Raw genomic sequence first — 57,671 nt, forward strand, 5'->3', positions numbered from 1 at the left:
AGCACCTGGCCGCGGTCGCCACGGTGGCGCCCGGTGTGCCGGGTGCCGGTGCCGGTGCCGGCGGCGGGATTCCGGTGCACGGCTTCGTCCGGGGCGTGGAGAGCGCGCCGGTGCCGCAGGCCGCGGTCACGCTGATCTCGCTGGCGGGCCGCCAGCTCGGCCGGTCGGTCGCGCAGGCCGACGGCGCCTACGCGGTGGACGCGCCGGGCGCGGGCTCGTACGTCCTGATCGCCTCCGCCGACGGCTTCCAGCCGCAGGCCTCCACCGTGGTCGTGAGTGGCGAGCCGGTGGCGTACGACATCCTGCTCAGCGGCACCAGCGGGCTGGGCGGTGTGGTCCGCGCCGCCGGGTCCGGGCTGCCGGTGCAGGACGCCATGGTGATCGTCACCGATGTCCGCGGCGACCTGCTGGCCACCGGGACCACCGGGGAGAGCGGCGAGTTCTCCTTCGCCGAGCTGGTGCCGGGCGCGGTGACCGTCGCGGTGAACGCCGCCGGGTACCGGCCGCGCGCGCTGCCGGTCGAGGTCGGCGGCACCGGGGTCACCCGGGTCGAGATCGGCCTGGAGGCCGGGGCGCAACTCCAGGGCGTGGTCCGCGCTCCGCACGGGCCCCTCGCGGACGCCAGGGTGACCCTGGTCGACGCGGCGGGCAACGTGGTCGGCACGTCCACCACCGGCGCGGACGGGGCGTACGCCTTCACCGATCTGAACGGCGGTGACTACACCGTCATCGCGACGGGCTACCCGCCCGTGGCGACCGCCCTCACGGTCACCGGCCGCGGTGTCGACGACCACGACATCGAGCTCGCCCACCCCGGCGAGTAGCCCCGGGCCAGGGTGCCCATGAGGCCCGGGCGGGATCCCGGGTCACGGTCCGGCCCGTGGCGGGGCGCGCTCCGAGGGGAGTCGCGCCGCGCCGCGGGCCGGTCGCTTTCCGACCATTTTGCAAGGCTGCGCAGGGAGAAAACGGGATGGGACTGACCGCGAGGATCCGCACCCGGGACGGATGGGCCGTGTCGCACGCGGTCGTCACGATGACCGACATGACGGGCACACAGGTGCTGCGGGCCGAGGCCGACGCGGAGGGCGCCGTACGGGACACGACGGCGCTGGCACCGGGCGCGTACACGGTCATCGTCACGGCGGTCGGGTACGCGCCCGCGGCCTCCAGCGCGATCGTCACCGCGAGCGGCCGGGCCGAGGTCGGCGCGGTGACGCTGGCCCGGCAGGGCGGCGCCGAACTGCCCCCGCCGGGGCCGTGGACCATCGACCCGGCGCACTCCTCGGTCGCCGCGATCGCCCAGCACCTGGGGATCTCCAGCGTGCGCGGCCGGTTCACGGACTTCGCCGGCACCGTCGAGATCGCCCCCGACGACGTCACCAGGTCCCGGGTGGAGGCGGTCATCCGCGCCGGCTCCATCGACACCGGCAACGACATGCGCGACGGCCACCTGAAGTCCCCGGACTTCCTGGACGTCGAGCGGCATCCGCAGATCATCTACTGCTCCACCGGTGTGACCGCCGCCGGCTCCGACCGCTGGACCGTCCACGGCGAGCTGGGCATGCGCGGCGTGGTCCGCCCGGTCGACCTCGACCTCGCGTACCTCGGCACCGGCGCCGACCCCTGGGGCGGCACCCGCGCCGCCTTCCGCGCGACGACCGAGCTGCGCCGCGAGGACTTCGCCATGAACTACAACCAGGTCCTCCAGGCCGGTATCGCGGCCATCGGCACCACCCTGAGGGTCGAACTGGACATCCAGGCGGTCCAGGGCACCGCGCTCCCCGCGGCGTAGTCGGCGTGGTGCACCGGACCCTCGGCCCGCCCTACCGGCCGCCCGACGGGGGGCGGCCCGGGTCCGTGACGCGGGAGACCAGGTCGGCGGCCAGGTCGCGGAGCTTGGTGTTGCGGTGCTGGGAGATACGGCGCAGCCGCTCCAGGGCCCTGCCCGCGTCGACCCGTTCCCGGGCCATCAGAACGCCGATCGCCTGGTCGATGACGCTGCGGGACAGCAGCGCCGTGCGCACGTCGGGCACGGCGGCCCGGTCGCGTTCGAGGCGCAGGGCGAGGTCGACGGCGTCCGCGGCGCGGGCGGCGAAGGCACGGGCCTTGTGCCGGCCCGCCCGGAGCGCGCCGGGCTCGGCGCCGTAGAAGTTGATCGCGGCGCCCGTCTCACCGGTCACGACGAGCGGGAGCGCCAGTACGCACCGCACCCCGACGGACAGCGCGTACGGCGTGTACGCGGGCCAGCGGGTCTCGGCGGCCAGGTCGGGCGCGTACTGCTCGACCGCGGTCTCGGCGGCGGTGACGCACGGGCCGTCACTGTTCTCGTACTGGCGCAGGTCGAGGCCGCCTGGCAGGCCGCCGCTGCCCGCCAGGGTCAGCAGCCGGTCGTCGCGGCGGACGGTGATGCTGCACGCGGCGGCGCCGGGCACGTCCTCGACCGCACGGTCGGTCAGATCACGCAGCAGCGTGTCGAGACCGCCGCTGCGTACGATCGCCCGCTCCAGCGGGTCAGGGGTCGTCTCGGGGCTCATGGGGTTGCGTGTGTCCCCCTGTCGCCGATCAACTCATGGTCGTTCATGTGGCGTTGTTCGCATCGACGATCCGGCGGGCGAGGTCGCGCAGCTTGACGTTCTCCCGCTGCGAGGCGCGCACCAGGCTGTCGAAGGCCTCCGCCGCGTCGATGTTCAGCCGCTCCATGAGGATCCCGGTGGCCTGGCCGATCAGGTCCCTGGTGCGCATCGCCTCGGTGAGCTGCTCGCGCACGGTCACCGAGTCCAGGGCGAGGCTGACGTGCGCGGTGAACAGCCGTCCGACGCGCGTCGCGGCGTCGTCGAAGACGCCCGGCTTGCGGGCGTAGACGGTGAGCACGGTCAGCCGCCGCTTGTCGGCGCGCAGCCGCAGCGCGAGCGCGGAGCGCAGGCCCAGACCGGCCAGCGACGCGCCGCCGTCCTCCGTCTCACTGTCCGCCAGCTGTACGACAGGCGCATGCCACAGGTGGTCCCAGTACGGCTCCGGGCCGCCCCCGTCACCGGACGCCTCGGCGGTGCGCACGACCTCGTCGGTCCAGGCGACCGCACTGCGGCCGCTGCCGCGCTCCAGCACCGAGATGCCCGCGTGCTCGGCGCCCGGCAGCAGGCCCACGGCGAGCCGTACGGCGGCTCGCATGGTGCTGTGCGGGGTGGCGGTGTCGTGGAGTTGCTGAGCCGCCGTCGTCAGGGCTTCGGCCAGCTCAAGATCCCCCGGAAAACGGGGCAATTCAGAAAAGTCGGACGCAGGCACCACGAACCTCTTCGGCATGCACGGCCAAACGGCCATGCGCAGGAGAGCTCCGCAGCACATTCCCGACTGCGAGCACAGGACGAACAGAACTTTATCTCGTCCCACCCAGCAGGTTCCGCCTGGTTGACGGTCGGCCTCCGCCCCGCGAACCGGCGTCGCAGCCGCCGTCGGCGCAGGGCAGCGCCTAGGCTGCGGGCATGGCACCGGACATCGCGACCAACACCCGCGTCTCGCTGGATGAGCTGCTGGACTTCGTACGACCCCGCCACCGCGCCCTGCTGCTGACCCGGCGCTCCGACGGCAGCCCGCAGGCCTCACCGCTGACCTGCGGAGTCGACGACTCGGGGCGGATCGTGGTCTCCACCTATCCGAAGCGGGCCAAGACCCGCAACGCCAAGCGGGACGAACGGGTCGGCATCGTCGTGCTGAGCGACGAGTGGAACGGACCGTGGGTGCAGATCGACGGAACGGCCGAGGTGATCGACGCGCCGGACTCCGTGGAACCCCTGGTGGAGTACTACCGCAACATCGCGGGCGAGCACCCGGACTGGGACGAGTACCGGGAGGCGATGGTCCGGCAGGACAAGTCGATCATCCGGATCACTCCACGGCGCTGGGGCCCTGTGGCGACGGGCGGGTTCCCGGCCCGGCTCGCGCCGGGCGACGCCTAGTCAGCCGCGGGCGACCATCGCCTCGATGCCGGCGACCAGCAGGTCCAGGGCGAAGGCGAAGTCGCGGTCCAGCATCTCCGCGACCGTGTCGCCGCCGCGGGCCGCCATGAGGATCGCCGACTCCCGGAGCACCTCCGCGGCGTCCGGGGCGCGGGTCGCCGCGCTCATCGCGTGCCGGAAGTAGTCGTCCGGGGGCATGCCCGCCTCGGCGCAGCGGGCCACGAAGTGGCCCTCGATCGTGCCGTAGCCGTACACGAACTGGAGGACGGCGGAGATCGCCCCGGTCAGCCGCTGCTCGGGCAGCCCGGTACGGCGGATGATCCGCTGCACCGTGCCCGAGAAGGCGAGCGAGTTCGGGCCGATGTTGAGGAACGTCCCGGCGAGCGGCGACAGCCAGGGGTGGCGCACAAGCAGCGCCCGGTACTCGGCGGCGAGCCGGCGCAACTGCTCGCGCCAGTCCGCCTCCTCGTCCGGCTCGGGCAGCCGCAGCTCGCCGAAGGCGGCGTCGAGGGCGAGTTCGAGCAGGTCGTCCTTGGTGTCGACGTACCAGTACACGGACATCGCCGTCACGTTCAGCTCGGCGGCGAGCCGGCGCATCGAGAACTTCGCCAGCCCCTCAGCGTCCAGCAGCCGCACCGTGGCCTCGGTGATCCGCTCCCGGTCGAGACCGGACGGCTGCCCGCCGCGCCCACCGCGGGGCGCCTTGCCCTCCAGCCAGACGCTGGTCCGCGCCGCGCCCTTGGCCCCCTGGGCTGCCTTCACCATGGCGCACCTTCCTCGACTCCTGAACCGCCGGCCGTACCGACGCGCCCGCGGGGCGCGCGGGGCGGTGCCGCACGAGAGAGGCCCCAGGGCCGCTCGTTTGGATCACGCCGGGCTCGCGGGCCCTGGCACCGCGCCCTGATCCGGCCTGATCCGGCCTGATCCAAACGAAAGACCCTGACTAGTGGGCCACCACCAATCCCGAGTCTGCCCGCTCGGCGCGGCGGAGCAACGCGGCGGCCAGCAGGCCGCCGAGCAGCACGGCCACCGCTCCGACGAGCTGGCTGGTCCCGAGCCCGGCGGAGAACGCGTCGGTCACCCGCTTCCGCTCCGCGGCCGACCCGGCGGCGGCCAGGGCCACCGGCAGGGACACCGCCGCGAACCGGGAGTTGAGCACCGCTCCGAGGACGGCCACCCCGAGCCCGTTGCCGAACTCCGCCAGGGTGCCGTTGATGCCCGCCCCGACGCCCGCCTTGGCCGGCGGGATCGCACTCATGATGGCGTGGGCCATGGCCGGGTTGGCGATCGCGCAGCCCGCGCCGATGAGCAGCAGTCCCAGCAGGGTGCCTGCGTATCCGCCGGAGGCGAGCGTGGCGATCGACACCAGCCCGCCGGACATCAGCACCATGCCGAGACCGACCGCCGCCGGGGTGCCCAGCCGCGTCGTCCACCGGGCCGCGAGTCCGGTGAAGTTCAGCGCCACCACCGCCAGGGCCAGCGGCGCGGTGCGCAGTCCGGCCTCCAGGGGGCCGTAGCCGAGGACGAACTGAAGGTGCTGGGTGAGCAGGAACAGCGCGCCGCCCATGCCGAAGGTGATCAGCACCGCCCCGGCGACCGCGCCCGTGAAGCGGCGGTCGCGGAAGAAGTGCATGTCGAGCATGGGATACGGGATCCGGCTCTCGTAGAGCGCGAAGAGGGCCAGGACCGCCATCGCCACGGCCGCCGTGACCAGCACCCGCGTCGACGTCCAGCCGTGCGCGGGGCCCGAGATGATCGCGTAGACCAGCGAGGTCATGCCGATCGTGGACAGCAACGCGCCGAGCAGGTCGGGCCGGTCGCCTCGGGGGTTCCTGGACTCCGGCACAAGGACGAGGACCGCGACCAGGCCCAGCAGGGCGACCGGCAGGTTGATCAGGAAGATCGCGCCCCACCAGAAGTGGTCCAGCATGAAGCCGCCGATCAGCGGGCCGATCGCGAAGCCGAGGGCGTTGACCGCGCTCCAGATGCCGATGGCCTTGGGGTGCTCGGCCGGGGCGAAGATCTGCATCGCCACGGCCAGCGTGGTGGTCAGCAGCAGCGCGCCGCCGACGCCCATGCCGGCGCGGGCGGCGATCAACTGCCCGGTGGAGTCGGCGAACGCGGCGGCCAGCGAACCGATGCCGAACAGGACCAGCCCCGCCACCAGCATCTTCTTGCGGCCGTACCGGTCGGCGGCGCTGCCCGCGGTCAGCAGCAGCCCGGACTGCACGAGCGAGTACGCGTTGATCATCCACTGGATGTCGGAGGTGGCCGCGCGCAGCTCACGGGTGAGGGACGGGATCGCGACGTTCAGGACGGTGTTGTCCAGCAGCACGGTGAGCTGGGCGAGGCAGATGACGCCGAGGATCAGCCAGCGCTGGGGGTGGCCCTGGGCGGCCGGGGAGGAGGTCTGCTCCGGCGAGGTCGTCGACATGCTATACACCGTATAGGGCCGTCTGTACGGCGTACCGGCGGCTTGGGTGGCGGCGGACGGACCTCAGCGCGGCGACGGACGGACCTCAACGACGCGGCGCGGGGCGCCCCCTCACGCGGCGGGCTTGATCAGGTAACCGGCCCCCCGCCGGGTGTGGATCATCGGTTCCCGGCCGGCGTCGATCTTGCGCCGCAGGTAGGAGATGTACAGCTCGACGACGTTGGCCTGCCCGCCGAAGTCGTAGGACCAGACGCGGTCCAGGATCTGAGCCTTGCTGAGCACGCGCCGCGGGTTGCGCATCAGGAAGCGCAGCAGCTCGAACTCGGTGGCGGTGAGGTGGATGTCCTCCCCGCCCCGCGACACCTCGTGGCTGTCCTCGTCCAGGCTGAGGTCGCCGACCACGAGCACGGAAGCGGAGCGCCGGTCGGCGGCATCCGAGCGCCGGATCAGCCCGCGCAGCCGCGCCACGACCTCCTCCACGCCGAACGGCTTGGTGACACAGTCGTCCCCGCCCGCGGTCAGCCCGGCGACGCGGTCCTCCGCGGCGTCCTTGGCGGTCAGGAAGAGGACGGGCACCCCGGGCAGTTCGCCGCGCAGCCGGCCCAGGACGGTGAGGCCGTCCATGTCGGGCAGCGTCATGGACAGGACGACGGCGTCGGGCCTGAACTCGCGCCCGGTCCGGACGGCGCCCTGCCCGTCCCGCGCGCTGCGGATCTGCCAGCCCTCGTAGCGCAGGGCCATGGACAGCAGATCGGTGATCGACTCCTCGTCGTCCACCACAAGCACCCGGACGGGGCTCCCGTCCGGCCTCAGCAGTTCGGTGTGCCCCTGGGGCGAGGTCGTGGTCATGGGGGACACCTTTCAGGGAGCCTCTGAGAGCAGACTTTCACCTGTCTGTGATTTTTCTGAGAAACCCACAGGCGGCTCTCAGGAGCCTGGGAGCCACGTGTCCCGGCCGCGGCGGCCCCTGATGCCCCGGCGGTCCGGAAGTCTTCCTCGTGGCAGGGCACTTCCGTCCCGCGGGCTTCAGAACAAGCCGTCCTGCAGCCCGTTCTGCCCCCCGCCCTCCATGCCCACCGGATTCCGCAACTCCCGTACCGGCATGGTGAATCCCACACCGTGGGCGGGCCGCAGCTCCCAGCCGGCCATCAGCCGGGTGTCGAGCACGACGACCCCGCCACCGGCGGCAAGGTGCAGATCGGGCCCGGCGGCCGCGATCAGCTCGCCGCTCACCACCCCGCCCGCGACGAGTTCGGTCACCGCGCCCACGGCGGCCGGCAGACCGGTCAGCCCGAAGATCCCGGCGTGGTCGACGGGCCGGAAGGGCTCCCGCTCCAGCGACTCCGGCCAGCCGCCGAGCGCGGTGGCCCGCGCGTGCAGCTCTTCGATCTCGGCGGCCCGCTCGGTCTCGGTCACCGGCAGCGCTGACCGTACGGCCCGCTTCTCGGCGTACGGAATCCGGTCCGGGACCCCGAGCGCGGCGCGCAGCAGCTCCTCGGTTCGCCGCGCCGCCATGAGCGGACCCGCGCCCAGCCAGCTGAAGCAGACGGCCCCCTGCTCAAGCAGCCGCGCCGAGCCCCGCTCGACAGCCGTGATCCCGGCCTTGACCATGCCGGGCCCGAACCACGCCAGATATACGTGGTAGGGCCGCGGGTCGTCCGCGAACGTGTCCGCGGCCACGGAGTGCGCCCGGTCCAGCCGGGCACATTCCTCGCACCGCGCCCCCGCGCTCCGCCCCGGCACCGCCGCCCGGAGCGGACACGCGTGCCCCCGCGCTCCCACGCATGTACGCACTCCCCCTTCCGCGACCTCGAAGGCCACCCGCTTGCCCCACGGCAGCGCACTCGGCCGCCCGCCGTCCCACACCAGCACAGGACCGTCCGCGGACCACCGCATCCCCGAGCACTTCCACACCCGCGTCATCCCTTGCGAGAGTACGGGGCCCCACTGACAACACCCCGACCGCGAGCGCGGGATACCACCAACCCGACTTCCCGTCCTGGGATCCGTCTGCCAGTAGCACCCGAGGAACCAGTACGCCGAGGTGTGGTCGGTGCGCTGATAGCCCCTCAGCATCCGGCCGAGGGCCCGCTCCGGGGGGTACCTCGGTCCCAGGCGCCAGCCGTTGAGGTAGTGGCGCTGGCATTCGGACGGTATTCGGTCTGCGGGGCGGTGTCGCTTCCACGGCTGCGCTGCGTGGTCGGGCAGCGCGGCGCGTTCTTCCCAGGGCGAAGGCGTCACGGACAGTCACGCCGTTCCGCGAGGGACTCCTGGTTCGCTGCGAGTGGTTAGGCTCCGGCTATGGGATCAGCGCGGCCTGGTGAGTCTGCGGGCAGGCAGAGCTTCGGGAGCCGATGGCAGGCGGTCTGCGGCGGAGTGGTCAAACGGCCGTGGTTGTTCTTCAGCTGGCTCGCCCTCGCCGCTTCGGTGGTGGGAGCGCAGCACTGGGTGCCGCAGCCGTGGTCGGCGGCCGCCTATCCGATCGCGTTGATCACTGCCCTGTGGCTCCTCGGCCGGGCAACGCCCAGGAAGTGAGCCCACCCCCGGACACGGTCGCCGTCGGCCACCGCCGTCAGGACAAACGCCAGAAACCCTGTGGATCACTCCACAGGGTTTCTGGTGTGCTGCGCACTCGGCAGGATTCGAACCTGCAACCTTCTGATCCGTAGGCGCGTGCTGGTCGCAGTCGATCAAGTCGCAGAAGCCATCCAATGCACCAACGTCGCACCTTGCTTCAGGCTAACGACACCCCTTCGACCGCGCCGGGCCCTTCTGCGTGAAAGGCCGAGCCTGACCGGGGCGGGGCCCCGACGGCGAACTGTCGATCAGCGTGACGCGGGCGGGATGCTCTGCTCGTACTGGAAGACGTTGTAGGGGTCGTACTTCGCCTTGATCTCGCGCAGCCGCTCGAAGTGGCGTCTCCCCCAGTAGGCGGTCTCCCACTCCTGCATGCCGACGTTCGGCACGTTGACGTAGGCGCCGTCCACGAAGGTGCGCATCGCCTGGCTGAATTCGGCGGTCCAGGCCTGGCACGTCGAGGTGAGCGGGTCGCAGACGCCTGGTGTCGTTGAAGGAGTCCCCCAGGCTGCGCCGATCTCGCCGTAGAAGATCGCGTCGCGGTGCACGAACGCGGTGCCGCCGCGGGGCTCCTTCTTGATCGCCCCGCCGAAGGCATCGACGAAGTAGTTGCTGTCCTCCGTGGGAGCGTTTCGCATGTAATAGCCGATGACGTCGATCGCCTTCTTCGGGAACAGCTTCTTGGCGAACTGTGAGAAGAACTTCACGTTGGCGGGCTCCTGCGAGCGCGGGACCTGGGCTCCGGCAAAGATGGGGCCCCAGTTGCCGACCTGCACCTTCACATCGGGCGTGCCGATCGACAGGATCGGGGCCAGCATCTTTCGGGCCTCTGCCGCCGTGCCCTCCGCGAGCCACGCGAACAGCAGGATCTGGGACTTGTGGATCTCGACTTCGGATCCGAGGCGGTTGTCGGCGAACGGTACCGTACGCTGCCATGCATCGAAGATCCCATGCAGGTCCGTAAGGCCGTCCCAGGTCGCCTGCACATAGGCGATGCGCTTGAGCGGGTGCACCTTGTAGGTGAGTTGCGTGACGATTCCGAAGTTGCCGTTTCCCGCCCCACGGAGCGCCCAGAGCAGGTCTGAGTGGTCCTTCAGGTCGGCATGGATCACCTTGGCGCAGTCGCGACCCGACGGGACGACGACCTCGGTCCCGATCAGGCTGTCGCAGGCCATGCCGAGCCAGCGGTTGAGGGGGCCAAGGCCGCCGCCGACCGTCGCACCGACCAAGCCGACGCTGCCCTCGCTTCCGGTCGTGACCGCGAGGTCCTTCTTGGCGAGCGTCGTCACCGCTTCCAACTGGGTCAGGCCGGCGCCGACCGTCGCGATACGAGCGTCGGTGTCGATGTGGACCGACTTGAGCTGGCTGACGTCGATCACGATGCCGTTGTCGATGTTCGACCAGCCCTCCAGGGCGTGGCGGCCGCTGCGTACCCGCAGTGCGACGTTGTGCTGCCGCGCCCAGGTGAGGGCGTTCACCACGTCCTGGGTCTTCTGGGCGAAGACGATGACCAGCGGGTAGTGAGAGAACAGCTGGTCGTAGTCGATGCGATCATCCGTGTACGAGGCGTCACCGGGGCGGACGACGCGACCGGTCAGCTTCGCCGGCGGACATCCTGACGACCCTTTAGCCGGGTCGCTCGCGGCCAGAAGGCCCGAGGTACTCGCGGCCGCAATGTCCGGCGCGCCTGCGGCCGTAAGGCCCGGGACGACGATCGCCCCGGCGCCGGCGGCCGCTGACGCCCTGAGCAGGTAGCGGCGGGAAAAATCGCTCAAGGTCCAGATCCTCTCGATCGGGCTACGCCGGTACGCGGCTGAGGGAGCCCTTACCCGCCAACCGCCGGGCAGTCCTTTGTGGTCGACCCCCGCACGGTAACGGGGCGACCATGCGGTGTTTCCCGACACGCCAATTGAGGACGATGACGACAGCCTGAAGGAGTAACTCAGCGGGATCCCGTCATAACCGGTTTGGGATGCACCGCGTTCGAGCCCGGGTCCGGGAAGACGCGGGCGCTGGAGATCGTGGAAACGCTCGTGCCGCAGCCCATGACGGCCGTAAACGCGTCCGCCGCAGCCCTGTTCCGCAGCGTGTCCAGCGGGAACGGCAGGCCGACGATCCTTTTCGACGAGATCGACACCGACTTCGGCCCCAAGGCCGGGGACAACGAGGAGCTGCGCGGCTTCCTGAACGCCGGACACCGGCGTACCGGCGTCACCTACCGGTGTATCGGCGACGGCGGACAGCAGACCGTGCAGGCGTTCCCCTCCTACTGCGCCGTCGCGGTCGCCGGACTCGGCTCGCTCCCGGACACAATCCTCAGCCGCTCCGTCATCATCCGCATGCGGCGGCGCGCACGGAACGAAAGGGTGGAGCCCTTCCGGGCCCGCGTCCACGAGGCCGAGGGCCACAAGCTCCGCGACCGGCTTGCCGCATGGGCCGAACACGCCCGCGGCTTCGTCATGGGCGCCTGGCCGGAGATGCCCGACGGCGTCACCGACCGGCCGGCCGACGTGTGGGAACCGCTGCTCGCCATCGCCGACGCCATCGGCGGCCACTGGCCCGAGCGGGCCCGCGCCGCGTGCGTGACCCTCGTGACCGCCTCCCGCGCCAACGACAAGGGCAGCATCGACGTCCGGCTGCTCACCGACCTGCGCGACCACGTCCTGACCGGCATCGACCGTCTGCCCACCGTCGCGATCCTGGACCGGCTCAACGCCCTGGACGACGCCCGTGGGCCGACCTGCACGGCAAGCCGCTCGACAACCGGCGCCTGTCCCGGATGCTCGCGGAATACATGACGGCGGACAACGAGCCCATCGCCTCCCGCAACATCAAGACCGCCGGGAGCGTCCTCAAGGGCTACCACGCGCCGATCTGTGGGACGCGTGGGCCCGCTACTGCCCCCCACCCCCGGAAAGTCCGCCACGTCCGCCACCCGGCACCGAAAACGCCGTCTGACCAGCGCTGACGCGGGGGCCGAGGACGCCCCCGCATCCCAGGTGGTTCGTCGTGCGCACCGCCGTGCCCGCAGCACCCGAAGCCCTCACTGTCCCCGAGGTGATGACCGCCCTGCGCTTGAGCCGCAGCAAGGTCTACGACCTCATTCGCACCAAACAGCTCCACAGCTACACGTCGGGCCGGGCCCGCCGCGTCCCGGTCGACGCAGTTCGCCAGTACATGCATGACCGGATGGAGGAAGCCGCTCAATGGCCAAGCGTCGCGCCAACGGCGAGGGAACGATCACCAAGCGTGCGGACGGCCGTTACCAGGCCGCTGCCTACGTCTACCGCCCTGATGGGACTCGCACCCGGAAGTTCGTCTACGGCAAGACCCGCGCGGAAGTGGCCGAGAAGCTGACGGAGTTGCAGGAGAAGACCCGTCAGGGCATTCCGGCCGCCGAGTCCACCATGGCGTTAGGTGACTACCTCACCTACTGGCTCGCCACCATCGCACCCCAGCGGCTCAAGCCGTCAACGCTGAACAGTTACGAGGGTCTGACCCGCCTGTACATCCGACCCGCTCTCGGCAAGAAGCGACTGAACCGGTTGTCGCCGGCGGACGTGCGCCGGTTCCTCTCGGAGTTCAAGAACTCCTGCCTGTGCTGCCTGCGGGGTGCGGACGCGGAGCGTCCGGAGGGCATGCGCTCGTGCTGCGCCGTGGGCCGTTGCCGTAAGCGTCGCCCGTCCGCCCGGACCGTCCAGTACATCCATGCCGTCCTCCGGTCTTCGCTGCAACAGGCGATTCGGGAAGAGCTGATCGCACGGAACGTCGCGCGGATTGTGGAGACCCCCACCGTCACCCGCAAGGAGGTGCGTCCGCTGGACGCCGCAGAGGCTCGCATCATGCTCAAGACCGCCCGCTCCCACCGCCTCTACGCCCTGTGGCTGTTGCTCGTGTCCGCGGGTCTGCGGCGGGGTGAGGCACTCGCCCTCACCTGGGCGGACGTCGACCTCACGAACGGACAGCTCCGCGTCCGCCGGAACGTACAGCGCATCCGGCGTGAGCTGATCTTCGGCAGTCCGAAGACGATGCGCTCCATTCGTACGGTGTCCCTCCCGAAGCACTGCATGCGGGCACTCACACAGCACCGACTCCAGCAGGAACGGGAACGCAAGGTCGCGGGGAAAAAGTGGCAGCCCGTACCGGGGCAGCCGGATGGGCTGATCTTCACCACGCCGACCGGTCGCGTAACGGACCCTCGCGGCCCGAACCGGATGCTCACCATCCTGTGCCGGGACGCCGGCGTACGACGGGTGCGGGTGCACGACCTCCGACACACGTGCGCGTCGCTGCTGCTCGCCCAGGGCGTGGACGCTCGCACGATCATGGAAACGCTCGGGCACAGCACGATCACGATGACGCTGGACACCTACGCGCACGTGATGAGCACGACGCTCCGGGCCGCCGCCCGGATGGACGACGCACTGGGCCTGGACGAGCCGGCGGAGGAATCAGACGGCGATCAGGAGCCGCACGCCGAGGAGTAATCGTCACTTCGGGCTGCGTTGATGTCAGCCATTGATGTCAAAGGCCCCTCAGGATGATCCTGAGGGGCCTTTGACCTGTGTGCACTCGGCAGGATTCGAACCTGCAACCTTCTGATCCGTAGTCAGATGCTCTATCCGTTAAGCTACGAGTGCTTGTTCTGTTTTTCGTCTTCGCTTCGGTCCCTTCCGGGCCCCTCGCGGCGACAGGAAGAACATTACATGACTGCCGCCGCCATGTGAAATCCATTCCCCCCACCCCTTGTGACCTGCGGAAACAAGGTTGAAAGCGAGCCGGAGCCGGTAACGCCGAAGCCCCGGTCGGGAGAGACCGGGGCTTCGGTGATCATGCGCGGAGGCGGAGGGATTTGAACCCTCGATGGGCTTTAAGGCCCAAACCGCATTAGCAGTGCGGCGCCATAGACCGGACTAGGCGACGCCTCCAGCACTACCGCTCACGCGAGCGCGCGAGTGGTGCGTGCAGATGATGACACAGCCGAGTGGGGTGTCACCAATCGCCCCCTACGGTACTAGGCCGGTGGGGCCCAGGGCAAAGCCGTTCTGCCGGCGTGGGCCGGCCGGTGGCCGGGGTGCCGGACGGGGCGCAACGTCCCGGGGCACGAGGCGTTAGTCCGGGCATGACTCAGACCCGATCTTTCCCCGTGCGGCGTTCCGCGCTCGCGCGGACGCTGGCCCTCGGCGCCTCCGCCGTACTGGCCGGGCTCGCCTCGGTATCGGCCGTGCCCGCCGCCTCCGCCGCGGCGCCGCCGCCCGTCCGGGCCGAGGACCGGGCAGGCGACCACCTCACCGTCACCGTGCGGCACGCGGGCGTGCGCCGCGACGGGACGTACAGGCTGTTCTGCCACCCGGCCGGGGGCAGTCACCCGGAGGCCCGGCGGGCCTGCGACGTGCTCGACCGCAACACGCGCTGGGGGCAGGAGCCCTTCGCGCCGGTGCCCGACGGCAGCGTGTGCACCATGCAGTACGGCGGGCCGGCCACCGCCCACATCACCGGGACGTGGGCCGGACGCCGCGTCGACGCGACCTACGACCGCGGCGACGGCTGCCGGATCGACCGCTGGAACCGGCTCGTGCCACTGCTGCCCGACCTCAGCGCCCCGAGGCCGACCACGGTGTCCCGCGCCGGCCTGTAGGCCAGTAAGAGGGGACGGGCGCGGAGTCCCGCTATCGGCGCGCGGGCGGGGACCGCCAGGAACGGGTGGGGCGCCCCGTACCGGCCGGTGGACGGGGACGGGCGCGGAGTCTCGTACCGGCGCGGCGGCCTGGGGCCGGCGCGTGGGCGCGTGTACTGGTGCGTAGGCGTCCACCGCGGGTGTCGTGGGCAGGGAGTGCGTAAAGGTCTCGCGAAGGTCGTGCGAAGCCAAATCGTCCGGTCACAGGTTCGACGTCAACTCCGCGTGCGACCTCCCTCTCATCCGGCATCGCGGCAGCAACCTCTGCGCATAGACTCCCTCGCGTGACACGCTGCGGGCCGGTTGGCAAGATGGCCCCCGCGGTCGGCAAGGTGCGGTGACAGGGAGGAAGCGTCTCGTGAGCAGCAGGCCATCCCGAGGCGCTGCTCGCCTCGCTGCCATACTCGACGCGCTGCCCGATGCGCTGGTGCTGGTCAACGCCAACGGCACCGTCGTCAACGCCAACACCATCGCGCTGGAGGCCTTCGAGACGCCGGGAACGGCCCTCGTCGGGCGGGGACTGCTCGATCTGCTGCCGGAGTTCGACTCCAAGCTGATCCCCGGCTCCATGCGGCGGCCCGACCACATCGACCCGCGCGGGCGGACCAAGCCGACCCGGATGACGGCGCGGCGCACCGACGGCTCGGAGTTCCCGGTCGAGGTCACGAGCGCGAATCTGGAGAACAGCCAGCAGGCCTACGACGGCCACGGCTACAGCGGCGACGAACTGCTGATGCTGGTCGTCCGCGATCTGTCCGGCACCGTCGACACCGAGGCCGAACTGGCCCGTTCGCAGCGGCAGACCGAGATGATCCTGCGGGCCGCCGCCGAGGGCGTCGTGGGCACCGACACCGACGGGCGGATCGTGCTCGTCAACCCCGCCGCCGCCCAGATACTCGGCTACCGGGCCGGTGAACTCGGCGGCCGCGAGCTGCACACCCTCGTCCTGCACTCCCGCGCCGACGGCTCCCCCTTCTCGTACGGGGAGTCCCCGCTCGCCGACACCCTGCGCTCCGGGCGCAAGCACCGGGTGCGCGGGCAGGTGCTGTGGTCCAAGTCCGGCGACAAGGTCTCGGTCGATCTGACCACCGCGCCGGTACGCGACGGCGACCAGCTCGTCGGCGCCGTGATGACCTTCACCGACCGGCGCCCCTACGACGCGCTCGCCGACGAGAAGGCCGCCGACGAGCAGCGCCACGAGGAGCGGCTCGATCAGCTCGCCGAGGACCACGCCTCCGAGCTCACCGCCCTGCGCCAGCAGCACGTCACCGAGATCGAGGAGCTCACCGAGCGGCACGCGGAGCAACTCGCCGCGAACGAGGAGCGCTACGCCGCCCTCGGCGAGCGGGAGAAGGACCGCTACGAGGCGCTGGCCGGCCGGCACGAGCAGCTGCTGACCCTGCTCGGCGGCTCCCTGCGCGGCCCCCTGGACGAGCTGCGCCGCGAGCTGGCCGCCCTCGCCGCCGACGACGCCGGGCAGCTGTGGCCCGAGGCCAACCAGGTGCTGCATCACCTGTCGGCCGGGTACGCCCGGATCACGACGCTGATCGACAACGTCCTCGGCTACCAGCGTCTCGACGCCGGCAGCGAGGAGATCATCCGGACGAACGTGATGCTGGACGCGGTCGTCGCCGCCGGTGTCGACGGCGCCGTCGAGCTGATCGGCCCCGGGCGGGTGCAGTTCGCCGTGCACGCGCCGCCCATCGAGGCCGAGGTCGACCCGCGGCGTCTGGCCACCGCGCTCGCGCACCTCGTCGCGGACGTCGCCGGCGTGGACGCGACCGGGAACTCGCCCGTCTCGGCGGGCGGTTACATGGACAACACCGTCGTGGTGGCGGCGGCGCAGCGCGGTGAGGTCGTCCGGATCGAGGTGCGCGGGCCGTACGCCGGGGGAGACCCGGTGCACGAGCCGATCGTGCGCGGGATCGTCCGGGCGCACGGCGGTGTCCTCCAGACCCACGAAGTACCGGGCATGAGCGGCAGCGCGTACGTCCTGGAGGTGCCGCTCGGCGGCGGTGCCGGCGTCGTCGCGGCCCCGGCCCCGGCGCCTGTCCAGGCCCTGGAGCCGGCCCCGGCTCCGGCGGAGCCCGCCCCCGCGGAACCCGCTGTGCCCGAGCAGCCTGCGAACGGCGGGCGGCGGAGGGCCCGGCGGTCCTCGACGGACGCGTTCCTCGAGAGCGACGGCGACGCGGAGGCGACCGGGGCACCGGCGGCTCCGACCGGTCGGCGCAGGCGGCGGGCGGCCGAGCCGTCCCAGGAGGCCGGGCAGGTTCCGGACCAGGGCGCGGACGGCTCCGGCGGTACGGGACGGCGGCGCGGACAGTCCGCCGACGACGCGGCGGGCGTGTCCGAGGGTGCCGTGGTCATGGCGGGCGAGCACGCGGCGGGAACGGCGGCCTCGGGTACGGGACTCGGCGGTACGGTGCCGCCGCAGGGCGTGCCCGCGTCCGCCGAGCGGCGGGAGACGAGGCAGCCCCAGGCACTGCCGGCGGCGCTGCCCGCAGCGGGTGCTGCCCAGCCCGAGGCAGCACAGGCAGAGGTCGCGCAGACCGAGGCGACGGGCGGCGAGAGCGCGGCGGCTGCCCAGCAGCCGAGCGGGCGCCGTCGGCGCGCCCTGGCCGCTACCACCGAGCGTGCCGCCGCACAGGAGGCGGCCCCGCGTCCGGTGTTCGCCCTGCCGCCCGCGGAGGCGGACCGGCCCGGCGGAGGCCCGGAGGCGGCGCAGGGTGCCGTTGCCGTCGTTCCCCTGGGAAGCGACGGACAGCACGACGCCGTGTCCCACGATCAGGCCGACGACCACACGCCGCCGCAGCCGCATCCCACGAGCGCGCCGACGGGACGCCGGCGGCGGGCGGTGGCCCAGCCGCAGGACGGCGCGGCAACCGGCGCGACTCCCGCGCAAGATGCGCCGGGTGTGCAGGGTGTGCAAGGGGCCGCTGGTGCAGCCGGTGCCCCCGGTGTTCCCGGTGTTCCCGGTGTTCCCGGTGCGCCTGCCGGTGCCGTTCCCGTGCCCTTGCCGGGCGCGCCCGCGCAGGGTGCGGCGGGGGGCGTCCAGGCGCTCGCGCAGGCCGTTCCGCAGGTGAGTGCGGGTCAGCCTGCCGTGCCTCAGGGCGTGCCTCAGGGGGTGCCGGTACAGCCCACCCCGCAACAGGTGGCTCCCGGTCAGCCGGTCGCTCCCCAGGGTGTGCCCGGACAGCCCGCGGCACCGCAGGGGCTCCCCGGCCAGCCCGCAGTACCGCAAGGTGTTCCTGCTCAGTCCGCCGCGCCGCAGGGGGCGCCCGGACAGCCCGTACCGCAACAGGTGACTCCCGGTCAGCCCGTCACGCCGCAAGCCCTGCCCGGCCAACCCGCCGCGCTTCAAGGCCTGCCCGGTCAGCCCGTCATGCCGCAGGGTGCGCCTGGGCAACTCGCAGCGCCGCAAGGGGTTCCTGGCCAGCCCGCAGCGCCGCAAGCCGTTCCCGCTCAGCCCGCAGCACCGCAGGGCCTGCCTGCTCAGACAGCCGAGCCGCAGGCGGTGCCGGGGCACCCCGCCCCGCAGGCGGTCCCGGGACAGCCTCCCGCCGCACAAGTGCCCCCCGGTCAGCCCGTCACGCCACAAGGCCAGCCCGGCCAACCCGCCGCGCTTCAAGGCCTGCCCGGCCAACCCGTCATGCCACAGGGCGTGCCTGGGCAGCTCGCCGCACCGCAGATGGTTCCCGGTCAGCCGGTCACGCCCCAGGGGCTGCCCGGCCACCCCGCCATGCCGCCGGCGGTGCCCGGACAGCCGGGTGCGGCGCCGCAGGTTCCCGGGCAGGCGCTGCCCGCGCCGCATCCGTCCGGGCAGGCGGTCCTGCCCGGACAGGTGCCGTCGCCGGAGCACGGGGCCGCGGGCACGGCGCCCGCTCCCGCGCTCGGCATCGCCGGTCAGCCGCTCCCCCCGCAGCCTCCCGCACTCGCGCGCGTGCAGAGCCCCGGCGCCCAGGCCCCGGCCCCGCAGCCCCCCGCCGGGCCGCTTCCCGGACAGCCCGTTCCCGCGCAGGGCGTCCCGGCTCAGCCGGTCCCCGCCGCTCAGCCGGTGCCCGGCGCGGTCGGCGGCCCCGTACCGCCGAACGCCATCGGTGCCCCCATGCCCCCGGCGCAGGCCGTTCCCCAGCAGGCAGCCCCTGCTGCTCCCGGCGTCCCGGCCGGCACCGCCCTCCCGCCCGAGCAGGCGGCGGGACAGCCGGCCGTACAGGCCCAGCCCACCGGGCAGCAGCCCGGCCCCGGCGCCGCGGTCCCGCGTGCGGCCCAGCCGTTGCCCGCCGAGGCCGCCATGCCCGTCGATCCCCACTCGACGCAGGGGCGGGCGATCAGCGTGCGCACCCTGGGACAGGGCGTGCCGTTCGTCCGGCAGGCGGCACAGGCGCAGGCACCCCAGCCGCCGTCCGCCACGCCGCCCCCGCAGACGTCCGGCGGTTCCGGCCGCCGCCGCAAGCTGGGCACCCGGCCCGACCCGGCCGCCGCCCCCCAGCAGATCCAGACGCCGCCGGCGCCGATGCAGGCACAGCGGCCGGAACAGACGGCCCGCCCGCACCCGTCGGCCGAGCAGCCCCCCGCGCAGCCCTCCCTGGGAGGACCCGTCGTGGCGCCCGGCACCGAGGGTGGCGGACGGTCGTACGCCATCGGGGCCCCGGACGAGAACGCCGCCGAGGGTCCCGAGCCGCTGGACGGTCCCGGCGGTGCGGTGGAGGTCGCGGACACCCCGCGGCCGCAGCCGATGGACGACGAACTGCCCCCGGAGCCCCTGGACAACCCGCGTCGGCTGCTGGTCTGGCCGGCCCCCGACGTCACCACCCAGCAGGCGCTGAGCGACCGCGGCTACCGGCCGGTCATCGTGAACTCCCGCGAGGAGGTGGACGCGCAGATCGCGGCCTTCCCCGCCGCCCTGTTCGTCGACCCGCTGACCGGGCCGATCACGCGCACGGCGTTGCAGTCGCTGCGGCAGGCGGCGGTCGCCGCCGAGGTCCCGGTGCTGGTCACGGCCGGACTCGGGCAGGCGACGCGCGAGGCGGCCTACGGCGCCGACCCGGCCGTACTGCTGAAGGCGCTCGCGCCGCGCGACAGCGAGCAGCACCCGCCGCGGGTGCTGCTGATCGAGGAGCACGCGGAGATCGCGCTGGCGCTGACGGCGACGCTGGAGCGGCGCGGGATGCAGGTGGCGCGGGCCGCGAGCGACAACGACGCGGTGACGCTCGCCGGGCAGTTCCGGCCGAACCTCGTCGTGATGGACCTGATGCAGGTGCACCGGCGCCGGGCCGGGATCCTGGACTGGCTGCGGGCGAACGGGCAGCTCAGCCGCACCCCGCTGGTCGTCTACACCGCCTCCGTCGACCAGGCCGACCTGCCGCGGCTGGCCTCGGGCGAGACGGTGCTGTTCCTCGCGGAGCGGTCCACCAGCGACGAGGTGCAGAGCCGGCTCGTCGATCTGCTGGCCCGCGTCGGCACCAACTGACCAACCGGCCAGGCCACATCGCGTACGACGCCGGGCGGGGAGCCTTCTCGCTCCCCGCCCGGCGTCGTACGCGTACGCGCGCGCGTGCCGTCCCCTCCGCGGTCAGAGCCGGGTGACGTCCAGCTCCCCGGCCGCGTACTGCCTGCGCAGCACCTTCTTGTCGAACTTGCCCACGCTGGTCTTCGGAACGGTCTCGATGATCGTCCAGCGTTCCGGGAGCTGCCACTTGGCGATCCCGCGCTCCTCCTGGAGGAAGGCCCGCAGTGCCTCGAAGCCCGCGGTGGCGCCTTCCCCGAGGACGACGGTCGCCAGCGGGCGCTCGCCCCACTTGTCGTCGGGTACGGCGACGACGGCGGCCTCGGCGACGTCCGGGTGGGACATCAGGGCGTTCTCCAGCTCGACGGAGGAGATCCACTCGCCGCCCGACTTGATGACGTCCTTGGCCCGGTCGGTGAGGGTGAGGAAGCCGTCGGGGCTGATGGTGCCCACGTCGCCGGTCTTCAGCCAGCCGTCCTCGCTGAACTTGTCGGCCGGGCGCAGCGGTTCGGCGCCGGGGCCGTTGTAGTAGGCGCCGGCGATCCACGGTCCGCGGACCTCCAGCTCGCCCGCGGACTCGCCGTCCCAGGGAAGGCGTTCGCCGCCGGGGCCGGTCAGGCGGGCCTCGACCCCGGTGGGGAAGCGGCCCTGGGTGAGGCGGTAGCCGAACTCCTCGTCCGTGCCGATCGCGTGGGCCGGCGGGCGGGCCACCGTGCCGAGCGGGGAGGTCTCGGTCATGCCCCAGGCGTGGCAGACGCGCATGCCCAGCCGGTCGAAGGCCTCCATGAGGGAGGGCGGGCAGGCCGAGCCGCCGATGGTGACCTGGGTGAGGGAGGAGACGTCGCGGGGGCGGGCGGTCAGTTCGGCGAGCAGTCCCTGCCAGATGGTGGGCACGGCGGCCGCGTGGGTCGGCTTCTCCCGCTCGATCATCTCGGCGAGGGGGGCCGGCTGGAGGAAGCGGTCGGGCATCAGCATGTTGACGCCGGACAGGAAGGTGGCGTGCGGCAGGCCCCAGGCGTTGACGTGGAACTGCGGGACCACCACGAGCGTGGTGTCCCGGTCGGTCAGGCCCATGGACTCGCTCATGTTGACCTGCATGGAGTGCAGGTAGACCGAACGGTGGCTGTAGACCACGCCCTTGGGGTCGCCCGTGGTGCCGGAGGTGTAGCACATGGCGGCGGCCTGGCGTTCGTCCAGCTCGGGCCAGTCGTAGGTGACCGGCTTGGCCGCGATCAGGTCCTCGTACTCGTGCACACGGGCGTGGGAGCCGTCGAGCGGGGTGCGGTCGCCGGGGCCCGAGACGATGACGTGCTCGACCGTCTTCAGGTGCGGCAGCAGCGGGCCGAGCAGCGGGATCAGGGAGCCGTTGACGATGATGACACGGTCGGCCGCGTGGTTGACGATCCAGGCCAACTGCTCTGCGGGCAGGCGCAGGTTGAGGGTGTGAAGGACCGCGCCCATGCAGGGGATCGCGAAGTACGCCTCCACGTGCTCGGCGTTGTTCCACATGAGGGTGGCGACACGGTCGTCGGCCGCGACCCCGAGGTCCTCGCGCAGGGCGTGCGCCAGCCGGGCCGCGCGCTCGCCGATCTCGGCGAAGGAGCGGCGGTGCGGCTCGCTGTCACCGGTCCAGCTGATCACCTGCGACGCCCCGTGGATCGTCGACCCGTGGGCCAGGATCCTCGAGATCAGCAGCGGTACGTCCTGCATGGTGCTCAGCACGGCGTCCTCCCGGGGCAGCGTCGCTACGCGGTGGTAAGGGATGCGCCGATTCTGCTCACATACCGCGCGGTATGTCACTAGCCAGGGACGATCGATCACACAACGTTCCCACGAGGGTCAGCGCACGCGCACCAGCTCCGGGTCCTCCCGCAGCTTGCCGAGCGCCCGTGACACCGCCGACTTCACCGTCCCCACGGACACTCCGAGCACCTCGGCCGTCTGGTTCTCGGAGAGGTCCTCGTAATATCTGAGGACGACCATCGCCCGCTGCCGGGTGGGCAGCTTCATGATCGCCCGCCACATGGCGTCGCGCAGCGCCTGCTGCTCCGCCGGATCGGCCGCGCCGGGCGCCGGCTCCGGCTCCGGCAGCTCGTCGCAGGCGAACTCGTCGACCTTCCGCTTGCGCCACTGCGAGGTACGGGTGTTCAGCAGAGCGCGGCGCACATAGCCGTCGAGCGCCCGGTGGTCCTCGATCCGCTCCCACGCCACGTACGTCTTGGTGAGCGCGGTCTGCAGCAGGTCCTCCGCGTCGCTCGGGTTCGCGGTCAGCGACCGCGCGGCGCGCAGCAGCACCGGCTGCCGGTCCCGCACGTACGACGCGAAGGACGGGTACGCCGCAGTCCCGGTCGCCAGAACGGCGGCTTTCGACACGCTGGTGCAGACGGGTGTGGTCATGGCTCCACGCTAGGAGCGGCACCCGCTCCCGCGGATCGCCCGCAGGTCCCGCAGCCGGGTCCGCCTCAGGTTGTAGGGGTGGGTCCGGCCGCACCTCCTGTAGGTGGAGGAACGGGGCGCGTGTACTGCGGGTTCACCCCTGGGGGACGTCCCGGCCGGCGTTCCGGGCGAGCAGGTCACTGCGCCGCGGCCGCACGGAACACGACTGCGCGGCGGTACCGAAGTACCGCCGCGCAGAGGTGTGTTACGTCCCCACGAGCACACCCACCAGGGAGTTCAGGGCCGGCAGGTCCCCAGATCGCGCGCCGGCCCGCCCCGGCTCACCAGAGCCGGGTGAAGTGGACGACGACGTTCCTGTTGCCCTGCTGGATGGCCGTGAACGCGGAGCGGCTGACCTGTGCGGTGTTGCTCTGGTTCGTGGCGCCCGAGCCGACCGCCTGCTGCTGCGTCGTGGACGAGTTGCCGCTGTTGTCACGGCCGACCCCGCTGCCGACGACGCCGGCGACGCCCGCGTTCGATCCGTCGCCCGCGACGGCTCCCGTGTCCGCGGCGGCGACGCCGGTGAAGAGCGCCGCGGCGAGGGGGATGGCCGCGGCTGCGGCGAGAACACGGGCGGTACGGATGCTTGCCATGTTGCTCCTCCAGTACGAGGTACGCGCCGGCTGCCTTGCCGGGAGTACATGAAGTACGGCTTTCGCCTGGACAGTTGGCCGACCGTCCGGGCCTTCTCACGACGTCGCGAGATCAGAGTTGCCCACCGGAACCCGGCGAACCACCCCGGAGCGCCTGATTCGCACGCAAGCGTGAGGACAAGTCGATAAACCCCTTTCGCTGCCTTTTCTGTCGCCCCGCACCGCGGCGGGGACGGTGCGGACCGCTGCTCCCCAAGCGCCGCAAGGGCCGGGGCGCCTCTCGGGAAGCAGCCCGAAATCCCGGCCTTCCGGCGCGCCGCGCCCACCCCTCTTCCCTTTCTCGAACGTACGTACGAACATAGAAGCATGGCCACCATCGACCGGCAGGCCACGACGCTGGCCCTCGCGCACGCCCTGTCAGCCGCCGAACGCGGGCTGGCCGTCATCCCCCTGTCCCGGACGAAACTCCCGGCCCTGCGCTCCCCGCACCGCGACGGCCCCGGCCCGGCGGGCCCGCCCGGTCCGCCATGTCCGCCCTGCCACGGCGAGTGCGGACGCTTCGGTCACGGGGTGTACGACGCCTCCAGCGACCCGGCCCGCATCCGGCAACTGTTCGCCGCCGCACCGTGGGCCACCGGCTACGGCATCGCCTGCGGACTGCCCCCGCACCATCTGATCGGCGTCGACCTGGACACCAAGAGCGGCACGGACGCCGCGACGGCCCTGCGCGAGCTCGCCCTGCGCCATCTGTTCACCATCCCCGCCACGGTGGTCGTGCTGACCCCCAGCGGCGGCCGCCACCTGTGGTTGAGCGGGCCGCCCGACGTCGTCGTCCCCAACTCGGCCGGCCGCCTGGCCCCCGGCATCGACATCCGCGGCGCCGGTGGCTACCTGGTCGGCCCCGGCTCCCGCACCGGACACGGCGTCTACGCGACCGCCCCCGGCACCGCGCGCCTCGCCCCGGCCCCCTGCCCGCGCGCCCTACTGCGCCTGCTGCTGCCCCCGCCCCGGACCTCCCGCCACCTCGCACCGCCCTCGGCGGGCCGGCACGGCCAGGGCCTGGTGCGGTTCGTCCTGGACGCTCATGAGGGCCAGCGCAACACCCGCCTGTTCTGGGCCGCCTGCCGCGCCTACGAGCACGGCATCGGCCCCTCCCTCGTCGACGCCCTGATCGACGCGGCCCGCCACACCGGCCTGACCGAACGCGAGGCCCGCGCGACCACAGCCTCCGCAGCCCGCCTGACGGGCCACCGGACCTGAGCCCTCGGCGAGAACCGCCCCGAGCGGGCGCCGAATCATCGGCCGGGCCTGCTCGGCTGCCGGTCGCACGGCGGCGCTCCCGGAACCACACTGGTCAGTGGGGCGCCCCCGTTGGAGACGCCCGCCCACGACGGAAGGACGGATCCATGCCCACGGACACGCCTCCCGGTCCGCTGCGGTTCCTGGTCTTCGGCGCGGCACTGCGGACCGGTTCTGCCAACGCACGCCTCGCCTCCCTCGTGGCCCGGCTCATCTCCGACACCGGTGCCACCGTCGACTTCGCCACCATGCGCGACTTCGACATGCCCTTGTACGACGGCGACATGGAGGCGACCGAAGGACTGCCCCAGGGCGCCCTGGCCCTGCGCGACCGACTCGAGCAGAGCGACGCCTTCGTCATCTCCTCGCCGGAGTACAACGCCTCCGTGCCGGGAGTTCTGAAGAACGCGATCGACTGGGTCTCCCGTGTCCGGCCGCAGCCGTTCAAGAACAAGCACGCGATGCTCGTCTCCGCCTCACCGTCCCTGATCGGCGGCAACCGCGGGCTGTGGGCTCTGCGGGTTCCCCTGGAGCACCTGGGCACCCGCGTCTACCCGGACATGTTCAGCCTGGCCGACAGCTACCAGTCCTTCGCCGAGGACGGAACACTGGCCGACACAGGGCTGCAGCAACGCCTCACCGAGACCGTGTCGGGCTTCCTGAGCCTCGTCGAAGCGGACGTCCGCTACGTCTGCCTGGAACGCCGGTGGTACGAGTTCCTGGGAGACCGCACCGAGGCGGCCATCACCCAACGCGCCGAGTCGTGATGCCACGGAACCGGCGAGCCAGGGTAAGACAAGGTCACGCGGAAGGGGTGCCGCTCCGGAGAGTGGCACCCCTTCTGACCTGCAAGCTTCTGACCTGCTACGCGGTGGGTGTGGGATTTGAACCCACGGTGACTCGCGCCACGACGGTTTTCAAGACCGTTCCCTTAGGCCGCTCGGGCAACCCACCCCGCGCCGCTCGCGTGTGGCGGCGCGGGGACAAGACTAACGGGTTGGCGGGCGCGCGTGGGATCAGCTGTCGCCGATGCGGGAGCCGAGGGTCAGCTGCGCCGTGTGCTCCTTGCCGCCGCGCTTGTAGGTGACGGTGACCTTGTCGCCGGGCTTGTGGGTCCAGATCTCGCCGATGAGGGTCGGGCCGGAGTCGATCACCCGGTTGTCGAGCTTGGTGATGACGTCGCCGGGCTTGAGGCCGGCCTCGGCGGCGGGGCCGCCCGACTCGACCGGGGCGGATCCGCTGACGCCCTGGTCGGTGATCTTGGCGCCGCTGGACGTGTCCTCCAGGGACACCGACGCGCCGATCTTGGCGTAGACGGGCTTGCCGGTCTTGATCAGCTGCTGGGCGACGTACTTGGCCTGGTTGATCGGGATGGCGAAGCCCAGGCCGATCGAGCCGGACTGGCCGGAGCTGCCGAGGCCGCCGCCGCTCGCGGACTGGATGGCGGAGTTGATGCCGATGACCGCGCCGCGCGCGTCGAGAAGCGGGCCGCCGGAGTTGCCCGGGTTGATGGAGGCGTCCGTCTGCAGGGCGCTCATGTAGGAGGCCTTGCTGTCGGAACCGCCGTCGCTGGAGGCGACGGGACGGTTCTTCGCACTGATGATGCCGGTCGTCACCGTGTTCGACAGACCGAAGGGCGCTCCGATGGCGATCGTCTCGTCGCCGACGGCCACCTTGTCGGAGTCGCCGAGGGCGAGCGGCTTGAGGTCCGAGGGGGCGTTCTTGAGCCGGATGACCGCGACGTCGTAGCCCTGGGCGTGGCCGACGACCTCGGCGTCGTACTTCCTGCCGTCGGGGAAGGTGGCGCTGAGCTTGCCACCGTCGACGGCGTCGGCCACCACGTGGTTGTTGGTGACGATGTGGCCCTGGGTGTCGAAGACGAAGCCGGTACCGGTACCACCCCGGCCGCCGCTCCCCTCGGCCTCGATGGTGACCGTGCTCGGCAGGGCCTTGGCGGCCACACCCGCGATCGAGTTCGGGTCGCGCTTGATCTGCGAGGCGCCGGTGTCGGAGGCGGAGACCGTGGTAGAGCCGCTGTCGTCGTTCCTGGCCAGGGTGTAGCCGAGGCCTCCGCCCAGGCCGCCGGCGACCAGGGCGGCCACCAGGACCGCGGCGATCAGGCCGCCGCGCCGGCCGCCGGGCTTGGGCGCGGGCTGGTGCTGCTGGTACGCGGCGCCCCAGCCGGAGCCTCCCGCGCCGCCGTCCATGTAGGCGGGCGTGGCGGGCGACGGGGGCGGCCAGGAGCCGTCGACGGGCGCGCCGGGGTCCTGCGGTGCGGGCGCGCCGTGGGCTCCCGGGACGTACGGGGGCACGTCCGGGGGCGGGGGTGCGGCAGGGCCGCCCTGGGGGGCGGCCGGGTGCGGGGAAGCAGCGGGAGTCTCCACCGGCACGGGAGGTGCGGACGGCGCCGGCGGTACCGTGTTGCCCTCGTTCTCGGTGCTCACAGCTCTTCTCCTTGGTCCACGGCTGTTGTTGTCGGTCGCACTCGGTCACGCTCGGCATGCCCGCCGGCGACCCGGCGCGCACCAGCTGTGCATGTGCTGCAGATGTACGTAGTCAGCTTTTCCCACGGGCCGTCAGAGCACCATAAGCCGATGCTGTGGGTCCCGGTGCATTCTTTATATAGGTCATCTCGCATGAAAAGGACACATTATCGACGGCTCTCCGCCGTCCCGCCCATTCCGCCGCGGTGGCACCATGGCGCGGTGACCCACGTACGGCAGCACCACATCCAGGTCGTCGCCCACCGCGGAGCCTCCGAGGCTGCCCCGGAGCACACGCTGGCCGCCTACCGGAAGGCCATCGAGGACGGCGCTGACGCCCTCGAGTGCGATGTGCGCCTGACCGCGGACGGCCATCTCGTCTGCGTGCACGACCGCCGCGTCAACCGTACGTCCAACGGCCGGGGAGCGGTGTCGGCGCTGGAGCTCGCCGACCTCGCCGCGCTGGACTTCGGATCGTGGCGCACGCGCGCGTCCTGGCGCGGCCGGGCCGAGGAGCCGGACTGGGAGGTGCGGCCCGAGGACCCGGAGGACACCTCCGTCCTCACCCTGGAGAGGCTGCTCGAACTCGTCGCCGACGCCGGGCGCCAGGTGGAGCTGGCCATCGAGACCAAGCACCCCACGCGGTGGGCGGGGCAGGTCGAGGAACGGCTGCTGGCGCTCCTGAAGCGGTTCGGACTGGACGCCCCCGCCTCGCCCGCGAAGTCGCCGGTGCGTGTGATGAGTTTCTCGGCACGTTCGCTGCACCGGGTGCGGGCGGCCTCGCCGACACTGCCGACGGTCTACCTGGTGCAGTTCGTCACACCGCGGCTGCGGGACGGGCGGCTGCCGGCGGGAGTCGGGATCGCGGGCCCCTCGATCCGCATCCTGCGCAACCAGCCGGCGTACGTGGAGCGGCTCAAGCAGGCGGGACACCAGGTGCACGTGTGGACCGTGAACGAGCCCGAGGACGTCGACCTCTGCGTGGACCTCGGGGTGGACGCCATCATCACCAACCGCCCGCGCGCGGTCCTGCACCGGCTCGGCCGCTGACCGCCGCCGGTCCAGCCGCGTGACCTGCCGTCGGTCCAGCCGCGATGACAGGGAGTGCTCCGGCGCGTTCGGTGCGTGACCGACCGTTCCAAATGCGTCGCCGGACGCGATTCGGCCGGTTTCCGGTACAGGCCGGTGGGGCATCCACTCCGTGGCGTGGGGCGAAGGAGGTCTCGGGGGTGGCGTTGGTGGTGGCACAGGAGGTGCCCACGTCGTCGAGCATGGCCGTACCCCATGGCCCTGCGGGCGTGGGGGGAGCAAGGCGCCGGATGCGTGATCAACTGCGCGGCGGCGGCGTGGCGGAATCGGTCGTCGACGACGCCGTACTGATCCTTTCCGAACTCTTGAGCAATGCCTGCAAGCACGGCCGGCCGCTGCGCGGTGCCCTGGCCGGAGACGGCGACGTCCGGGCCGCGTGGCGGGTGGACGCGAGCGGCAGGCTGATCATCGAGGTGACCGACGGCGGCGGCCCGACCCGCCCGTCCCCGGCCACCCCCTCGGTCACCGCTCACGGCGGCCGCGGGCTGAACATCATCAGCGCGCTCTGCGACGACTGGGGCGTACGGGACAGCGTCGGCGGCGAGGTCACGGTGTGGGTGGTCGTCCACTCGGACGTGCACGACCCGGACGCCGGTCACCGTCGCGACGACTTCGCCTCCCGGATCACCGCGCCGCCGGTGGCGGCGGTGCCCGACCTGGGCTTCACGGACGCCTTCGGCGACCTGGACTGACCCACGCACGCGTACGCCGCGCCCGGGCATCGCCCGGGCCGGACCGCGGGCGCGTCCGTGCGCGCTGAGCCGACGGCTTCCGTGCACCGCTCTCCGGGCCCGTTCCGGGCGCGGGCGGGCGCGCGCGAGGCCTGCGAGCGGGAGACCCCGGGTCCGTCGAGGTACTGCGTCCCGGACACGGACGCGGGGTCGACCGGTTGTCCACATTTCCCGCCGCGTCCACAGGGTCCCGTCGTTGACGGCGTGAACGGCTAGGCTCGCGCCCGTACGAGACGAGCCGTAACCGGGAGACACCCAGATGGCCAAGAAGCGACCCCAGACGAAGGCCAAGCGCCCGCAGCTCACGGATGGAGAGGTCCCGGTCGTCGGTGCGCGCGAACCCTGCCCGTGCGGCAGTGGCCGACGGTACAAGGCCTGCCACGGCCGGGCCGCCGCGCACGCGGTGACCGAGCTGGTGCAGCGGCCCTTCGAGGGACTGCCCGGCGAGTGCGACTGGGTGGCGCTGCGCGAGCTGGTCCCCGCCGCCACGGCCGGGCTGGCCCTGCGCGACGGCCTGCCCGACGGCGTCCCGGCCGTCACACTCGCCACGGTCCTGCCGATGGCCTGGCCCGCGATGCGCCGCGACGACGGCTCGGTGCTGCTCGGCCTGCAGAACGACACGTCGTCCGGCGACATCAGCCGCGACCTCGCCGACACCCTGCTGCGCGCCCTGGAGGCCAAGCCGGGCACCCCGGTGCAGGGCCGCCGCGCCCCGGCCGACGGCCCGCGGCTCCAGGATCTGCTCGACCTGAAGGCCTCCTTCGAACCGGTGGTGCACGAGGGCTTCGAGTTCTGGGTGCCGGACGCGGAGAACGCGACGCCGGAGGTCACCGCCTCCCTGGAGCGGGCCAACGCGGCGGCCATTCCGACCGTGCGTCTGGAGAGCGTCGAGGCGGCGTACTGGTGCCTGACGCCGGAGAAGAACCACCTGCGCTGGGTCATGCCGCACCCGGAGGAGCAGCTTCTGGACGCCCTCGCGCGACTGCACGCGGCGGGCCGTTCGAACCTCGGTGAGGGCACCCGTCTCGTGGGCTCCTTCCGGGCGCACGGCCTGACCGTGCCCGTGTGGGACCTGCCGAGCGAGATGGGCGCCCAGGACGTGGAGAAGCCGGCCGCCGAGTTCGCCGAGCACCTGGCCGCGGCGCTGGCCAGCGAGGCGCCGCTGACCGGGGACGAGCGCCGGGCCCGCGGCGGTCTGACCAACCGGCAGGTCACGCTGAGCTGAGCGACGACCGGGCGGCCGGACCTTCGACCGGCCGCCCGGTCAGCCGCCCGGCCAGTCGCTGAGTCAGCCCTCCGGCCGGTCGCCGAGGCGGCCGTCCAGCCGGTCGCCCGGTCACCGTCCGGTCGCTCACCCGGCTCGGGCAGAGCAAGTGACGCCCGTCACAACCGACGGGCGGCGCAGTCGAGTCGGTGACCTAAAAGGCCATGCACCCGGTGACTGGAAAGCCGGGATCGAATTTGCGAACTGCCGATCTCTTGTTACCGTTCCAGTAGCCCGGTTGCTGGTGCATCCCCCGTCGCCAGCAACCGGGCGCTTGCGTGTCCGCAGCCGTTCACCGAGCGCAGCGGCACGTCAACGGCCCGTCGCCATCGACGAGTTGCTCCCCGATCGCAGCAGCAGCGCGGCCCGCCCGCCGCGCTCGGCGAACTCCGCGACGGCGCTGTACGCCGCCACGGTCCCCCGGCTGTGCTCCCGCGGCGTCTCACAGGTATCCGGCTCCTCGCCCCCGGCCGGCGCGCAATGCGTCCGTACGGTGCGATCGCCCGGCCCCATGAGGGTCAGGCCGGCCTCCAGGGGCCGCCCGGTCGCGTTGCGGTAGTAGGTACGCGCCCAGGTGTCCCCGCCCTGGGTGAGCACACACGTCTGCGCCTCGACACCGCCGGGCGCGGTGACCTCGGGGCCGCAGCGCGCGACGGTGGCGAGCCCCAGGCCGAGCACCCGCGTGGAAGGGGCCTGCGCGGCGGAGGGCGTCCTGCCGTCGCCGCCCGGCAGGGCGCGCACCGCCGACCGGGCGTCCCCGCCGCTTCGGTGGCCGGCCTGGCCGGCGGACGCCCCGGCCGGCGGCAGTACGACGGCGCAGCCGACGACGCCCAGGAGAGCGAGCAGACGGAGGCGCCGGAGCGCGGGGCCGCCGCCCGGCACTCTTCCGGGTCCGGCGGAGGGACGCAGCATGAGGGGGACGATAACGACCCGGGGCGGGCAGTTCGCCCGCCGCGGCCGTGACACCCCTACAACTCGGGGGCGCTCACACCCGTACGAGTGAGGGCCTCCACCACCGCGTCGACCACGGCCTCCACATCGGGCACCCAGGGCGAGGCGGAGCCGGGCAGCGGGGCACGCTCCCAGCGGATCGGGCCGTCGCCGGTCTCGGAGGGGGGCAGCGCAAGGTAGCCGCCCTCGCCGTGGAAGCGGAGCGAGCCGGGGACGAAGTCCTTGGCGTAGAGCAACTCGCCCAACTGCTCCATGGAATACGGCTTGACGAGGATCGCCCAGCGCTTGGGCGAGGCGACGACCGGGCCGAGCCGCATGCCGACGCGGTCGAGCGCGGTGAGGGCGCGCGCGGCCGGGAGGGCCGGCAGGCTCACCGCGCAGGGGGCCGTGCCCCCGGTGGCCAGGACGATCGGCGCGGTGGGCCGGTTGGTCCACCACCAGCGCACCATGCGGGCGTCGGTGGTGGCGGCCAGGAGGCCGGGTTCGAAGGGGTGCGCGCCGGGCACCGTGCACTCCGGGTCGGGGCAGCCGCAGCGGTCGGGCCGCCGCGGATCCAGTGCCACGCCCGGCAGCACGGGCCATTGCCACCGGGTCGCGAAGGTCAGGGCCGCGCTGATCGACTCAGGCCTCTCGTCGCTGCGCTGGGACAGGAGCCCGCGTCGCCTTCCGGGGATCTCGCGCATGAGCGCTCGTTCCTTTCCGTTGCACCGCTGGCAACACCGTGGACCACTCACACCATGTGTCGATCACTGACTGTGCGTACCTGTTGGCGCATCACACCCCTGCCTTCAGGCACGGGGAACCCCTATGGGCCGAACATCGGCTGCTTCCACGGCAGCCCCGTCCATACTGCGTCTACCAGAAGCATGGGCGTGGCGCGGGGTGGCGGAGCATGGCGTTATGCCGTCTTGTCTTCTGCTCTCCGCCGCCGTCACGCAAGGATGGGGCACGGTCGTCGGTGGTTAAGACGCCCGGGTCCGTCGCCAGGTTCCGGGTGGCAACCAACCACCCCTGGCCTTCTCCGAGTACGTACCCATCACGACCGCTGTGACGCTCTGTCGAGCAAGCCCAGTCGACCGCAACAGGCCGTCACCCGAGGCAGTTTCAAGCCAACTTCCTCTTTTAGCAAGAGGTTGGGAAGAAGACCCCGAGAAGCCCTCTGACACCAGGAAACCCGGCAGGACAATGCTGGACATCCCCTCACGAGTGCGTGTACATGTGGAGACACTGCTGGCGGCGCAGAATGACATGGGGGTTTGCGATGCTTTTGAGCAATACGCACCGGTCGGAAGGCCGGGCGCCATGAACGCCCCCCACCCCCCGAAAGTGGCTGGAATCGATTCGACGGTCCCCGCTCCCGCACACACTGTCGCGCCTCCACCCGCCGCCCCGGACACCTCCCCGAGCGGTCCGTCCGGCCCGCACGCCCCCCGCCCGGCGGGCGCCCTCCTCCAGGACCGGCTCGCCGGCTGGGTCTCCGACCTCACCACCCTGAACGAGCTCACCGAACGGCTGGCGCGTACGAACGGACTCGACGCCGCCCTGAAGGAACTGCTGCGCGCCGGAGCCGCCCTCGTCGGCGCCCGCCGCGGCCTCGCCGTCCTCGAACCGGACGACGGACTCGGCCCCGACACCACCATCGGCCTCGGCCTGGCACGGGCCGATCTCGGCCACATCGAGACCGTGCCGCGCAGCGCCATGCCGTACGGGACGCTCCTCGACACCGCGGCCGGCCTGCCGGGCGGCGACGGCGAGGACGTGCGTCCCGACCTGTTCGCCGAGGACGGCCTCGATCCGCGCCACCGCGAGGTGGCCGGCCGCCTCGGCTACGCCGCCTGTTACGCGCTGCCCCTGTCCACCGAGGCCGCCGGCCGCCTCGGCGCCGCCGTCTGGTTCTACGACGAACCCGCCGAGCCGGCCGAGCGGCGGCGCCATCTCGTCGGCCTCTACCTCCGCTTCGCCACCGAGCACCTGGCGCGCCTGCTCGACACCGAGCGCACGCGCGCGTGCATGGCGACGGTCTACGAGGAGCTGCTGCCCTCCCGGCTGCCTCGCGTCCCCGGTGTCCAGCTCGCCTCGCGGCACCGCACCGGCCCGCGCGGCGGCGGCGACTGGTACGACGCGCTGCCGCTGCCCGACGCCGCGCTCGGCCTCGCGGTCGGCTCGGTCACCGGCGCCGGGCCGGGCGCGATCGCCGCGATGGGCCGGCTGCGGGCGTCCCTGCGGGCGTACGCGGTGATGGAGGGCGAGGATCCCGTCGCCGTCCTGTCCGACCTCGAACTGCTCCTGCGGCTGACCGAGCCCGCCCGCTCCGCCACGGCCCTGTTCGCCTACTGCGAGCCCGCGCCGCGCCGGATCACCATGGCGGGCGCGGGGCACTGCCCGCCGCTGGTGCTCGGCGAACGGCGCACTGAGTTCGTGGAGACGTCCGTGTCCGCGCCGCTGGGCATGCTCGCCTGCTGGGAGGCGCCGAGCGTGGAGTTCCAGGTGTCCGCGGGCGAGACGGTGCTGCTGTACACCGACGGGCTGCTGCACCGCACCGGCGACTCCGTCGACCGCGCCTTCGCCCGGCTGCACACGGCCGCGGCGAGCGTCCCGCGCGCGCTGCGCCACGACCCGGCGGCCGTCGCCGACCACGTCCTGCACACGGTCCTGCCGAACGGACTTGACATGACCGACGGCGCGGAGGACGTGGCGCTGCTGGCGGCGCGCTTCGAGTAGGCCGCCCGGTAACAGGCACTTCCGCCTTTGGCCCCCTTCCGCACGACCGTACGATGGGGACGGCCCAGTGGCTGTATCGAGGAGGAAGACCGTGGCGCAGGAGCTGCCGGAGACCCCGGAGACCGCCGAAGAAGAACCGATCAAGCAGCGGAAGAACGGCCTGTACCCGGGCGTGTCCGACGAGCTCACCGAGAACATGAAGTCCGGCTGGGCCGACACCGAGCTGCACGACCTCGAACCGGTCGCCCAGGCGGAGCACACCGCGCGCCGCCGCGCCGCGCTGTCCGCACACTTCCCCGGCGAGCGGCTGGTCATTCCCGCGGGCAACCTGAAGACCCGCTCGAACGACACGGAGTACGCCTTCCGCTCCTCGGTCGAGTACGCCTACCTCACCGGCAACCAGACCGAGGACGGCGTCCTGGTCCTGGAGCCCACCGCGGACGGCCACGAGGGGACGCTCTACCTCCTGCCGCGCTCCGACCGTGAGAACGGCGAGTTCTGGCTCTCCGGCCAGGGCGAGCTGTGGGTCGGCCGCCGCCACTCCCTGACCGAGGCCGCGACGCTCTACGGCATCCCGACCTCCGACGTGCGCGAACTGGCGGACAAGCTGCGCGAGGCCACCGGCCCGGTCCGCGTCGTGCGCGGCTACGACGCCGGCATCGAGGAGGCGCTGACCGACAAGGTCACCGCCGAGCGCGACGGGGAGCTGCGCGTCTTCCTCTCCGAGGCCCGCCTGGTCAAGGACGACTTCGAGATCGGCGAGCTGCAGAAGGCCGTCGACTCCACCGTGCGCGGCTTCGAGGACGTGGTGAAGGTCCTCGACAAGGCCGAGGCGACCAGCGAGCGCTACATCGAGGGAACGTTCTTTCTCCGCGCGCGCGTCGAGGGCAACGACATCGGCTACGGCTCCATCTGCGCGGCCGGCCCGCACGCCTGCACGCTGCACTGGGTGCGCAACGACGGCCCGGTCCGCTCCGGCGACCTGCTCCTGCTGGACGCGGGCGTGGAGACGCACACCCTCTACACCGCCGACGTCACGCGCACGCTGCCGGTCAACGGCACGTACGACGAGATCCAGAAGAAGATCTACGACGCGGTGTACGAGTCCCAGGAGGCCGGCATCGCGGCGGTGAAGCCGGGCGCCAAGTACCGCGACTTCCACGACGCCGCCCAGCGCGTGCTCGCCGAGAAGCTCGTCGAGTGGGGCCTGGTCGAGGGCCCGGTCGAGCGGGTCCTGGAGCTCGGCCTGCAGCGCCGCTGGACGCTGCACGGCACCGGCCACATGCTCGGCATGGACGTCCACGACTGCGCCGCCGCCCGGACCGAGACGTACGTCGACGGCACGCTGGAGCCCGGCATGGTCCTCACCGTGGAGCCGGGCCTGTACTTCCAGGCCGACGACCTGACCGTCCCGGAGGAGTACCGCGGCATCGGCGTCCGCATCGAGGACGACATCCTCGTCACCGAGGACGGCAACCGCAATCTCTCCGCGGGCCTGCCGCGCCGCTCCGACGAGGTCGAGGCCTGGATGGCGTCGCTGAAGAGCTGACACGGAGGTGACGGCCGGGTACCCGCGGGGTGCCCGGCCCTCCCGCGCCGGGACGCGCCCGGCGAATTCACGTACCCGGGGGGAGGGTTACCCCGAGGCTCTGGAAGCACTGGCGAAGCTCCTGGCCGACGCCTGAGGCCGCGCCGGGCCCGGGACACGCCCGAAGGTCCGGCCCGCGTCTCGCGCGGCGCTACACCGCCATCAGCGGGGCGTCCTCACGCCACTTGAGGTTCTTGTCGAAGACCACCACCGCGCCGCCGCGGCCCGGCCTGTTGCGGATGTGGACGTGGTCGGCGAGTTCCTGGATGAGGTACAGGCCGCGGCCGTGCTCGGCCTCGGCGCGCGCGGCGCGGACCGGGCGCCGGCGGCCCGCCGGCGGAAAGCCGGGGCCGGTGTCGGCCACCTCGATGCGGCACTTCTCCCCGTCGAGGAAGGCGGTGACCCGGAACGCGTCACCGGACTCGGTGTCCCCGCCGTGCTCCACCGCGTTCGCGCAGGCCTCGCTCAGGGCCACGGACAGGTCGTAGGAGATCTCGGGGTCGACGCCCGCGGTCTCCATCGTGCCGAGCAGCAGTCGCCGGGCGAGCGGCACGCTCGCGGCGTCACGCCGCAGATGGAGTGACCACCAGATGCTCATGCTCCAGCCTCCCGGCCGCGGCTCGACATACCGTTACGTATTGCCCCGAGTGCCCGTCCATAAGCACTGCGCCGACTCGGCACCGCGCGATCGGCGGACGCGGCGGGACGGGGAATCGGTGTATGTGCGGGCCGACGTCATCAGACCGTGACTTTCCGGACCTACCGCATCTTGTGGACCTGCTGTACGGCGGGCCCGGGTCCAGTGGGATGATGAGGCCGCCATGTCTGCCCCCCACCCGCGCACGGCGCCAGCCGGACGCGGTCTACGGACCCTGCGGGCCGCGGTGTTCGCCGCGGTCTGCGTCGTGCTGGCCGCGGCCGGGCACTCGCTGGCCTCCTGTGCCGCGGTGCCGCTGTGGACGCTCGGCGCCGGGTTCCTCGGGGCGCTGGTCGTGGTGGCACCGCTCGCCGGGCGGGCGCGTTCCCTGCCGGGGATCGCGGCGCTGCTGGTGGTCGGCCAGACCGTGCTGCACGCCCTGTTCGGCATGGGGCAGAGCGGCATGGGCGCCATGGTCATGGGCTCCGCGGGATCGACGGGCTCCGCGCCCGTTCTGTCCGACGCCGAGCTCGTCCAGCGGGCCGCCCGGTACGTCTGCGGGGCCACCGCAGCCGCGATCAGCCCGGCCCAGGCCTACCGGATACTCGTCGACGCACACGCCTACGCCGGTGCCGGTGCGGGCCTGAACGCCCCGCACCACTCGGCGGCCTCCCCGTTTCCCATGGGCGTGGCCGCCCTGCTGCCGTCCCTGCCGATGCTGCTCGTCCACGTCCTGGCCGCCCTCGCCACGGGCTGGGTGCTGCGACGCGGCGACCTGGCCCTGCTGCGGCTGATCGAACTGTCGGCGCACGGAGTCGCCGAGACCGCGCTCGTACGGTCCCTGCGCGGGGCGCTCGCCCTGGTGCGCGCCCTGTGCGCCGGGCTGCCCACGGCGGCCGGTACCGGCCCGCGCCTGCCGCGCACCGCCGACTCCGCGCCCCTCACCCCCCACACCACCGCACTCCAGCACACGGTGATCCGCCGCGGCCCGCCGGCCGCCGCCGCACTCGCCCTCGCTGCCTGACGCGACGCGACCACCACCCCACCGAGCGGGCTTCCGCCGGGGGAGCGGCCGCCGTCGTGCGGCACGCGCGCGCGTGCCCGTCCGGCGGGAACACCACTGGTCCCGCTCCGCACGCGCACCCCCACACACCGGAACCCACTCGAAGCGGAGTGCACCCCTTATGAAGGCTTCCCGACTCGTCGCCACCGCCGCCGTCGCCGGCTCGGCCGTCCTCGCGCTGTCCGCCCCCGCGTTCGCACACGTCACCGTGCAGCCCGAGGGCGCCGCCGCCAAGGGCGGCTACGCCGTCGTCGACTTCAAGGTCCCCAACGAGCGCGACAACGCCTCCACCACCAAGGTCGAGGTCAACTTCCCGACCGACCACCCGCTGGCCTCCGTGATGCCGCAGCCGGTGCCCGGCTGGAAGGTCGACGTCACCAAGTCCCAGCTGGACAAGCCGCTGGAGATGCACGGCAAGAAGATCTCCGAGGCCGTCACCAAGGTCACCTGGACCGCCGACGGCAAGGGCATCGAGCCCGGCTTCTTCCAGAAGTTCCCCGTCTCCGTCGGCACGCTGCCGGAGGACGCCGACCAGCTCGTCTTCAAGGCGATCCAGACGTACTCCAACAAGGAGGTCGTGCGCTGGATCGAGGTGCCGCAGAAGGGCCAGGAGGAGCCGGACAACCCGGCGCCGACGCTTCAGCTGACCGCAGCCTCGGACGGTGACGGGCACGACGCGTCGGCCAAGGACACCGCCGACACCAAGCCCGCCGCCCAGACCACCGCCGCCGACTCCGCCAAGAGCGGCAGCGACACCACCGCCCGCGTCCTCGGCATTGTCGGCATCCTCGTCGGCGCGGCCGGCGTGGCCTACGGCGTACTCGCCGGCCGCAGGCGGACCACCGCCTGATCCGCGGCCAGTCCGTCACGCGCTCCGGGGGTCGTGCCACTCCCGCGTACGGCCCCCGGTGCGCGCCGGAGTTCTCACATCTGGGACATTTCTCTATGCACAACAAGACCTTCGTCGCGGCCGCGCTGCTCGCCGCGGCCACCATGACCCTCTCCGCCTGCGACAGCGGAGACGACGGCAGGAAGCCCGTCGCCGTCGTCTCCGAGGACACCTCGCAGAAGGCCGCGACCGTCCTCGACCAGCCGTTCGAGAAGCCGGACCTGGTCCTCACGGACACCCAGGGAAAGAAGTACGACCTCCGCGAGGAGACCTCCGGCCACCCGACGCTCGTCTACTTCGGCTACACCCACTGCCCCGACGCCTGCCCGCTGACCATGAGCAACATCGCGGTCGCCAAGAAGGCGCTGCCCAAGGCCCAGCAGGACGACCTGCGCGTGGTGTTCGTCACGACCGACCCGGACCGCGACACCCCGGCCGAACTCGGCAAGTGGCTCAAGGGGATCGACCCGCAGTTCATAGGACTGACCGGCGACTTCTCCACCATCCAGGCCGGCGCGCGCACGCTCGGCATCTCCATCGAGCCGACCACGAAGGACAAGAACGGCAAGCTCGTCTCGATGCACGGCACCCAGGTGATCGCCTTCTCGCCGAAGACCGACGCCGGATACGTCCTCTACGGCGAGGACGCCACCGTCGACGACTACACCAAGGACCTCCCCAGGATCGTCAAGGGGGAGAACCCGTGAGGCGGCAGGCAGCGGCGGCCGCGCTCGTGGCCGCGGCCCTGACCGGCACCGCCCTGCTGACCGGCTGCGGCGCGTCCTCGGACACCGGCGGCACGAAGGCCGACCTCTCCGTCCACTCCGCCTACATGCCCCAGCCCGTCTCGGCCTCCATGGCGGCCGGCTTCCTGACCATAGAGAACAAGGGCGGCACCAAGGACGAACTCACCTCGGTCACCAGCGCCGAGGCCGAGGACGTCACCGTGCACCAGACGGCCGGCGGGGTCATGACGGAAGCCGGCCCCCTGACCGTCCCCGCCCACGGCCGCCTCGTGTTCAAGAGCGGCGGCAACCACCTGATGTTCGACCAGTTGAAGCGCGCGCCCCGGCAGGGCCAGACGGTCCCCGTCGAACTGCACTTCGCCGAATCCGGCACCGTCAAGGTCGAGATGCCGGTGAAATCGGCCACGTACAACCCCGCGACCGGACACTGAGGGAGGGACCACCTTGTCGCAGACCATCGCCCCACGCCTCCGGACCCTGACGCTGCTGCTCCTGGCCGTCGCCGGCGTGCTCCTCGCCGGAGCCGCCCCGGCCTCCGCGCACGCCGCGCTGACCGGCAGCGATCCGCAGCAGGGGGTGGTGGTCGACAAGGCGCCCTCCCAGGTGTCGCTGACGTTCTCCGAGCAGGTCGCGATGAGTGACGACTCGCTGCGCGTCCTGGACCCCAAGGGCAACCGCGTCGACACCGGGAAGCCCGCCAACGTCAGCGGGACGACGTACGCCGTGCGCCTGCACAGCGGACTGCCGGACGGCACCTACACCGTCGCCTACCAGGTGGTCTCGGCCGACAGCCACCCCGTCGGCGGTGCCTACACCTTCTCCATCGGCGCCCCCTCCAAGACGTCCGCCACGGTCGGCGACCAGACGGTGGGCGGCGGGATCGTCGGCGCGCTCTACGGGGTCGGGCGGTACGTGTCGTACGCCGGCTTCATCGTGCTGGCCGGCGGCGCCGCCTTCGTACTGGCCTGCTGGCAGCGCGGCTCGGGCGTGCGGGCGGTGCAGCGGCTCGTCGTCTCCGGCTGGGTCGCGCTCACCGCGGCCACGCTCGCGCTGCTGCTCCTGCGCGGCTCCTACACCACTTCCGGAAAGATCGGGGACGTCTTCGACCTGACGCTCCTCGGGCAGGTGCTCCAGACCAAGAGCGGTGCGGCCCTCGTGTCCCGGCTGCTGCTGCTCGCGGCGGCGGCGCTGTTCGTCGCGGTGCTCTTCGGGGAGTACCAGAAACGCGCGGACGACGAGAAGCGCGATCTGACCTTCGGGCTCGCGATCGGCGGCACCGTGGTCGCCGTCGGCCTCGCCGCCAGCTGGGCCATGGCCGAGCACGCCTCGACCGGTCTCCAGCCCGGCATCGCGATGCCGGTCGACGTCGTCCACCTGCTCGCCGTGGCCGCCTGGCTCGGCGGGCTCGCCGCGCTCCTGGTCGCGCTGTACCGGGCGCCCGCCGAGACCCCGATCGAGCCCGCGGCCGTACGCCGTTTCTCCCGCCTCGCCTTCGGCTCCGTCCTCGCGCTGGTCGCGACCGGCACCTACCAGTCCTGGCGGCAGGTCGGCTCCTGGTCGGCGCTCACCGATACGCGCTACGGACAGCTGCTCCTCATCAAAATCGCTCTGGTGCTGCTGATGGTCGGCATCGCCGCCACGTCCCGCCGCTGGACGGGCCGCTTGGCGGAGACGGCCACCACGAAGGTGTCGGCCAAGGCACGCGCGAAGGTCGCGGCGGCCGCGGGCAGGAAGTCCGGTTCGGACGCGACGACCGAGGCCGGCGCCGACTCGAAGACCGGATCCGGGAAGGGCGGGGCGGGGAAAGCTGGGGCCGGGAAAGCAGCTGGTAAGGCCGAGGCGGGGAAAGCGGGCGCCGGTGGGAAGGAGGCGGCCAAGGGGAAGACCGGTGGCAAGGCGCAGCCCGGTGGCAAAGCGGCGAAGGGCGAGGCCGCGCGGCGCGCCGCCCAGCTCGCCCGGCAGCAGGCCGCCGTGGACACCGCACGGCAGAAGCGGCTGCGGGACGCCGACCCCCACCGCTTCGGGCTGCGTCGGTCCGTCCTGATGGAGGCCGGTGTCGCCGTCGTGCTGCTCGTCGTCACCACCGTGCTGACGCAGACCGAACCGGGGCGCACGGAGACCGAGGCCAAGGCCGCCACGTCGTCCTCCTCGTCCTCTTCCTCGTCCTCCGCGGCGGGCGCCGTCACGCTCGACATGCCCTTCGACACCGGCGGCAAGGACGGCAAGGGCGTCGTACGGATCGACATCGACCCCGCGCGCGTGGGCGGCAACGAGTTGCACATCTTCGCCCTCGGGACCGACGGGCGTCTCCGCGACGTCGCCGAGCTCAAGATCTCCTTCACCCTGGCCACGAAGAACATCGGGCCGCTCCCGGTGACCCCGGAGCACGTCACCACCGGACACTGGGTGGCGAGCGGAGTGCAGATCCCCATGGCGGGCGACTGGAAGGTCGAAGCGACCGTGCGGACCTCCGACATCGACCAGGTGTCCGTCACCAAGAACGCGCAGATCGGCTGAACCGCACCATGACCGACCAGTCCACCCCGGAGGCCACCTCCTCCAAGTCCGCGCCCGCGTCGGCCGGCACCGGAACCGGAGCCGGAGCCGGCGTGTCGCGACGGCGGCTGCTCGGCACCGCCGGAGCCACCGGACTCGTCCTCGGCGCGGCCGGCGCCGGCCTCGGCTACACCGCGGCGCCCGCCGGTGCCACCCCGCTCACCTCGCTCGGCGCCGACCGGGCGATGTTTCACGGGAAACATCAGCCCGGCATCACCGACGCCCTCCAGGCCCGCGGCCATCTCGTCGCCTTCGACCTCGTGCCCGGTGCGGGCCGCAGGGAGGCCGCCGCGCTGCTGCGCCGCTGGTCGGCGACGGCCGAGCGGCTGATGGCGGGTGAACCGGCCCCGCACGACGACACCGACGTGGCACAGGACGCGGGGCCCTCGGCGCTGACGGTCACCTTCGGCTTCGGCCGCTCCTTCTTCGACCGTACGGACCTGAGCCGGCAGCGGCCCGGCGCTCTCGACCCGCTGCCGGACTTCTCCTCCGACCGGCTCGACCAAGCACGCAGCAACGGCGATCTGTGGGTGCAGATCGGCGCCAACGACGCGCTGGTCGCCTTCCACGCCCTGCGCGCCCTCCAGAAGGACGCGGGCGGCGCCGCCCGCGTCCGCTGGCAGATGAACGGCTTCAACCGCTCCCCCGGAGCCACCACGCGGCCCATGACGGCCCGCAACCTGATGGGGCAGATCGACGGCACCCGCAACCCGAAGCCCGCCGACCCGGACTTCGACCAGCGCCTCTTCGTGCCCGCGAACGGCGAGCCCGCCTGGATGGCGAACGGCTCCTACGTCGTCGTACGCCGTATCCGGATGCTCCTGGACGACTGGGAGAAGCTGCCGCTCACCCAGCAGGAGGACGTCATCGGGCGCCGCAAGTCCGACGGGGCGCCGCTCAGCGGCGGCTCCGAGACGACCGCGATGGACCTGGAGAAGACCGGCGAGGACGGCACGTACGTCGTCCCGGTCAACGCCCACGCCCGGATCACCCGACCCGACCAGAACGGGGGCGCGGCCATGCTCCGGCGCCCCTTCTCCTACCACGACGGCTTCGACACCGACGGCACTCCGGACGCGGGCCTGCTGTTCATCTGCTGGCAGGCGGACCCGCTGCGCGGCTTCGTGCCGGTGCAGCGCAAGCTGGACCGCGGCGACGCGCTGTCGGCGTACGTACGGCACGAGGCTAGCGGTCTCTTCGCGGTCCCGGGCGGGGCGGCGAAGGGCGAGTACGTGGGGCAGCGGCTCCTGGAGGGGTGAGTACCGCGGGAGGCGGCGGGATCGCACCCGTCACACCCGGGGAATCACACCCGTCACACCCGATTCACCCGTGGGAGGGGCGTCCGTGAGACACGCGAGCCGGGTCCGGCCGCGGCCATTAGGGTGAGGTCATGCCAGCGAGCTACGCGTATCTCGGCCCCGAGGGCACCTTCACCGAAGTCGCCCTGCGCACCCTTCCCGAGACGGCCACCCGGGAACTGGTCCCGTACGTGTCCGTGCAGTCGGCTCTGGACGCCGTCCGGGTCGGCGAGGCCGAGGCCGCTTTCGTGCCGATCGAGAACTCCGTCGAGGGCGGCATCACCACCACGCTTGATGAGCTGGTCGCGGGCCAGCCGCTGATGATCTACCGCGAGGTGCTGCTGTCGATCACCTTCGCGCTGCTGGTCAGGCCCGGTACGACACTGTCGGACATCAAGACGGTCACCGCTCACCCGGCCGCCCAGCCGCAGGTGCGCAACTGGCTCTCGGCGAACCTCCCGGACGCCGTCTGGGAGTCGGCCGCCTCGAACGCGGACGGCGCCCGCCTGGTCCAGGAGGGCCGCTACGACGCCGCGTTCGCCGGTGAGTTCGCCGCCGCGCGGTACGGGCTCGTGCCCCTGGAGACGAACATCCACGACGCGGAGAACGCGCAGACACGGTTCGTGCTGGTCGGCCGGCCGGCGCGGCCCGCCGCGCCGAGCGGCACGGACAAGACGTCCGTGGTGCTGTGGCAGCGCGACGACCATCCCGGCGGGCTGCGCGACCTGCTCGGCGAGTTCAGCACCCGCGGGATCAACCTGATGCTGCTCCAGTCCCGTCCGACCGGCGCCGGTATCGGCAACTACTGCTTCTGCGTCGACGCCGAGGGCCACATCACCGACCGCCGGATGGCGGAGGCCCTGATGGGGCTCAAGCGGATCTGCCTCCAGGTCCGCTTCCTGGGCTCGTACCCGCGGGCGGACGCCGACACGGCGGACCTGCGGCCTCGGCTGACCGGGACCTCGGACGAGGAGTTCGTGGCGGCGGCGGACTGGGTGGCACGCTGCCAGGACGGTCGTTTCTAGCCGGTCGCGCCGATTCCGGCCGGTGCTGCCTGCGGATGCTCGTTGTCCACAGGAGTTATCCACACCCTCCCGTCCTCGGCCCTCTCGACCTGGGGACAAGTCGACACCCAATGGGGACTCGGTCGACAAATCGGCCTTCAGCACCCAAGAGCGGCCGGGGGCGCACAGGTCACCCTTCGTCCACCTGTCTCCTTTGGTTCATCTTTTGGGGCGACCCCTTTCCACCCGAAAGTGGGCACCCTGGCACATCGAGACGGGAATTCCTCCGTCCGCAGCACGCTTCCGGAGTGATCAATTCCGAAATCCACAGATCTTCCACACAGCCTGTGGAAAACTCTCCGTGGACTGTGGATCCCTGTGGACAACTCGACCCCAAGTCCCGTTCCGCACAAGGGAATCAGGTCAACCCGGCGCCCGCCACCTGCCTCGTTCCAGGGAGACGGGTCTCCATTATTGACACGGGAGGCAATTCCCCCATAACGGCACGTACTCCATGGTTCGGAATACTGAGTCGTGGGGTGGAACGTCGCACCGGTAGCCTTGACCGCGTGATTGACCTTCGTCTGCTCCGTGAGGACCCCGACCGTGTGCGCGCCTCGCAGCGTGCCCGTGGAGAGGACGTCGCGCTCGTCGACTCCCTCCTGTCTGCCGACGAGCGGCGCAGGTCGTCCGGCGTCCGCTTCGACGAGCTGCGCGCCGAGCAGAAGGCGCTGGGCAAGCTCATCCCCAAGGCCTCGGGTGACGAGAAGGCCGAGCTGCTGAAGCGGGCGGGCGCGCTCGCCGCCGACGTCAAGACCGCCGACGCCGAGCGCGACGCGGCCGACGCCGAGACCCAGGAACTCATCCTCCGGCTCGGCAACCTCATCCACCCCGACGTGCCCGTCGGCGGCGAGGAGGACTTCGTCACGCTGGAGACGCACGGCACGATCCGCGACTTCGCCGCCGAGGGCTTCGAGCCCAGGGACCACCTGGAGCTGGGCCAGCTCCTCGGCGCGATCGACGTGGAGCGCGGCGCGAAGGTCTCCGGCTCGCGCTTCTACTTCCTCACCGGTGTCGGCGCCCTGCTGGAGCTGGCGCTGGTGAACGCGGCGATCGCCCAGGCCACCGCGGCCGGCTTTACCCCGATGCTGACCCCCGCGCTGGTCCGCCCCCAGTCGATGGCGGGCACGGGCTTCCTCGGCCAGGCGGCCCAGGACGTCTACCACCTCGACAAGGACGACCTGTACCTGGTCGGCACCTCCGAGGTGCCGCTGGCGGCGTACCACATGGACGAGATCATCGACGCCGAGCGCCTGCCGCTGCGGTACGCCGGGTTCTCCCCGTGCTTCCGCCGCGAGGCCGGCTCGCACGGCAAGGACACCAAGGGCATCTTCCGTGTCCACCAGTTCGACAAGGTCGAGATGTTCTCCTACGTCCACCCCGAGGAGTCGCAGGAGGAGCACCGGCGGCTGCTGGAGTGGGAGAAGCAGTGGCTGACCTCGCTGGAGCTGCCGTTCCGTGTGATCGACGTCGCCTCGGGCGACCTGGGCGCCTCTGCCTCGCGCAAGTTCGACTGCGAGGCGTGGGTTCCGACTCAGGACAAGTACCGCGAGCTGACCTCGACCTCGGACTGCACCGAGTTCCAGTCCCGCCGGCTCCAGATCCGCTTCCGTGACGGCAAGGCGGTCCGCCCGCTGGCGACGCTCAACGGCACGCTGTGCGCCGTCCCGCGCACGATCGTCGCGATCCTGGAGAACCACCAGCAGGCCGACGGCTCCGTGCGGGTGCCGGAGGTTCTGCGTCCCTACCTCGGCGGCCGGGAGGTTCTGGAACCGGTGGCCAAGTGAGACCCGTCGCCGGGCCGTTCCCCTACAAGCTGATCGCGACCGACCTCGACGGGACGCTTCTGCGCTCCGACGGGTCGGTCTCCCGGCGCACCCGTGAGGCGCTCGCCGCGGCCACCGCGGCGGGTGCCGCGCATCTCGTCGTCACCGGCCGCGCGGTGCCCTGGACCCGGCACGTCCTGGACGACCTCGGCTACCGGGGCCTCGCCGTCTGCGGCCAGGGCGCCCAGGTGTACGACGCCGGGGAGCACCGTCTGCTGACCTCGGTGACCCTGGACCGGCGACTGGCGGCGGTGGCCCTGGCCAAGATCGAGGCGGAGGTCGGTCCGCTGTTTCTGGCGGCGAGCCGCGACGGCCTGGACGGCGAGGTGCTGGTCGGTCCCGGCTACGCGGCGGGCCCGCTTCCGGCGACGCCGTTCACGGACGTCGCGGATCTGTGGAGCGCGCCCCTCAACAAGATCTACATCCAGCACCCGGACCTCACGGACGACGAACTGGCCGACGTGGCCCGCCGGACCGCCGGCGGTTTCGTCTCGGTCACCATGGCCGGCGAGGGCATCGTCGAACTGCTGCCGCTGGGCCTGTCCAAGGCGACGGGGCTTTCGCTGGCCGCGCGGCGGCTGGGTCTGAAGGCGGCGGACGCCATCGCCTTCGGCGACATGCCCAACGACATCCCGATGTTCGCCTGGGCGTCGCGGGGCGTGGCGATGGCCAACGCCCACGAGGAACTGAAGGCGGTCGCGGACGAGGTGACGGCCTCGAACGACGAGGACGGCATCGCGGTGCTGCTGGAGAAGCTGGCGGGCTGAACCTTCGGTCTCGGCGGAGGATGCACGGATCGAACGTGCGCGGGGGTGACCCCGACCGCGGCTTGAACCAAGCCGGTGCCTTGCCACTCGGCCAATCCTCCGGGTGGGCGGCCCACGCGAAGGGATTCGCGTGCTCGAAGCGGCCGCCCCGGGCAGCTCCCCGTGCGGAGCGGGCTCGACGGAGCCGGTAGTTACTCCGGAGCCCGCCGCGGGCTGCCCTGTCGGGAGCTCGGCGTACTGCCGTGCATCGGCATCGCCCAGCTCCTCTCCCAGAACGTGGCGCCGGCACGATCCGGCGCGGTGAACACCACCACTGTGCCGCTACGGCGGCCTCGGCGCCACCGAATTACCGGGCGCCCCGGGCCACTTCAACCGCGCCGCCACCGACGCCGTCGGGCCTTGCTGAAGAACCATCCGGCGGGCGGCTCGTCGGAACGCCACGGCTGGGGCTCGGGCTCCTCGCGCCGCCAGCGCGCGGCGAGCATCCGCGCCCGGGCGGAGGGCTCGGCGGTCCCGGCGCCCCGTATGAAGTCGGCGTCCAGGACGACGTCGTCCCACGTGTCCCCGGTCGCCCCCCGGCCCTCGCTCTCCGGCACGTCGCCCGCCATCACATCCTCCTGCCGCTTCATCCGGTTTGCCCAGTGTGCCCGGGTGGAGGTGAAGCCTCCGTCAAGGCCGGGCAGGACTGCCCGGCCTTGAGTGGATGCCTTCCTACTCCTCGCCTGCGAGGGTCAGCGACCGCAGTTTCTGTCCGGCGTACCAGGTGGCCAGAACGGTCACCACCACCAGCAGCACGGTCGCCGTCGGCAGCCCGACGTCGGAGGTGACCATGTCCCCGCCGGAGACCTTGTGCGCCACGGCCAGCGCCCACTGCTGGACGCTCAGCGTGCGCGCCCCGGCCACCAGGGAGCCGAACAGCGCCTCCCAGACCAGCGCGTAGACGAGCCCGAAGACCACCGCGTGCCGGGAGACCGTGCCCAGCAGGAGGAAGAGGGCCGCGTAGGCGATGGAGGCGACCAGCGCGGCCACCGTGTAGGCGACGGCGATCTGCTGTCCGTTGCCGTTGAGGATCAGCCCGGCGACCAGGGTCGGCACCGCGGAGAAGACCATGGTCACCGCGATCGCCACGATCAGCTTGGTGAAGATGATCGTCGGCCGCTTGAGCGGTTTGGACAGCAGGTACACCACCGAGCCGTCGTCGATCTCCGGTCCGATCGCTCCGGTGCCGGCGATGACGCCGATGATCGGCACCATGGTGGCGAGCGCGAACCCGCCCAGGACGTTCACCGTGGTCTGGTCGTCGGCTCCGGCGAGGGCGCGGACGGCCGTGGCGATCACGATCAGCAGCAGCGGCAGCGCGCCGAGGATGAGGGCCCGGCGACGGCCGAGCAGGGCCCGGTAGGTGAGCCGGGCGACTGTGGGGTCGTACATCTTCGGCCTCCTACGCCGCGACCAGATACGAGAAGACGGACTCGAGGGACTCGTCGGAGGGCGAGACCGTGTGCAGCCGGATGCCGTGGTCGCGGGCGACCCGCGGCAGCAGGGTCGTGAACCGGCCGAAGTCGACGGCCTGGACGCGCAGCGCGCCCTCGGCGAGGTCGACCTCGATGCCGGACGTCGACGGGTCGGCGATCAGCGCGGCCGCCAGTGCCCGGTCGTCGCTGGAGCGCACCAGGTAGCGGTGCGGCCGGTCGGTCATCAGGCGGCGGATCCTGCGGAAGTCGCCGCTGGCGGCGTGCCGTCCGGCGACCACGACCTCGATGTGCCAGGCGAGTTGTTCGACCTCCTCCAGGATGTGGGAGGAGAACAGCACGGTGCGGCCCTCGTCGCCCATGCGCCGCAGCAGGTCCATCAGCTGCATGCGCTGGCGCGGGTCCATGCCGTTGAACGGCTCGTCGAGCAGGAGCAGCGAGGGGTCGTGGACCAGCGCCGAGGCCATCTTCACGCGCTGGCGCATGCCCTTGGAGTACGTGGAGATCTTCCGGTCCTGCGCGTACTCCATCTCAACCGTGGCGAGCGCCTTCTGGGCGGCCTTGGCGCCCAGGCCGTGCAGTTCGGCGTTGGCGACGACGAACTCGCGGCCGGTGAGGAAGTCGTACATCGCCTCCCGCTCGGGGACGATGCCGATGTGCTCGTAGATCTTCTCGTTGCGCCACACCGCCTGCCCGTCGAGGGTGACCGTGCCGGTGGAGGGGGCGAGGAAGCCGGCCATCATGTTGATCAGCGTGGACTTTCCGGCGCCGTTGGGGCCGAGCAGTCCGGTGACGCCGGGGCCGATCGTCATGGTGATGTCGTTGACGGCGACCACGTTGCCGAACCAGCGGGAGACATGGTCGATGCTGAGGGTCGTCACAGTCCCACCTTCTTGTAGCGGCGCAGCAGGAGACCGTATGCGGCGGCGATGACGCCGAGGGCGACGAGGACGTGGACGACGCCCTGTCCGCTGCCCGGGCCGACACCGCCGGGGGCCGAGGAGGTCGCGCCCAGGAAGGCCGTCTGCACGCCGTCGACGACGGTGACCGGTGAGAACAGGCCGATCCAGGGGATGGCGCCGGAGTTGTTCCGGACCTCCGCGATGGCCTGGAGGGTGGAGACGGCGCCGTAGGAGATGACCAGCACGGCGATCACGGCGGCGATGCCGAAGCCGCGCCGCGGGGTGACGGCGGCGATGACGAGGGCGATGCCGGCGAAGAGCAGTGAGAGCAGTGCCACGGAGACGACTCCCTCGGCGAATCCCTTGGTCTGGTCGGCGAAGTCCATCTTGGCCAGCAGCGCGCCCACGTAGAGCACGAGCAGCGGGGCGGCGGTCAGGATGAACAGCGCGGAGGCCAGCGCCGCGTACTTGGCGCGCACGTAGTCGGCGGTCTCGATGGGGCGTGAGAAGTACAGCGGCACGGTCTTGAAGCGCAGGTCGCGCGAGACGGACTGGGGTGCCTGCGAGGCGACGTACAGGCTGATGACGCCCTGCATGATGATGGCGTAGCGCGTGTACTCGATGGGCAGGTCCTTGGCCTTGGTGGCGACCGCGACGGCGACGATGATGGCCGCGGGCACACACATCACCACGAACAGCAGCATCGGCAGCACCTTGGACTTCACCGAGCGGCCGAGGCCGTAGGCGCCGCGCAGGGACTGCGAGTACAGCGAGCGGCGGGCGTAGGCGCGGCCGAGGCGGGGGCCGTCGTAGCTGCGGTAGCCGATGTTGTGGATGCGGGTCTGGTCACCCGTGGGCGTTGCCGCGGTGTGTTCAACCGCCATGGCCGACCGCCTCCTTCCCCTGTGCGTCGTGCTGTTCGTCGCTGTCCCGGAAGACCTCCGAGATGTGGTGGCGTCGCTGCTCCATGCGCACGAGGCCGAGGCCGAGGTCCACGATCAGGTCCCGCACCAGGTCGTAGGTCTCCTCGCCCTGGGCGGTGAGCAGCAGGACGTGTCCCGCGCCCGGCAGGCCGGTGCTGTCCTGTGTCTCCACCCCGCGCGCGTGGAGCGCTTCGCGCACCGCCCGGGTGCCGTCCGGGTGCTCGTCGCTGTCGGTGACCTCGATGGCGAGGGTCGTCGTGGTCTGGGTGAAGTCGGTGGTGGAGCTGGAGCGCAGGAGCTTGCCGCCGTCGACGACGACCACGTGGTCGCAGGTGCGCTCCAGTTCACCCAGGAGGTGGGAGGTGACCAGGACGGAGATGCCGAAGTCGGTATGGATGCGGCGGATCAGGCCGAGCATGTCGTCGCGGCCGACCGGGTCGAGGCCGTTGGTCGGCTCGTCGAGGAAGACCAGCTGCGGGTCGTGCACCAGGGCCTGGGCGAGCTTCACGCGCTGCTTCATACCCGTGGAGTAGCCGCCGATGGGGCGGTAGCGCTCCTCGTACAGGCCGACGTGGCGCAGGGTGTCCGCGGTGCGCTCGCGCGCGGCGGTCGGGGGCAGGCCGGACATGCGCGCCATGTGGACGACGAACTCGGTGGCCGACACGTCCGGTGGCAGGCAGTCGTGCTCCGGCATGTAGCCGACGCGCTCACGGATGGCGGCGCCCTCGGTGGCGACGTCGAGGCCGAGCACCTCGGCGCGGCCCTCGGTGGCGGGGGACAGACCCAGCAGGATCTTGATGAGTGTGGACTTGCCGGCTCCGTTGGCGCCGACGAGTCCGGTCACACCCGGTCCGACGTCCACGGAGAGCCGGTCAAGCGCGGTCACCCGTGGGAACCGCTTGCTCAGGCTTTCGGTCGCGATCACAGTCACGTCTTCGACGGTAGTGATCCGGACCACGCCGGTCGTCAGACCCCAGAGCCGTCTTCGGGTCCCCCTCGAGTATTACGGGGACCCTAGGGGGTGGACCCTGGGGACCGGGCGGCCCACGGAGTTCCGGCACCCGGACCGCATTGTTGACGCCTGATCTAACAAGTGTCAGAGTCGCCAGGACCACAGCACGGGCACGGCACAGGCACAGGCGGCAGTCGATCCGACCCGGGCGGAGGAGACGTGACGACGCTGAAGGGCGCGCGGGAGCGCTGGGTGCGCACGGGCGGGGTCGAGCTGTGCGTGGCCGAACTGGGCGATGCGGGGCAGCCCACGGTCGTCCTGGTGCACGGCTATCCGGACAGCAAGGAGGTCTGGTCCGAGGTCGCCGAGCGCCTCGTCGGCCGCTTCCACGTCGTGCTCTACGACATCCGCGGACACGGCCGCTCCACCGCGCCGCGGCCCCTGCGCGGGGGCTTCACCCTCGACAAGCTGACCGACGACTTCCTGGCGGTCGCGGACGCGGTGAGCCCGGACAGGCCGGTGCACCTGGTGGGCCACGACTGGGGCTCGGTGCAGGCCTGGGAGTTCGTCAGTGTCCGGCGCACCGAGGGCCGGATCGCCTCCTTCACCTCGGTGTCCGGCCCCTCCCTCGACCACTTCGGCCACTGGATCGCCGGGCGCGTCAGGCGCCCCACCCCGCGCCGGGCAGTCCAGCTCCTCGGCCAGGGCGCCAAGTCCTGGTACGTGTACCTGCTGCACACGCCGAGGCTGCCCGAGCTGGCCTGGCGCGGCCCACTCGGCAAACGCTGGCCCGGCATTCTACGGCGCATCGAGAAGATCCCCGGCGACGACTACCCGACCTCCTCGCTGCCCCGGGACGCGGCCCACGGCGCCTGGCTGTACCGGGACAACGTGCGAGCCCGGCTGCGCGGACCACGGGCGGACGCCCACGCACACACGCCGGTGCAGCTCATCACCCCGCTCGACGACGCCTTCCTCTCGGAGTGCCTGTACGACGGCCTGGAGCAGTGGGCCCCCGGCCTGGTGCGCCGCACGCTTCCCGCCGGCCATTGGGTCCCGCGCACCCGGCCCGACCAACTGGCGGCCTGGATCACCCAGTTCGTCACGGCCACCGAGGGCGGGCAGCCGCAGCCGGCCGCCACCGGGAAGTACACCGATCGCTTCGCCGGGCAGCTCGTGCTGGTCACCGGCGCGGGCAGCGGCATCGGACGGGCCACGGCGTACGCCTTCGCCCGGGCAGGCGCGCGCGTGGTGGCCGTCGACCGGGACGCCGAGGCCGCGACCCGCACCGCCGAGCAGTCCCGGCAGCTCGGGGCTCCGGCTGCCTGGGCCGAGGCAGTGGACGTCTCCGACGAGCAGGCCATGGAGAGGCTGTCCGGGAAGGTCCATGCCGAGTACGGAGTGGTGGACGTCCTGGTGAACAACGCGGGCGTCGGACTGTCCGGCTCGTTCTTCGACCACACCCCCGAGGACTGGCGGAAGGTCCTCGACGTAAATCTGTGGGGAGTGATCCACGGCTGCCGCCTGTTCGGGAGGCGGATGGCCGAGCGGGGCCAGGGCGGACACATCGTCAACACCGCGTCCGCGGCGGCGTACCAGCCGTCGAAGGCCCTGCCCGCCTACAGCACCTCCAAGGCGGCGGTGCTGATGCTGAGCGAGTGCCTGCGCGCGGAACTGGCAGGGCGGGGGATCGGCGTCACGGCGGTCTGTCCCGGCTTCGTCGATACCGCCATCACGTCCACGGCGCACTTCACGGGCGTCGACACGGAGGAGCAACAGCGGCGCAGACAGCGCGCGGCCCGCCTCTACGGGCTGCGCGGTTACCCGCCGGAGAAGGTGGCCGACGCGATCCTGCGCGCGGTGGTGCGCGACGAGGCGGTGGTGGCGGTGACGCCGGAGGCCCGTCTTCTGCGCGCGATGTCCCGCTTCAGTCCGCGGGCGCGACGCCGGCTCGCGCGGGCGAAACCACCGCTGGGTACCGCGGATCCGGGCCAACGCACCTGAATCGGCGGCCAGTTGTCCACAGGTATGGGCCCCCGACCTGTGGACAACATCACTTTGCTGTGGATCAAACCTCGCGGGCGAAATTGACCTGCGTGATCCGCGTCTCTCCCAGCATGCTGGTGGCATGGACGAAAGACGCACCGTGAAGGTGTCGAAGTACCTCGCCAAGCACCTTCGCCACCAGCCCGAGAGGATCGGGCTCACACTCGACGAGGGCGGCTGGGTCGAAATCGACGCACTGATCACGGCGGCGTCCGCGCACGGTTTCCGGTTCACCCGCGAGGAACTGGACCACGTGGTCGCCACCAACGACAAGCGGCGCTTCACGATCGAGGGCAGCCGCATCCGCGCCAGTCAGGGCCACACCATCGATGTCGACCTCGGGCTGCCGGCCGCGACGCCGCCGCCGTACCTCTACCACGGGACCGTGGCCGGCAGGCTGGAGGCGATCCGCAGCGAGGGGCTTCGGCCGATGAACCGGCACGACGTGCACCTCTCGCCCGACCGCGAGACCGCGACCCGCGTCGGCGCCCGCCGTGGCCGCCCGGTCGTCCTCTCGGTGGACGCGGCCGCCATGCACCGCGACGGTCATGTCTTCCATGTCAGCGCCAACGGGGTGTGGCTGACACAGTCCGTGCCGCCCCGGTACCTGCGGTTTCCCGAGACTCGCTGACCGTCTCGGTCCACGGCCGCCGGCCACCCGCGGTGACCGTTTCACGTGAAACACCCGCGAGTGTCTAGGCTCGGGTCCATGAGTCTGCGCCTGAGCACCGTGATCCTTCCGTATCGCCGCTGGCACGAGGGCGGCCGTTCTGCATGGACACGTGCCGAACAGCTCGGCTTCCACGCCGCCTACACCTACGACCACCTGTCCTGGCGCAGCTTCCGCGACGGCCCGTGGTTCGGGGCCGTGCCGACACTGACCGCCGCCGCGGCCGTGACGGAGCGGATGCGGCTGGGCACCCTCGTGACCTCGCCGAACTTCCGGCACCCGGTCACTCTCGCCAAGGAGCTGATCTCCCTCGACGACATCTCCGGGGGCAGGATCACGCTCGGCATCGGCGCGGGCGGCACCGGCTTCGATGCCACCGCTCTCGGGCAGGAGCCCTGGACGCCACGGGAGCGGGCCGACCGCTTCGCCGAGTTCGTCGCGCTGCTCGACCAACTGCTGACCGAGGACGCGGTGTCGTACGAGGGCGACTTCTACGCGGCGCACGAGGCGCGCAACATCCCCGGCTGCGCGCAGCGGCCCCGGCTGCCGTTCGCCGTGGCCGCGACCGGGCCGCGCGGGCTGCGGCTCGCCGCACAGTACGGACAGGCCTGGGTGACCACGGGTGACCCGAAGCTCTACGAGAACGGCACGCCGGAGCAGTCCGTCCAGGCCCTTCGCGCCCAGACCGAGAAGCTCGCGGACGCGTGTGCCGCTGCGGGCCGTGACGCCTCCCAGCTCGACAAGATCCTGCTCACCGGATTCACCCCTGACCGCGGTCGTCCGCTGGAGTCCCTGGACGCGTTCGTCGACTTCGCGGGCCGCCACCAGGAGCTGGGATTCACCGAGATCGTGATCCACTGGCCGATCCCCGACTCGGACTTCGCCGCGGACCAGAAGGTCTTCGAGCGGATCGCGATGGAAGCGCCCTCCCAGCTGACGTGACCGATGCAACCCCTCAGATGTGCGAACTCTCGCACGATCGTGCGGACATATAGGCGACAATGACGCGGTGACCTCAGCGACTCGACAGCCAGAGACCCCGGCCTCACCCCAGCTCTCGACCTCGTTCGAGCCGGGGGGCACCCCCGGCGCCCCCAGCGTTCCGCCTCGGCTGATCGCCACCGATCTCGACGGCACCCTGCTGCGCGACGACAAGTCGGTCTCCCCGCGCACGATCGCCGCCCTGGCGGCGGCCGAGGAGGCGGGCATCGAGGTCTTCTTCGTCACCGGCCGCCCGGCCCGCTGGATGGACGTGGTCAGCGACCACGTCCACGGCCACGGTCTGGCGATCTGCGGCAACGGCGCCGCCGTGGTCGACCTGCACGGCGGTCCCGGCGCCCATCGCTTCGTGAAGGTGCGCGAGCTGGCCCGGGACACCGCGCTGGACGCCGTACGGCTGGTGCGCGAGGCGGCTCCGGGCACGGTGTTCGCGGTCGAGCAGACCTACGGCTTCCACCAGGAGCCGGCCTATCCGAAGCTGCACATGGAGCTGCCCGACGTCCTCGCGCCGGCCGAGGAGCTGCTGGCGCCGGGCGGAGTCGGTACCGCCCAGCCGATCCTGAAGATCCTCGCCCACCACCCCGCACTGGACCCCGACGCCTTCCTCGCCGTCGCCCGCCTCGCCGCCGGCGAGCACGTCTCCATCACCCGGTCCAGCCCCAGCGCCCTGCTGGAGATCAGTGGTCCGGACGTCTCCAAGGCGAGCACTCTGGCCCTGTGCTGTGCCGAGCGCGGCATCTCCCAGGAGGAGGTCGTCGCCTTCGGCGACATGCCGAACGACGTCGAGATGCTCACCTGGGCCGGCCGGTCCTACGCCATGGGCAACGCGCACCCCGCCGCCATCGCCGCGGCGTCCGGACGGACGGTCGCCAACAACGAGGACGGCGTCGCGGTAGTCATCGAGCGGTTGCTGGGGGAGCGGCCGTAGCGGGCGGGCCGCCCGCCGGTAGCGGCCCGCGAACGGGCCGCTACCCCACGCCCACCAGCAGCTCCGTCTGCGTCTCCCGTTCGACCATCCGCCGCAGCGGCCCCGGCAGCGCGGCCAGTTCCGCGTACGGTCCCCGCTGGACGACGCGCCCCTCGTCGAGGACGATCACCTCGTCCACGGCCGCCAGCCCGGCCAGACGGTGGGTGATGAGCAGCGTCGTACGGCCCTCGGTGGCGGCCAGCAGGTCGGCGGTGAGCGCGTCGGCGGTCGCCAGGTCGAGGTGTTCGGCGGGTTCGTCGAGCACCAGCACCGGGAAGTCGGCGAGCAGCGCGCGGGCCAGGGCCAGCCGCTGACGCTGCCCGCCCGACAGCCGGGCACCGTGCTCGCCGACGAGTGTGTCGAGACCGTCGGGCAGAGCGTCGACCCAGCCGAGCAGCCGGGCTCGGGCGAGGGCGTCCCGCAGGTCGGCCTCGGTCGCGTCCTTCTTCGCGAGCAGCAGGTTCTCGCGGACCGAGCTGTCGAAGAGGTGCGCGTCCTGGGCGCACAGCCCGACCAGCCGCCGTACGTCGTCGCCGGCCAGGGCGCCGGCGTCGACGCCGCCGAGGGTGTACGTGCCCGCCTCCGCGTCGAGAAAGCGCAGCAGTACCTGGGCGAGCGTCGTCTTGCCGGAGCCGGACGGCCCGACCACGGCGACCCTGCGGCCCTCCTGGAGCGTCAGGTCGACTCCGGTGAGCGCCGCCCGGTTCTGCCCCGCGTACCGCGCCGTCAGGTCGCTGACGGTGAGCGGGAACGGCGAGGCGGGCGCCGGCAGGGGCCGCTCCGGTTCACGGACGGGCTCGGGGGCGTCCAGGACCTCGTGGACCCGCTCCGCGCTGCGGCGTACCCGGTGCCGGTGTCGTACGGCGAGCGGCATGCCGAGGACCGCTTCGAAGGCGGCGAGCGGGGTGAGGACGACAACGGCCATGGCCACACCGCCGAGCCGCCCGTCGGCGACCGCCTGAGCGCCGGCCAGGGCGGCCGCGGCGACGGTCAGTCCTGAGATCAGCGCGGTGAGCCCGTCGCCGAGCGCGGTGGCGGTGGCGGCGCGCGAGTCGATCCGGGTGAGCAGCCGGTCGGCCCGCCGGGTCTCTGCGGTGCGGGCGGGCAGGGCGCCGGCGACGGTCAGTTCGGCGGTTCCGGTGAGCAGTTCGGTCACACGGGTGGCCAGGGCGCCGCGCGCCGGGGCGAGCCGGTGCTCGGCGCGCCGGGCCACAGCCGCGGTGATCAGCGGGACGCCTGCCCCGGCCGCGAGCAGGCCGGCCGCGAGCACCGCCCCGGCCTCCGGCAGCAGCCAGGCCGTGAAGGCGACGGTGGCGGCGGACACGGTCAGTGCCGCACCGGCGGGCAGCAGCCAGCGCAGCCAGTAGTCCTGGAGCGCGTCCACGTCGGCGACCAGCCGCGTCAGCAGGTCGCCGCGGCGCATCCGGCGCAGCCCGGCGGGCGCCAGCCGCTCCAGTCTCCGGTGGACGGCGACCCGAGTGTCGGCGAGCATCCGCAGCACCGCGTCGTGCGAGACCAGCCGCTCCGCGTACCGGAAGACCGCACGCCCGATGCCGAAGGCCCTGGTCGCCGTGACGGCCACCATCAGGTAGAGCACGGGCGGCTGCTGGGACGCCCGGGAGATGAGCCACCCGGAGGTGGCCATCAACCCGACCGCGCTGCCGAGCGCCAGGCTGCCCAGCAGCAGGGCGAGGGCGAGCCGGCCACGCCGGGGGCCGGACATGGCCCGCACCCGGGCGAGGACGCCTCGGGCGACAGCGGTGGCCTCGGGCGCGGAATCGGCCGGGGCGGAGGCCGGTCCGGTCTCCTCCGTTCGCACGGAGGGAGTTTCGGCGGCGTGTGCCCGAGCGGTGCGGGTCACGGCCGGCGCCGGCCCGGCGGACTCGGTTCCGTCGAGACGCACGACCCGGTCCGCCACGTCCAGCAGTGCGGGCCTGTGCACTACGAGCAGCACCGTCCGGCCCGAGGACAGCCGCCGTACCGCGTCCACGACCTCCGCCTCGGTCGCTCCGTCCAGGGCGGCCGTCGGCTCGTCGAGCAGCAGGACGGGCCGGTCGGCGAGGAAGGCCCGAGCGAGCGCGAGCCGCTGCCGCTGCCCGGCGGAGAGCCCGGCCCCGTCCTCTCCGAGCCGGGTTTCCATTGCCTCCGGCAGCGCGTCCACGAACTCCAGCGCACCGGCGTCGGCCAGCGCCCCGCGCACGGCGGTGTCGTCCGCGTCGGGCCGGGCCAGCCGTACGTTCTCGGCGATCGTTCCCGCGTACAGGTGCGGCCGCTGTGGAACCCAGGCGATGCGCGAGCGCCACTGCTCCAGGTCGACGTCGGCGAGATCGGCTTCCGCGACGCGCACCCGGCCCGTGCTGGGCTTCACGAATCCCAGCAGGACGTTCAGCAGGGTCGACTTGCCCGCACCGCTCGGCCCGACGAGCGCGACCGTCTCCCCCGGCCGCACGGAGAAGGACACATCCGTCACCGCGTCCGCGGACCGCCCGGGATAGCGGACGCTGACGTCCTCGAAGGTCAGGGCGCCGGTGGGCACGTCCCCGGTGCCGGACTCGGGTACCGGGGTCTCCAGCACGGCGAAGATCTCCTCGG

47 protein-coding genes, 4 tRNA genes and 2 pseudogenes (2 of these 53 only partly in view) are annotated in these 57,671 nt (G+C 72.2%); 29 read left to right on the forward strand and 24 right to left on the reverse strand.

Going from position 1 to position 57,671, the window contains the following annotated elements:
• Both CG719_RS22300 and CG719_RS22305 read left to right on the forward strand, forming a co-directional pair.
• On the forward strand, positions 1-824 hold the final stretch of the coding sequence (locus CG719_RS22300; RefSeq protein WP_100570442.1) for an MFS transporter. Its footprint begins 1,747 nt before the window's first position; only the last 824 of its 2,571 coding nucleotides appear in the window; its start codon lies off the left edge, out of view; it ends in the stop codon at positions 822-824.
• 146 nt (positions 825-970) lie between these two features.
• On the forward strand, positions 971-1,792 hold the full coding sequence (locus CG719_RS22305) for a YceI family protein (protein ID WP_100570443.1): 822 nt from the start codon (positions 971-973) through the stop codon (positions 1,790-1,792).
• Between the two features lie 31 nt (positions 1,793-1,823).
• On the opposite strand, the gene CG719_RS22310 is transcribed toward CG719_RS22305, so the two are convergent.
• Positions 1,824-2,534, reverse strand: a complete 711-nt coding sequence (locus tag CG719_RS22310; RefSeq protein WP_100570444.1) for a GAF and ANTAR domain-containing protein — start codon at positions 2,532-2,534, stop codon at positions 1,824-1,826.
• 43 nt (positions 2,535-2,577) lie between these two features.
• Complete coding sequence (locus CG719_RS22315; RefSeq protein ID WP_100570445.1) at positions 2,578-3,300, reverse strand: GAF and ANTAR domain-containing protein; 723 nt, start codon at positions 3,298-3,300, stop codon at positions 2,578-2,580.
• A 179-nt stretch (positions 3,301-3,479) separates the two neighbouring features.
• On the opposite strand from CG719_RS22315, the gene CG719_RS22320 reads away from it, so the two are divergent.
• Complete coding sequence (locus tag CG719_RS22320; protein ID WP_100570446.1) at positions 3,480-3,953, forward strand: PPOX class F420-dependent oxidoreductase; 474 nt, start codon at positions 3,480-3,482, stop codon at positions 3,951-3,953.
• Here the strand turns inward: CG719_RS22320 and CG719_RS22325 are convergent, their stop codons facing one another.
• From CG719_RS22325 to CG719_RS22340, 4 genes are all read right to left on the reverse strand, one after another.
• Positions 3,954-4,718, reverse strand: coding sequence for a TetR/AcrR family transcriptional regulator (locus CG719_RS22325; RefSeq protein WP_100570447.1), 765 nt, complete (start codon positions 4,716-4,718; stop codon positions 3,954-3,956).
• 178 nt (positions 4,719-4,896) lie between these two features.
• Positions 4,897-6,387 (reverse strand): MFS transporter, encoded by a 1,491-nt coding sequence (locus CG719_RS22330; protein WP_100570448.1) that lies wholly within the window; start codon positions 6,385-6,387, stop codon positions 4,897-4,899.
• A gap of 111 nt (positions 6,388-6,498) precedes the next feature.
• The gene (locus tag CG719_RS22335) at positions 6,499-7,236 is read right to left on the reverse strand and encodes a response regulator transcription factor (protein WP_100570449.1); all 738 of its coding nucleotides are present in this window, start codon (positions 7,234-7,236) and stop codon (positions 6,499-6,501) included.
• A 177-nt stretch (positions 7,237-7,413) separates the two neighbouring features.
• Positions 7,414-8,310, reverse strand: a complete 897-nt coding sequence (locus CG719_RS22340; protein ID WP_199836733.1) for a DUF2797 domain-containing protein — start codon at positions 8,308-8,310, stop codon at positions 7,414-7,416.
• A gap of 471 nt (positions 8,311-8,781) precedes the next feature.
• Here CG719_RS22340 and CG719_RS35480 point away from each other — a divergent pair, with 471 nt between their 5' ends.
• Positions 8,782-8,922 carry a hypothetical protein gene (locus CG719_RS35480; protein ID WP_159024938.1) on the forward strand — a complete coding sequence of 47 codons (141 nt, stop codon included), beginning with the start codon at positions 8,782-8,784 and terminating at the stop codon, positions 8,920-8,922.
• 290 nt (positions 8,923-9,212) lie between these two features.
• On the opposite strand, the gene CG719_RS22345 is transcribed toward CG719_RS35480, so the two are convergent.
• Complete coding sequence (locus tag CG719_RS22345) at positions 9,213-10,739, reverse strand: FAD-binding oxidoreductase (RefSeq protein ID WP_100570450.1); 1,527 nt, start codon at positions 10,737-10,739, stop codon at positions 9,213-9,215.
• Positions 10,740-10,949: 210 nt separating this feature from the next.
• Between CG719_RS22345 and CG719_RS22350 the strand changes: the two are divergent.
• The 3 genes and pseudogenes from CG719_RS22350 to CG719_RS22360 all read left to right on the forward strand — a co-directional run.
• Positions 10,950-11,922 (forward strand): annotated as a pseudogene (locus CG719_RS22350) (DUF3631 domain-containing protein); the annotation flags it as partial.
• Positions 11,923-11,973: 51 nt separating this feature from the next.
• Positions 11,974-12,168, forward strand: a pseudogene (locus tag CG719_RS22355) (helix-turn-helix domain-containing protein); the annotation flags it as partial.
• 2 nt (positions 12,169-12,170) lie between these two features.
• Complete coding sequence (locus tag CG719_RS22360; protein ID WP_100570451.1) at positions 12,171-13,451, forward strand: tyrosine-type recombinase/integrase; 1,281 nt, start codon at positions 12,171-12,173, stop codon at positions 13,449-13,451.
• Between the two features lie 80 nt (positions 13,452-13,531).
• On the opposite strand, the gene CG719_RS22365 is transcribed toward CG719_RS22360, so the two are convergent.
• Together CG719_RS22365 and CG719_RS22370 are read right to left on the reverse strand one after the other, a co-directional pair.
• Positions 13,532-13,604, reverse strand: a tRNA-Arg gene (locus tag CG719_RS22365).
• Positions 13,605-13,801: 197 nt separating this feature from the next.
• Positions 13,802-13,892 (reverse strand) — tRNA-Ser (locus tag CG719_RS22370).
• A gap of 194 nt (positions 13,893-14,086) precedes the next feature.
• Between CG719_RS22370 and CG719_RS22375 the strand changes: the two genes are divergently transcribed.
• Together CG719_RS22375 and CG719_RS22380 are read left to right on the forward strand one after the other, a co-directional pair.
• The gene (locus CG719_RS22375) at positions 14,087-14,602 is read left to right on the forward strand and encodes an SSI family serine proteinase inhibitor (protein ID WP_100570452.1); all 516 of its coding nucleotides are present in this window, start codon (positions 14,087-14,089) and stop codon (positions 14,600-14,602) included.
• A gap of 397 nt (positions 14,603-14,999) precedes the next feature.
• A complete protein-coding gene (locus tag CG719_RS22380; protein ID WP_100570453.1) occupies positions 15,000-20,111 on the forward strand; it encodes a hybrid sensor histidine kinase/response regulator in 5,112 nt (1,703 codons plus the stop codon).
• 102 nt (positions 20,112-20,213) lie between these two features.
• Here the strand turns inward: CG719_RS22380 and CG719_RS22385 are convergent, their stop codons facing one another.
• The 3 genes from CG719_RS22385 to CG719_RS22395 form a co-directional block, all read right to left on the reverse strand.
• A complete protein-coding gene (locus CG719_RS22385; RefSeq protein ID WP_199836734.1) occupies positions 20,214-21,869 on the reverse strand; it encodes a long-chain fatty acid--CoA ligase in 1,656 nt (551 codons plus the stop codon).
• Positions 21,870-21,986: 117 nt separating this feature from the next.
• A complete protein-coding gene (locus CG719_RS22390) occupies positions 21,987-22,544 on the reverse strand; it encodes a SigE family RNA polymerase sigma factor (RefSeq protein WP_100570454.1) in 558 nt (185 codons plus the stop codon).
• Positions 22,545-22,864: 320 nt separating this feature from the next.
• Entirely contained in the window at positions 22,865-23,176 is a 312-nt protein-coding gene (locus tag CG719_RS22395) for a hypothetical protein (RefSeq protein ID WP_100570455.1), read from the reverse strand.
• A 366-nt stretch (positions 23,177-23,542) separates the two neighbouring features.
• Between CG719_RS22395 and CG719_RS22400 the strand changes: the two genes are divergently transcribed.
• Both CG719_RS22400 and CG719_RS22405 read left to right on the forward strand, forming a co-directional pair.
• On the forward strand, positions 23,543-24,436 hold the full coding sequence (locus CG719_RS22400) for a bifunctional DNA primase/polymerase (RefSeq protein ID WP_100570456.1): 894 nt from the start codon (positions 23,543-23,545) through the stop codon (positions 24,434-24,436).
• Between the two features lie 146 nt (positions 24,437-24,582).
• Entirely contained in the window at positions 24,583-25,242 is a 660-nt protein-coding gene (locus CG719_RS22405; protein ID WP_100570457.1) for an NADPH-dependent FMN reductase, read from the forward strand.
• 102 nt (positions 25,243-25,344) lie between these two features.
• Here the strand turns inward: CG719_RS22405 and CG719_RS22410 are convergent.
• Positions 25,345-25,429: transfer RNA gene (locus tag CG719_RS22410), tRNA-Ser, on the reverse strand.
• 62 nt (positions 25,430-25,491) lie between these two features.
• A complete protein-coding gene (locus CG719_RS22415) occupies positions 25,492-26,919 on the reverse strand; it encodes a S1C family serine protease (RefSeq protein ID WP_100570458.1) in 1,428 nt (475 codons plus the stop codon).
• A gap of 261 nt (positions 26,920-27,180) precedes the next feature.
• Between CG719_RS22415 and CG719_RS22420 the strand changes: the two genes are divergently transcribed.
• From CG719_RS22420 to CG719_RS22430, 3 genes are all read left to right on the forward strand, one after another.
• Positions 27,181-28,008 (forward strand): glycerophosphodiester phosphodiesterase, encoded by an 828-nt coding sequence (locus CG719_RS22420; RefSeq protein WP_100570459.1) that lies wholly within the window; start codon positions 27,181-27,183, stop codon positions 28,006-28,008.
• A gap of 92 nt (positions 28,009-28,100) precedes the next feature.
• On the forward strand, positions 28,101-28,739 hold the full coding sequence (locus tag CG719_RS22425; RefSeq protein WP_100570460.1) for an ATP-binding protein: 639 nt from the start codon (positions 28,101-28,103) through the stop codon (positions 28,737-28,739).
• 298 nt (positions 28,740-29,037) lie between these two features.
• The gene (locus CG719_RS22430) at positions 29,038-30,003 is read left to right on the forward strand and encodes a DUF5926 family protein (protein WP_100570461.1); all 966 of its coding nucleotides are present in this window, start codon (positions 29,038-29,040) and stop codon (positions 30,001-30,003) included.
• A 351-nt stretch (positions 30,004-30,354) separates the two neighbouring features.
• On the opposite strand, the gene CG719_RS22435 is transcribed toward CG719_RS22430, so the two are convergent.
• Both CG719_RS22435 and CG719_RS22440 read right to left on the reverse strand, forming a co-directional pair.
• Positions 30,355-30,954, reverse strand: coding sequence for a hypothetical protein (locus CG719_RS22435; protein ID WP_100570462.1), 600 nt, complete (start codon positions 30,952-30,954; stop codon positions 30,355-30,357).
• A 56-nt stretch (positions 30,955-31,010) separates the two neighbouring features.
• Complete coding sequence (locus tag CG719_RS22440) at positions 31,011-31,676, reverse strand: bifunctional DNA primase/polymerase (protein ID WP_100570463.1); 666 nt, start codon at positions 31,674-31,676, stop codon at positions 31,011-31,013.
• Positions 31,677-32,178: 502 nt separating this feature from the next.
• On the opposite strand from CG719_RS22440, the gene CG719_RS22445 reads away from it, so the two are divergent.
• Positions 32,179-33,714 carry a PP2C family protein-serine/threonine phosphatase gene (locus CG719_RS22445; protein ID WP_199836735.1) on the forward strand — a complete coding sequence of 512 codons (1,536 nt, stop codon included), beginning with the start codon at positions 32,179-32,181 and terminating at the stop codon, positions 33,712-33,714.
• A 91-nt stretch (positions 33,715-33,805) separates the two neighbouring features.
• The gene (locus CG719_RS22450; RefSeq protein WP_100570465.1) at positions 33,806-35,263 is read left to right on the forward strand and encodes an aminopeptidase P family protein; all 1,458 of its coding nucleotides are present in this window, start codon (positions 33,806-33,808) and stop codon (positions 35,261-35,263) included.
• A 190-nt stretch (positions 35,264-35,453) separates the two neighbouring features.
• Here CG719_RS22450 and CG719_RS22455 read toward each other — a convergent pair whose 3' ends face one another.
• Entirely contained in the window at positions 35,454-35,900 is a 447-nt protein-coding gene (locus tag CG719_RS22455) for an ATP-binding protein (protein WP_100570466.1), read from the reverse strand.
• Positions 35,901-36,123: 223 nt separating this feature from the next.
• Here CG719_RS22455 and CG719_RS22460 point away from each other — a divergent pair, with 223 nt between their 5' ends.
• From CG719_RS22460 to CG719_RS22500, 9 genes are all read left to right on the forward strand, one after another.
• The gene (locus CG719_RS22460; protein ID WP_100570467.1) at positions 36,124-36,963 is read left to right on the forward strand and encodes a hypothetical protein; all 840 of its coding nucleotides are present in this window, start codon (positions 36,124-36,126) and stop codon (positions 36,961-36,963) included.
• A gap of 160 nt (positions 36,964-37,123) precedes the next feature.
• Entirely contained in the window at positions 37,124-37,852 is a 729-nt protein-coding gene (locus CG719_RS22465; RefSeq protein ID WP_100570468.1) for a YcnI family copper-binding membrane protein, read from the forward strand.
• 95 nt (positions 37,853-37,947) lie between these two features.
• Positions 37,948-38,598, forward strand: a complete 651-nt coding sequence (locus CG719_RS22470; RefSeq protein WP_100570469.1) for an SCO family protein — start codon at positions 37,948-37,950, stop codon at positions 38,596-38,598.
• Entirely contained in the window at positions 38,595-39,068 is a 474-nt protein-coding gene (locus CG719_RS22475) for a copper chaperone PCu(A)C (RefSeq protein WP_100570470.1), read from the forward strand. Before CG719_RS22470 ends, CG719_RS22475 begins: the two co-directional genes overlap by 4 nt.
• A 13-nt stretch (positions 39,069-39,081) precedes the next feature.
• A complete protein-coding gene (locus tag CG719_RS22480; protein WP_100570471.1) occupies positions 39,082-41,154 on the forward strand; it encodes a copper resistance CopC/CopD family protein in 2,073 nt (690 codons plus the stop codon).
• A gap of 8 nt (positions 41,155-41,162) precedes the next feature.
• Positions 41,163-42,452, forward strand: coding sequence for an iron uptake transporter deferrochelatase/peroxidase subunit (gene efeB / locus CG719_RS22485; RefSeq protein ID WP_100570472.1), 1,290 nt, complete (start codon positions 41,163-41,165; stop codon positions 42,450-42,452).
• Between the two features lie 131 nt (positions 42,453-42,583).
• Entirely contained in the window at positions 42,584-43,516 is a 933-nt protein-coding gene (gene pheA, locus CG719_RS22490; RefSeq protein ID WP_100570473.1) for a prephenate dehydratase, read from the forward strand.
• 548 nt (positions 43,517-44,064) lie between these two features.
• Complete coding sequence (gene serS, locus CG719_RS22495; RefSeq protein WP_100570474.1) at positions 44,065-45,342, forward strand: serine--tRNA ligase; 1,278 nt, start codon at positions 44,065-44,067, stop codon at positions 45,340-45,342.
• Positions 45,339-46,148 (forward strand): HAD family hydrolase, encoded by an 810-nt coding sequence (locus CG719_RS22500; RefSeq protein WP_100570475.1) that lies wholly within the window; start codon positions 45,339-45,341, stop codon positions 46,146-46,148. Before serS ends, CG719_RS22500 begins: the two co-directional genes overlap by 4 nt.
• A 14-nt stretch (positions 46,149-46,162) precedes the next feature.
• On the opposite strand, the gene CG719_RS22505 is transcribed toward CG719_RS22500, so the two are convergent.
• The 6 genes from CG719_RS22505 to CG719_RS22530 form a co-directional block, all read right to left on the reverse strand.
• Positions 46,163-46,249, reverse strand: a tRNA-OTHER gene (locus CG719_RS22505).
• 267 nt (positions 46,250-46,516) lie between these two features.
• The gene (locus tag CG719_RS22510; RefSeq protein WP_100570476.1) at positions 46,517-46,756 is read right to left on the reverse strand and encodes an SGM_3592 family protein; all 240 of its coding nucleotides are present in this window, start codon (positions 46,754-46,756) and stop codon (positions 46,517-46,519) included.
• Between the two features lie 103 nt (positions 46,757-46,859).
• Complete coding sequence (locus CG719_RS22515) at positions 46,860-47,579, reverse strand: ABC transporter permease (protein WP_100570477.1); 720 nt, start codon at positions 47,577-47,579, stop codon at positions 46,860-46,862.
• A 10-nt stretch (positions 47,580-47,589) separates the two neighbouring features.
• A complete protein-coding gene (locus tag CG719_RS22520; protein WP_100570478.1) occupies positions 47,590-48,501 on the reverse strand; it encodes an ABC transporter ATP-binding protein in 912 nt (303 codons plus the stop codon).
• The gene (locus CG719_RS22525) at positions 48,498-49,406 is read right to left on the reverse strand and encodes an ABC transporter permease (protein WP_100570479.1); all 909 of its coding nucleotides are present in this window, start codon (positions 49,404-49,406) and stop codon (positions 48,498-48,500) included. The genes CG719_RS22520 and CG719_RS22525 overlap by 4 nt, the downstream gene beginning before the upstream one ends.
• On the reverse strand, positions 49,396-50,370 hold the full coding sequence (locus CG719_RS22530) for an ABC transporter ATP-binding protein (RefSeq protein ID WP_100570572.1): 975 nt from the start codon (positions 50,368-50,370) through the stop codon (positions 49,396-49,398). The genes CG719_RS22525 and CG719_RS22530 overlap by 11 nt, the downstream gene beginning before the upstream one ends.
• Before the next feature lie 246 nt (positions 50,371-50,616).
• Here CG719_RS22530 and CG719_RS22535 point away from each other — a divergent pair, with 246 nt between their 5' ends.
• The 4 genes from CG719_RS22535 to CG719_RS22550 all read left to right on the forward strand — a co-directional run bounded on the left by CG719_RS22535 (position 50,617) and on the right by CG719_RS22550 (position 55,040).
• Positions 50,617-52,401 carry an SDR family oxidoreductase gene (locus CG719_RS22535; RefSeq protein WP_100570480.1) on the forward strand — a complete coding sequence of 595 codons (1,785 nt, stop codon included), beginning with the start codon at positions 50,617-50,619 and terminating at the stop codon, positions 52,399-52,401.
• 124 nt (positions 52,402-52,525) lie between these two features.
• A complete protein-coding gene (locus tag CG719_RS22540) occupies positions 52,526-53,074 on the forward strand; it encodes an RNA 2'-phosphotransferase (RefSeq protein ID WP_100570481.1) in 549 nt (182 codons plus the stop codon).
• A 78-nt stretch (positions 53,075-53,152) separates the two neighbouring features.
• Entirely contained in the window at positions 53,153-54,055 is a 903-nt protein-coding gene (locus CG719_RS22545) for an LLM class flavin-dependent oxidoreductase (protein ID WP_100570482.1), read from the forward strand.
• Positions 54,056-54,122: 67 nt separating this feature from the next.
• Positions 54,123-55,040, forward strand: a complete 918-nt coding sequence (locus CG719_RS22550) for a Cof-type HAD-IIB family hydrolase (protein ID WP_234375706.1) — start codon at positions 54,123-54,125, stop codon at positions 55,038-55,040.
• A gap of 40 nt (positions 55,041-55,080) precedes the next feature.
• On the opposite strand, the gene cydD is transcribed toward CG719_RS22550, so the two are convergent.
• Positions 55,081-57,671, reverse strand: partial view of a thiol reductant ABC exporter subunit CydD gene (gene cydD, locus CG719_RS22555; protein ID WP_100570573.1) — the 3' portion only. 922 nt of this gene lie beyond the right edge of the window; 2,591 of the gene's 3,513 nt are visible here — the last part of the coding sequence; the start codon falls outside the window, past its right edge — the gene reads right to left on this strand; its stop codon occupies positions 55,081-55,083.

Origin of the sequence: Streptomyces sp. CB01373 (assembly GCF_002803075.1) — a bacterium.
GTDB lineage: Bacteria > Actinomycetota > Actinomycetes > Streptomycetales > Streptomycetaceae > Streptomyces.

Excerpts from the sequence above, each read along its gene's own strand:
- CG719_RS22425 (WP_100570460.1), top strand. The coding sequence starts at position 28,101 with ATGCGTCGCCGGACGCGATTCGGCCGGTTTCCGGTACAGGCCGGTGGG.
- CG719_RS22360 (WP_100570451.1), top strand. The coding sequence starts at position 12,171 with ATGGCCAAGCGTCGCGCCAACGGCGAGGGAACGATCACCAAGCGTGCG.
- CG719_RS22305 (WP_100570443.1), top strand. The coding sequence starts at position 971 with ATGGGACTGACCGCGAGGATCCGCACCCGGGACGGATGGGCCGTGTCG.
- pheA (WP_100570473.1), top strand. The coding sequence starts at position 42,584 with ATGCCAGCGAGCTACGCGTATCTCGGCCCCGAGGGCACCTTCACCGAA.
- CG719_RS22330 (WP_100570448.1), bottom strand. The coding sequence starts at position 6,387 with ATGTCGACGACCTCGCCGGAGCAGACCTCCTCCCCGGCCGCCCAGGGC.
- CG719_RS22335 (WP_100570449.1), bottom strand. The coding sequence starts at position 7,236 with ATGACCACGACCTCGCCCCAGGGGCACACCGAACTGCTGAGGCCGGAC.
- CG719_RS22430 (WP_100570461.1), top strand. The coding sequence starts at position 29,038 with ATGGCCAAGAAGCGACCCCAGACGAAGGCCAAGCGCCCGCAGCTCACG.
- CG719_RS22435 (WP_100570462.1), bottom strand. The coding sequence starts at position 30,954 with ATGCTGCGTCCCTCCGCCGGACCCGGAAGAGTGCCGGGCGGCGGCCCC.
- CG719_RS22540 (WP_100570481.1), top strand. The coding sequence starts at position 52,526 with ATGGACGAAAGACGCACCGTGAAGGTGTCGAAGTACCTCGCCAAGCAC.
- CG719_RS22400 (WP_100570456.1), top strand. The coding sequence starts at position 23,543 with ATGGCCACCATCGACCGGCAGGCCACGACGCTGGCCCTCGCGCACGCC.
- CG719_RS22510 (WP_100570476.1), bottom strand. The coding sequence starts at position 46,756 with ATGGCGGGCGACGTGCCGGAGAGCGAGGGCCGGGGGGCGACCGGGGAC.
- CG719_RS22325 (WP_100570447.1), bottom strand. The coding sequence starts at position 4,718 with ATGGTGAAGGCAGCCCAGGGGGCCAAGGGCGCGGCGCGGACCAGCGTC.
- CG719_RS22310 (WP_100570444.1), bottom strand. The coding sequence starts at position 2,534 with ATGAGCCCCGAGACGACCCCTGACCCGCTGGAGCGGGCGATCGTACGC.
- CG719_RS22395 (WP_100570455.1), bottom strand. The coding sequence starts at position 23,176 with ATGGCAAGCATCCGTACCGCCCGTGTTCTCGCCGCAGCCGCGGCCATC.
- CG719_RS22390 (WP_100570454.1), bottom strand. The coding sequence starts at position 22,544 with ATGACCACACCCGTCTGCACCAGCGTGTCGAAAGCCGCCGTTCTGGCG.
- CG719_RS22315 (WP_100570445.1), bottom strand. The coding sequence starts at position 3,300 with ATGCCGAAGAGGTTCGTGGTGCCTGCGTCCGACTTTTCTGAATTGCCC.
- CG719_RS22545 (WP_100570482.1), top strand. The coding sequence starts at position 53,153 with ATGAGTCTGCGCCTGAGCACCGTGATCCTTCCGTATCGCCGCTGGCAC.
- CG719_RS22460 (WP_100570467.1), top strand. The coding sequence starts at position 36,124 with ATGTCTGCCCCCCACCCGCGCACGGCGCCAGCCGGACGCGGTCTACGG.
- efeB (WP_100570472.1), top strand. The coding sequence starts at position 41,163 with ATGACCGACCAGTCCACCCCGGAGGCCACCTCCTCCAAGTCCGCGCCC.
- CG719_RS22320 (WP_100570446.1), top strand. The coding sequence starts at position 3,480 with ATGGCACCGGACATCGCGACCAACACCCGCGTCTCGCTGGATGAGCTG.
- CG719_RS22455 (WP_100570466.1), bottom strand. The coding sequence starts at position 35,900 with ATGAGCATCTGGTGGTCACTCCATCTGCGGCGTGACGCCGCGAGCGTG.
- CG719_RS22340 (WP_199836733.1), bottom strand. The coding sequence starts at position 8,310 with ATGACGCGGGTGTGGAAGTGCTCGGGGATGCGGTGGTCCGCGGACGGT.
- CG719_RS22375 (WP_100570452.1), top strand. The coding sequence starts at position 14,087 with ATGACTCAGACCCGATCTTTCCCCGTGCGGCGTTCCGCGCTCGCGCGG.
- CG719_RS22445 (WP_199836735.1), top strand. The coding sequence starts at position 32,179 with ATGCTGGACATCCCCTCACGAGTGCGTGTACATGTGGAGACACTGCTG.
- CG719_RS22405 (WP_100570457.1), top strand. The coding sequence starts at position 24,583 with ATGCCCACGGACACGCCTCCCGGTCCGCTGCGGTTCCTGGTCTTCGGC.
- CG719_RS22470 (WP_100570469.1), top strand. The coding sequence starts at position 37,948 with ATGCACAACAAGACCTTCGTCGCGGCCGCGCTGCTCGCCGCGGCCACC.
- CG719_RS22515 (WP_100570477.1), bottom strand. The coding sequence starts at position 47,579 with ATGTACGACCCCACAGTCGCCCGGCTCACCTACCGGGCCCTGCTCGGC.
- CG719_RS22525 (WP_100570479.1), bottom strand. The coding sequence starts at position 49,406 with ATGGCGGTTGAACACACCGCGGCAACGCCCACGGGTGACCAGACCCGC.
- CG719_RS22465 (WP_100570468.1), top strand. The coding sequence starts at position 37,124 with ATGAAGGCTTCCCGACTCGTCGCCACCGCCGCCGTCGCCGGCTCGGCC.
- CG719_RS22440 (WP_100570463.1), bottom strand. The coding sequence starts at position 31,676 with ATGCGCGAGATCCCCGGAAGGCGACGCGGGCTCCTGTCCCAGCGCAGC.